The sequence below is a fragment of the Roseibium album genome (genome assembly GCF_001404515.1).
Classification (GTDB): domain Bacteria; phylum Pseudomonadota; class Alphaproteobacteria; order Rhizobiales; family Stappiaceae; genus Roseibium; species Roseibium album.
The window spans coordinates 1-57,671 of sequence record NZ_CXWE01000008.1 but is presented as its reverse complement, the minus strand read 5'-3'; the positions used below and the strand labels follow the sequence as shown (position 1 = coordinate 57,671).

Here is a 57,671-nt window from a genome sequence, read left to right as displayed (position 1 = left end):
CCTATCGTCGTCGTTGACCCGGACACTGCTGTGCGGAAAGCGTTTCAACGTCTGTTCGGTGACCACTACAAGGTAAATTGCTTTTCCGACTCTGAAGAAGCCCTGCAATTTCTCAAACAGAACACAAACACCGCGGTGATCTTTTCGTGTTTCAATCTGCCCGGTCGAGGTGGAACGGCATTCCTGAGGGCGTCGGAAATGATCGTGCCCCAGGCTGCAAGGCTTATGTTGACCCGCGAGACATCCGCCGAGGCTGTCAAGAAGACACTGAACGAAGGCCGTGCCTTCATGTTTCTCGAAAAGCCGTGTCGCCCCGAAGATCTTGCAAATGCTCTTGAAACCGCGCTCGCATATCACCGGCAACAGGCCAAGGACCGGGCGATGCTGGAGCGGACGCTCGCCGGCTCGGTCAAATTGCTGATCGATATGCTCGGGCTTTTTCACCCCGAGGCGTTTCGGCGCACTGCGACCGTACGCAAACAGGCATTGAGGCTGGCGAAGGAAATCGGCATCAGGAAAACCTGGGAACTGGAAATGGCGGTTATGCTGTCACCGCTTGGTGAAGCTTTGCTGCCCAAGCAGATCCTTGCGCGCTATCGGGCTGCGCGCAGCCTGACAGAGCAGGAAAGAGACGTGCTTGACCGGTCGCCGGGTCAGACGCGGGACCTCCTGCAGAATATTCCTCAGCTGGAAAAGGTGTCCGAGCTGTTGTTCCTGTCTGCACGCGGATTTGACGGGTCCGGATTTCCCAAGGACGGACCCACCGGCACCGAGATTCCGAAGATATCCCGCATTCTCAAGCTCCTGACCGATCTGTGGTACGCCAGTCCGGAACACGGGCCGGATGTTGCCGCGTTCGAAGCGTTGATGATCAAGAAAAGCAAATACGATCCCGAACTTCTGGAGGCCGCCAGAAAAGTGCTCCTGGACGATGTGGCGGAAGACAGGAAGGGTCAGATTTCGGAATGCTATATCCGTTCTCTTCGGCCGGGCGACATTCTCATCGACGACGTTCTGGCGGAAAACAGTCACGAACTGGTGCTGTCGCGCGATCACACGCTGACGCCGACGACCATCCGGCGCCTTGAGCATTTCCATCACACCACCGGCGTTCGTCAGCCGATCCGCGTGGAACGGCACGCGGTGCCGGAGGAGCCTGTGAAAGCGTCGGGTTAGGAAGACCGGGAAACGGTCGCTATCGTTGTTTCCCGGCAAGCAGTTCCGCCTCATAGGCCTTCGCGACGCGCAGGAACCGGGCGTGGGCATAGTTCATGGACAGAATGAAGCCCCACCAGCCGTACTTGCGGTACTTGCGGACGAAATAGGCCTTGAAAAAGCTGACTGGAAATTCGGTAAGCAAACGGGAACGGGGCAGTTTGCGGCCGCGTGTACGCATGTCCTCGACCTGCATGCCGGAATACCGGTTGTATTTGCCCACCTGAAAGTCGAGCGAGCGGATCGAGCGGTGGGCCATGATGCCGGAAAGATTTGCAATCGTCGCGCCGTCCACCGGGCGTACCGTGTCATGGACGCTTGAATCTGAAAACCGGCCCTTGCGCCGGTCATATAGCCGGATCTGGTTATACCCGTAAGCCCACGGCGCCGGTTCCGTTTCGTGGGCATACATGTCCCGGATCATGATGCGCCAGCCATCGGCATCGCGATAGCTGTTGTCGGAAAACTTTGCACGGATCTCGGTGGCGAGGTCTTCGGTAACCTCTTCATCGGCATCAAGGTTCAACAGCCAGTCGTTGCGGCACTGGTCTTCACCGCACCGCTTTTGCGGTCCGTAGCCCTGCCAGTCCTTGTGGACGATCCTGGCGCCGAGCTTCTCGGCAACGGCGATCGTGTCGTCCGTCGATCCGCTATCGATGACGATAACCTCGTCCACCCAGTCGATCACGCTTCGGATTGGCCGGGAAATGCGGTCGGCTTCGTTCCTGGCAATGATAAAGGCAGACAAGGGCAGGCGGTTGGTCATTCAGGGTCCGGCAGGTTGTCAAAGGCACCGGAGACAGACCGGCGCGCCTGTTTTAGCCGCGCCGGGAGTTCTTTTGAAGCATGTAAATCAGGAATTTATTCTGGCAAAGACTGCATCGAGGCCACCGAGTGTAATCTCGTTGCCCAGGATCGTGCCTGCAAAGCCCGGTGCGTTGAGGTTTTCCAGATCGAGACCGTCAAGGATTATTGTCACCTCTTCATCGGCCAGATTGAAGGCACACAGGATCATCTCGTTTCTGTAGCTCCGGGTGAAGACAAGCGTCTCGTCGCTGCTTTCAAGGAACACCATGTCGCCCTTCTTGAGAGCGGTTTTGTTCTGCCGCCAAGTGAAAAAAGCGCGGTTCCTGCAAAGGATCGACGTCTCGTCCTTGTCCTGTTCGAATGCCGCAAGCGCAAGATGTTCAGGGGCGACGGGGAGCCAGGGCTCGGCCTCCGAAAAGCCCGCATTGGCATTGTCCTTTACCCATGGCATCGGAGTGCGGCAACCATCGCGGCCCTTGTATTCCGGCCAGAAGCGAATGCCATAGGGATCCTGAAGTTTCTCGAACGGGACGTCAGCCTGTGTCAGACCGAGTTCTTCTCCCTGATAAAGGCAGGGTGTTCCGCGCAACGACGCGCAAAGTGCGGTAACAAGTGGCGCGAACCTTGAGACGTCCTTGCTTTCTCCCCAGCGTGTCGCAACCCGTTTGACATCATGGTTCGAAAGGGCCCAACTGGCCCAGCCCGACCCTATTTCCGCGTTCATGTCCTCGACGATACGGCGGACATACGATGCCGAATGCTGTGGCGTGAGAAGATCGAAGCTGTAGGCCATGTGGATACGCTTGTCTGCTTCCGTATAGGCGGCAGTCAGTTCGACGGCCTGGCCGTCCGCACCGATTTCACCCACGGAGGTCGATCCGGGATATTTGTCCAGCAGCGCCCGGAACCTTTCCAGGAACACGAGGTTTTCCGGCCGGGTCTTGTCATAAAGATGATCCTGAAAACCGTAAGGGTTGGTCGGATCAACCGTTGACGGTGCTTCACCGGCGCTGAGCGGCGGATTGTCCCTGAGATCCGCATCGTGGAAGTAGAAGTTCACCGTGTCCAGACGGAAGCCGTCGACACCGCGATCAAGCCAGAACCTTGCAACATCCAGAACGGCATCCTGGACATCCCCGTTGTGGAAATTGAGATCCGGCTGGCTCGCCAGGAAATTGTGCATGTAATACTGGCAGCGCCGGCTGTCCCACTCCCAGGCGGGACCACCAAAGAGCGACAGCCAGTTGTTGGGGGGCGTGCCGTCCGGCTTGGCATCGGCCCAGACAAACCAGTCCGCTTTGGAATTGCCCTTCGAGGACCGGCTTTCCTTGAACCAGGGATGCTGATCGGACGTGTGCGAGATCACCAGATCGATCATGACCTTGAGACCGCGCTCGTGAGCTGCCTTCGTCATGCGGTCGAAATCGTCCAGCGTCCCGAACATCGGGTCGACATCCTCATAGTCCGAAACATCATACCCGAAATCGTCCATGGGAGAGGTGAAGAACGGCGACAACCAGATGGCGTCAACACCGAGCGAGGCAATGTAGTCCATGCGTTCGGTCACCCCGTTGAGGTCACCGATGCCGTCTCCATTGCTGTCGTTGAAGGACCGCGGATAAATCTGGTAGATCACCGCACCGCGCCACCAGTCCGAACCTATGATCCTCGTATCAGGCATGACGGCCTCCTGGCCCGTTTCGGCTTCTTCAAACATTCCCGGTCTCCATTCCGCGTCACGCGCGGATTGATAATTCAAAGCGCTTTGAATCGCTATAGGCCGCGGATCATGAGGTCAAGTTACATTGTTCAGAAAATCGTGTGCACGTGTGTAAGAGGGCGCGGCAATTCATGGAAAACCGATGTTGAAAAAGTAAAAAGCCGGTCCTGCTGGGCAGAACCGGCGATGCGATAAAATGCGATAGAATAATGTCTTTCTCCAACGGGGATGCAGTTACCCGTTAAACGTGACAGTGCTATGAAACAGATCGTCGTCAGCCGTCGTTTTTCTAAATGCCGACGATCCGTGATTGGCTGGGCGGATGAGAAATCAAGTTTTTGACTATATATAAATAATTGAAAAAAAAGAGATAATAAGAAATTAATGACGTAAAGGTCAATTTCTTCTTGCAAAGCAGCATGGAAGCTGGGACTGTCCCCGTCAGCGAAGTGTCCGTAAGGTGGACATCAGGTCGGTCAGCTTCTGCTGGCCCGTGCCGGGATGCCCTTACCGCTCAACAGGCTCATTTGGAGGAAATCTCATGACGGCAGCGATGGTGGGATGGGCGCACATGCCCTTTGGCAAGCACGCCGAAGAAACCGTTGAAAGCATGATCGTCAAGGTGGCGGTTGATGCCATTCACGATGCCGGGATTGCACCAGAAGACGTCGACGAGATCCTGCTCGGTCACTTCAACGCCGGGTTTTCCGTGCAGGACTTTACCGCCTCCCTGGTTCTGCAGGCTGATCCCGCACTGCGTTTCAAGCCAGCCACGCGGGTTGAAAACGCCTGCGCGACCGGGTCTGCCGCCGTGCACCAGGGTGTGCGGGCGATTGCCTCCGGAGATGCAAGGATTGTGCTTGTGGTCGGCGTGGAACAGATGACCACCGCACCGGGCCCTGAAATCGGCAAGAACCTTCTGAAGGCTTCCTACCTGAAGGAAGAAGGCGACACGCCGGCCGGTTTCGCCGGCGTTTTCGGCAAGATCGCCGATGGATATTTCCAGAAATTCGGAGACCAGTCGGACGCGTTGGCAAAAATTGCGGCCAAGAACCACAAGAACGGCGTTGGCAATCCTTATGCGCAGATGCGCAAGGATCTTGGTTTCGACTTCTGCCGCGCGGAAAGCGAAAAGAACCCATTTGTTGCCGGTCCCCTGAAACGCACGGACTGCTCGCTGGTGTCCGACGGTGCAGCCGCGCTCGTCCTCACTGACCCGGTAACCGCGCTCGGCATGAAGAAGGCTGTCGCCTTCCGCGGCATGGCCCATGTCCAGGATTTCCTGCCGATGTCCCGCCGCGATATTCTGAAGTTCGAGGGCTGTTCGAAAGCTTGGGGCGAAGCGCTGGGCGATGCTAATCTTGCACTGGAGGATCTCTCCTTCGTCGAGACCCACGATTGCTTCACCATCGCCGAACTCCTGGAATACGAGGCCATGGGCCTTGCATCTGAAGGTGAAGGAGCAAGGGCAATCCTGGAAGGCTGGACCGAAATGGACGGCAAGCTGCCCGTCAATCCGTCCGGCGGTTTGAAGTCCAAGGGCCATCCGATCGGTGCAACAGGTGTTTCCATGCATGTCCTCACCGCCATGCAGCTTACCGGCACAGCCGGCGGCATTCAGGTGAAGAACGCCGAAATCGGCGGCATCTTCAACATGGGCGGTGCAGCCGTCGCCAACTTCGTCTCGGTAATGCAGGCGATGCGGTAACCAACCGATTGCATAGTTCAAAATTGGCGATTTCCTTGGGCTTTTTGACTGAGCCTCTGTTGTCATCCCGGTTTGACGCGCGAGCGGCAAGACCGGGAACCAGTGGTCTGTAACTTGAGGTAACTGGCACTGAGTTGAGCCCGGTGACTACTGGATCCCTGCCTGCGCAGGGATGACAACTGGATTGCCGTGAGACGAAAAACATCCACCGTCATTCCGGCCAAGCGAAGCGCTAGCCGGGACCGGAGAGCTGCAAGCGACCGTTTGTGCTGGAAGCAATCCGCACGGTGCCGTGCGGTCTCGATCCCGGATCTCCGCTGCGCAGCGTCCGTGATGACGTCATGTAAGTTCGCGCACGGATATTCGGGATCTTGGATGGGCAAAGAAAATTGTCCCGTCCCGGACTTGATCCGGGACCGGTTCAGGTCACTCTGAAACAACGGTCCGGGCTCAGCCAGTTCCTTGGAAAAACTGAACGATTTAGCTGCTGGCGTCTCCGGGGACACTGTCTTGGCTGCGCGCTCTGGAACGGGAATCGGCCAAACGGCTCAGCTTGAAAAAACTATTCCTCTTCCGAGCCGAGCTTTGAAAACCGGTGCCCGGAACTTCCGGAGGGGGCAAATTACATTAAGGCCATCAATCTGGGATTGGAGACCCTTGAAGATGGCCAGTCGTCGCGGTGACATAGTCAAAACGCTGAAAAAGCCGGAAGACCGGCTCGACGTGTTTCCCGCGTTCATGAAGGTCGCGGGCAGACGGGTGCTCGTGGTTGGCCATGGCGCCGAGGCCGCCGCCAAGGTGCGGCTGCTGGGCGAAACCAACGCAAAGATCGTCGTGATCTCCAACACCGTCGAGCAGGACCTGCGTGAGGCGATCGACCTCTTCGAAGCCGAGCACGTCGCGGAAGGATTTCGTCCCGCACATTTGAACGGCGCGGCCCTGGTGTTTACCGCCCAGGAAAACTGGGACCTCGACAAGGCCGTCGTTGACGCGGCCCGGATCATGGGTGTTCCCGTGAATGCGGTCGACAAGCCGGAACTCTGCGACTTCTACACCGGTGCCCTGGTCAATCGGGCGCCAATCGCCGTAGCAATTACCTCCACCGGTGTCGGCCCGGTTCTGTCCCGCCACATCCGCGCTCGCATCGAGGCGATGCTGCCGCGGGCAACCGGGCAGTTGGCGCGTCTTGCTGAAAGTTTTCGCGATGCAGCCTCCAAGGTAATTGCCGACGGCGGGCTGCGACGCAATTTCTGGGCCCGGTTTTTCTCCGGTTCCGTGGCGACAAATCTTTATGCCGGCAAGCCGGATGCAGCCCGTGCCGATGCACAGCGACTGCTGAACGGCATGGCCGACGAGCCCAGTTATGTCTGGCTGGTCGGAGCTGGCCCTGGCGCGGAAGACCTCCTGACGCTCAGGGCGCAACGGCTTTTGCAGGAAGCAGATGTGATCGTTCATGACGCCCTGGTTCCGGCGGGTGTTGTCTCCATGGGGCGCCGTGATGCGGAGCGAATTTCCGTTGGCAAGCGCAAGGGGGCCCATTCCGTCGCGCAGAACGAGATCTGCGATCTGCTCGTGGAATTGGGAACGAAGGGTTTGAAAGTTGTGCGCCTGAAGGCCGGCGATCCGATGATATTCGGCAGGGCCGCAGAGGAAATGGAGGCGCTCCGTGCAGGCGGGATCGGATTTGAGATCGTCCCCGGCGTTACAGCAGCCTTTGCCGCGGCCGCCTCGGCCCAGATCCCGTTGACCCTGCGGGGAGTGGCCTCCAACCTTGTTTTTGCAACCGGCCACAACGCCAAGTCCGAGACGCTGCCGGATTGGGCCGGTCTTGCGCTGAAAGGCGCGACTGTCGCCGTCTATATGGGACGCACTGTTGCAGCCGCGGTTGCCGACAAGATGATCGGCGCGGGCCTGAAGCCGCAAACCCCGGTCGCGGTCGTGGAAAATGCCGCTCATGCGGATGAACGCCTTTTTGCCGGAACGCTTTCCGAACTCGCGGTTTTGTCGAACCGTGCGGAAATCGAAGGCCCGGTCCTCATAGTCATAGGCGAGGCTGTTGGCCACGCCGCCCTGCACAAGGCCGAAACGCTGGTGCCGCTTGACGTGGCCCGCGCCGCAGTTGCCTGACGAAAGAGAGTAGACGCAATGAAAGTCATCACCGCCAACCGCTTGCTGAACGGCGACGTTGTCTGGCTCGGCGAAAACGGCAGCTGGGTCGAGCGCATAACGCTGGCCAGAACTTTCGACGGCAAAGACCAGGTCGCGGAAGGACTGGCCATCGGCCAGGAGGCCGAGAAAAACCAGGAAGTCGTCAGCGTCTACGAAATGGACGTGACACTGGAGGACGGCGTGATTGTGCCGGTCCGCCTGCGTGAGCGCATCCGGGCCGCCGGTCCGACCACCCACCCGCAGTTCGGTAAACAGGCCCAGGCCGTATCGGCCTGAAAAAAGACAACAGGGAAAGGCAGCGCCGGAAAAATCGAAAACGGCAGCGCCTGCTAGGAGAGTTCAAGATGTACCGCTACGACGAATTTGACGCGAGTTTTGTCAATCAGCGCACCGAGCAATTCAAGGACCAGGTCCGGCGCCGCCTTGCGGGCGAATTGTCGGAAGACGAGTTCAAGCCTCTTCGCCTGATGAACGGTCTCTATCTCCAACTGCATGCCTACATGCTGCGGGTTGCCATTCCCTATGGCACTTTGAACGGTCGCCAGATGCGCAAGCTCGCGCATATCGCGCGCACCTACGACAAGGGGTACGGCCACTTCACGACGCGCCAGAACATTCAGTTCAACTGGCCAAAGCTGGAAGACACGCCGAAGATCCTGGAAGAGTTGGCGGAAGTGGAAATGCACGCCATTCAGACATCCGGCAACTGCATTCGAAACGTGACGGCTGACCACTTTGCCGGCGCGGCCGCCGACGAGATCGCAGACCCGCGCCCCTATGCGGAAATTCTGCGTCAGTGGTCGTCTCTTCATCCGGAGTTTTCGTTCCTGCCGCGCAAATTCAAGATCGCGATCACCGGAGCGCCCAACGACCGGGCCGCTGTGCAGGTGCACGACATCGGCCTGCAGCTGACACGGAACGATGAAGGCGAGATCGGTTTTGTGGTCTATGTCGGCGGTGGTCTTGGACGTACGCCGATGATTGGCCGCAAGGTGCGCGACTATCTGCCGGAAGAAGATCTTCTGGCCTATTCGGAAGCGATCCTGCGCGTCTATAACCGCTATGGCCGCCGCGACAACAAGTACAAGGCGCGGATCAAGATCCTTGTGCACGAAACCGGCCTGGAAGAACTGAAGGCGGATATCGAGGAGGAGTTCGAAAAGATCCGCTTTGGCGTGCTGCGCCTGCCGGACGAGGAAGTCCGTCGCATCGAAGCCTATTTCGCACCGCCCCCGCTTGAGGTTGGCCCGTCTGCTTCCGAGGCCGTAGAATCGCGGCGGAATGCCGATGCCGCCTTTGCCCAGTTCCTGGCGCACAACCTGAACCCGCACCGGGTGCCGGGCTATACTTCCGTGACGCTTTCCATGAAGCCGATTGGTGGTATCCCGGGCGATGCATCTGATGCGCAGATGGAAGTGATTGCTGACCTGGCAGAACAATACGGCCATGATGAAATCCGCATCAGCCACGAACAGAACGTTATCCTGCCACATGTGAAGCTTGATGACGTGCCGGCGATCTATGACCGGCTGTCTGCCGCCGAAATCGCCGAAGGCAACGCCGGTCTCATCACCGACATCATCGCCTGCCCGGGCATGGACTATTGCGCCCTGGCAACGGCGCGCTCTATCCCGGTGGCACAGCGCATTTCCGAACGCTTCGGCACGGCGGAACGCCAGGCGGAAATCGGCGAACTCAAGATCAAGATCTCCGGCTGTATCAATGCCTGTGGCCACCACCATGTCGGTCATATCGGTATTCTCGGTCTGGAGAAAAAGGGCGAGGAATTCTACCAGGTAACGCTCGGCGGTTCGGCCAACGAGAATGCTTCCATCGGTGAGATCGTCGGTCGCGGCTTTTCTTCCGAGGAAGTCATCGATGCGATTGAAAAGCTGGTCGATACCTATCTCGGCCTTCGATCCGGCAAGGAAGAAACCTTCCTGGACGCCTACCGCCGGGTTGGGGAGGCACCCTTCAAGGAGGCCCTTTATGGCGCTGCATGAAACTTTCAGTCTGGGGGTTGATCCTGAGCTGGGATTGCAGGCGGAAGTCGCCGCGCTGAATTCCCAGTACGAGGACATGTCGGCCCAGGAGATCCTGTTGGGCGCGATCCGGCATCAGTTCGCCGGTGACATTGCCATGGTCTCCAGTTTTGGTGCCGACTCTGCCGTGCTGCTGCACATGGTGGCGCAGATTGATCCTTCGACACCCGTGCTCTTCATCGACACGGTGAAGCTGTTCCCGGCAACCCTGCTTTATCGGGACGAGCTGATCGAAAAGCTTGGTCTTACGGATGTGCGCACCTTCAAGCCGACCAGGGAGGACCTGGAGGAGCAGGACCCGTCCGGCATGCTCTGGATGACCGACACGGATGCCTGCTGTCACATCCGCAAGGTGGTTCCGATGGAGCAGGCGCTTCATGGTTTCGAAGCATGGATTTCAGGCCGGAAGCGTCATCAGAGCGCGACACGCAACAGTCTCGAGAACTTTGAGGTCGACGCGGGCCGGGTGAAGGTCAATCCGCTGGCCGACTGGTCTGCAGCCGAGGTCCTGGACTATGCAAAGTCGCACGGACTGCCGCCACATCCGTTGGTCGCGCAAGGATATCCTTCGATCGGCTGCCTGCCCTGCACCAGCAAGGTTGCACCGGGCGAAGACCCGCGCGCAGGCCGCTGGCGTGGCCAGGACAAGACGGAATGCGGCATTCACTGGCCGACCCATGGCAAGGAAATCGACGGCAGCGGCATCTGACCGCTGCCTAAACTGGAACTAAGGACGCACGAAATGACAACGATTTACAAGGACGGCGAGTTCGTAGAAGAGAACTGGATCCGGGTGGATGCCGAAACAGGTAGCGCCATTGAAGGCGACGCGCTGGTACCGCAGACCCTGTTTCTGGAGGCCGCGAACGACTATCTCGCTCGCAACGGAAAAACAGCAGTGCTAGTTGAGGCCGGCGACAATGTCGAACTGCTACAGCTTTACCTCGACAATCTGGCCTATGTCGCTGTCGACTTCCCGAGTTTTGCCGACGGGCGCGGCTTTTCCGCGGCCCGGGTACTGCGTGAGCAGATCGGCTTTCAGGGGGATATCCGGGCTGCCGGCAAGTACATTCTGGACCAGGTGCCGCTCGCGCGCCGGTGTGGTGTTTCCTCGTTCGAGATTACCAAGCCGGAAGTGCTGAAAGCACTCAAGGCGGGCGAATGGCCGGAAGTCACCAAGTACCTGCAGCCGGTGGGGACGGTCGACGAAATTCCGTTCGGAACCCGCCCCTGGGCGCGCCGCTCCTTCCGGGATGTCGCTGTTGCGGCCGAATAATTACCCGGCGAGACAAGAGCGAAGCGTCCCGCCTTGTCTCGCCGTCCATTCCAGGAATGCAGTCACCCGGGCACAGGGACCTGTGACCGGGTGACGTTGTCTGCAGGCAGCGCCTTCAACTAGACGCACCAGCTGCGACCAGGCTGGGCCCGAATCGACCACCTTTACCTGAACTCGTGCCGGACAATCGCGCCGACAATGTTCGAATAATCATCCGTCCAGGGCCGCGTGTCTCCTGCCGAAACGGTATTCCATCTGGAGTTTTCCAGAAGCGGGCCGAAATCGGCTTCTTCGCGTGCAAGCACCATGACATTTGCTCCGAAGACCTGATCGGGCTTGGTCTTGTCCTCAGCTGCGCTGAATTCAGCAAAACGCAATTCATATCCATCCACTTCGGCGATGGCGGCCAGCACGCTGGCCAGTTCCAGATACCGGTTCGATATGTGGAGCGCCAGCAACCCGTTCTCCGAGAGTTTTGAAAAGAAGAGGTCGATTGCCTCCCTGGTCATCAGGTGAACCGGTATGGAATCGGATGAGAACGCATCGATGAGCAGATAGTCGAATTTGCCGTCCGGCTCCGCCTCCAGTGTCAGGCGCGCATCACCAAGAACCATCTTCGCCTGCGGGCCGCAGTCTGAAATGAAGCGGAAGTAAGCCGGGTTCGACGCAACATCTATGACCGACTTGTCGATTTCGTAGACAGCCCATTCTTCACTAGGCTGCATGTGGCACAGGAAACTTCCGGTTCCAAGACCGACGATGCCGGCATGCAGCAACGTGCCACCGGCCGCAACTCTCGCTGCGTTCAACGTGTCGGCCATCTCGCCTGTCTCGTGGTAGTAGGCAAGCGGTTCCGGATTGCCTGTTCCAACGTCCGGTTCGAAGGCGCTCATGGCAATGCTGCCGTGAACGGTCGTGCCATGCACCATCCTGCGATGCAAACCGTTGTCGGTGTCCTTGACCTTTATGACACCGAAAAATGACCGTTCCGAGTGAACGACGCTCGGGTGAAGTTGCAACAGCAGGGCAAATGGAACGGTCAGAACCAGCAGGACATGGGACACGGCCTGCCACTTGAGCTGCACAATGGCTGCAAGCGTAATCAGGCCGATGATCGACAGGGTGACGATCTCGTGCCCCTTCAATTCCGGGATCAGGCCACGCGTTGCGGCCGCCCAGAATGCAAATGCGAGAACGGAGCCAGCGGTGATGGTCCAGAAGACGGATCTGGAGGTGGCGCCGCCTTTGAGCGGTAGCAGGAACAGTGCGCTCAGCATCAGCATCGGGTATTCGGCCACCCAGTTGAAGATGTTCGGCGCGACCAGACCGGCAAAGATACCGCCAAGGACACCGCCGACCGACATCCAGAGATAAAAGGCCGTCAATTGGCTCGCGTGCGGACGAAGCTGATAAAGCCGCGCGTGGCAGAACAGCACGGTGATGAAATAGATCAGCAGATTGGCGCCGAGCCCGAATGTCAGCGGCAAGAGTTTGGGAAGGAAAATAACTGCGGCCGCAATTATGGCGGTCCAGGGAAGGAGGTTCGACAAGAAGTCGACCGAAATCAGGGGCTTGTTCTTGAACGCGATGACGAACGTCAGCAGGAACAGCGAAAGGGGAACGACCCACATGAACGGTGCGGAGGCGATGTCAACGGCAATATGCGCGGTGAGGGCGATCGTCAGCGCCGACGGTACGGCGGCAAGTCCAAGATAGACAAGGATCTGTTTTGCCGGGATACGTTGGTCAGTAGCGGCATCGTCGGCGTTGGAAGACCCGCCGGGGTGATCTGAAACAGTGTCCGACTGCTTGAATACGGAGGCACCGCACAGCAGGATTGCAATGACCAGCATGAAGTAGCCCGCTGTCCACAACAGCGACTGGGTTCCAAGCGCAAGAGCTGGTTCCAGTACGAGAATGTAGAGATAGAGCGATGCAAAACTGCCGATATTGCTCGCGCCGTAAAGAAAGTATGGGTCCGACGCGTGCCTGTGGCCGGTCTGGGTAAACCAGGCCTGAAGCAGCGGGGCGTTTGCCGATACTGCAAAAAACGGTAGACCGACCGAGACTGCAAACAATCCAAGAAGCCAGATTTCCTGATGCTGCACGGGGGGCGTATCCCAGCCGGACGCAATCCCCAACGGCAGGAAAACACACGCGGACAACAGGACCACTGCGTGCACAAGTATTGCCCGTCTCGTTTGCAGATATCGTGTCAGAATATGCGCATAGGTATATCCCAGTAGCAGAACGCTCTGGAAGAAGACCATTGCGACGGACCACACGCCGGGTGATCCTCCAAGTTTCGGCAGAACCAGTTTTGAGAAGAATGGCTGGACCGAAAACAGCAAAAACGCGCTCAGGAACAAGGTCCCCGCAAAGAGCTGCAGGACCGGAAGCGCAATACCCAGGCTTCCACTTTCTCCGCGCGAAAGTGACGGCTGTCGCGTTTGTTGCATCGTGTCCAATCCCAAAGTTACCCAAGGGGAGACTACGTAGAGCGTGTTAAACAACGCATAAAAGACGTGCTTAAGATAAAGGTAACAGAAGCATAAAGGTTCAACGTCTTCTGGGTGGAAAGCAGATTTCAAAGCAGGCGCCGCGATCCTGAGGCCTCAACCGGATTGTTGCCTGGTGGGCCTTGAGTAGTGCCTGAATTATTCCGAGGCCCATACCGGTGCCTCCGCTTGCGCGCCGCGTGGTGAAAAACAGGTCAAATATCTGGTCCTGGTTCCCGGCGGATATGCCTTCTCCGTTGTCGGCAACGGCAAGCGTGAATCCGTTTTCTGTCTCCTCAGGAGAAAACGAGACCCGGTCTGCGCCGTGACGGATGGAATTGTCGATCAGGTTCTCGAAGACAATGCGGGCATTCTCGGCTGCAAGCGGCAACATGCAGTCTTCTCTTGCATCGATGGTGATCCCTTGAAATCGTCGTCTGATGTCACTCAACACCTCCGACAATTGACACGTTCCGCCGATTTCCACGCTATCGGCCCGCGCGAGTTCGCGCAGGCGGTTCAACAATCGTGAGGCTCGCTCCGTATCGGCCAGGATGTTTCCGAGAAACTTTTCTCGCTCCGCGTCGCTGAGTTCATCTCCACCATCGCGCAGCAGTTCGGTCGCGCCCTGGATCGCGGTCAGCGGTGTCTTGAGTTCGTGAGTCACGTGATTGGCGAACGTGTTGATATAGTCGTTTCGCTCGAACAGCTTGCGCGATGTATCCAGCATGCTGGAAGACAAGGCATGGATTTCCCGGTTTCCGTGGATGACGAGTGGCTTCAGCGCATCGCGATCTCCACGGCCGATTTTCAACGAACGTTCCGTGAGCGCCTTGATCGGTCCGGCGATCCCGCGGGCGAAGATGACGCCGACAACCAAAGTGGCGCTGAGCACGAAGGCGAGGACCCAGAACATTGTTTCCCGCTTCAGGAACATTTCACGCAGGATATTGCTTGGTGTCCGCGAGGCATAGACGACACCAGCAACCTTGCCGTCGAGGACGATCGGAAGGGCAGCGAAGACCCTGACACTGGTGCCGCGGCTGATGGAATAGATCGGTTGGGGGTTCTGCACTGTACGTTCGCGCAGAGCGCTCGAATAGCGGCCGCCAAGCGCTGTCTGAACTTCCTCGACATGCGCAAGAGACAGGCCGGTATCATCCCGGCCCGCGATAATGATCCCGTTTGGATCGAGAATTCTGAAACCGGCAAGTGTCAGTCTCTGGGTATCCCTCAGTACCGTGGCGATTGCCTTTCCTGTCGCATGATAAGCCGGATGAATCCGGACATCCGTGGCCACCGGGTCGGCGCGGGCAGGCAGAACGGGCGTCTTGTTCAGATCGAGGATGGGCAGTTGCGGAGCCCAGTTGCCTTCAGGCTGGTTTTTTGACCTGCGAAGCGTGGAGATCAGCGGTTCCATGGAATAGGGGATGGGCTGATCGATGGCATTTGTGCCGAGAGGAAGGTCTTCACCGCCGAATTGCCTCAGGTGCTGTGCGGTGATGGCTGCGATGGCTGCGGACTGCGCGATCAGTTCGCCTTCCGTCGTTTGTATCAGCTGATTTTCATAGACGCGGAAAAAGACGATCCCGCCAAGCGGGACAAGCAGCATGATCCCCAGCACCAGCGCGATGACCAGGCTGAGAGGCGGTCGCCAGCGGTCACGGAAGGATCGCGAGAACAGCATTGTCAGGCTCAACTTCCATTTTCGCAGGGGCCGAGCCGAAAGCCGACACCGTGGACGGTTTCGATGGCATCGCCGCATCCCGCGGATCCGAGTTTTGCCCGAATGTTGCGGATATGGCTGTCAATGGTCCGGTCGGAGACGTGAATGTTGTCCTTGTAGGCCCGTTCAAGTATGCGCTCGCGGGTAAAGACGATCTTGGGACGGCTCATCAGGGCCGTCAGAATATCGAATTCAATGGCGGTAAGCGTGACGTCGTTGCCGTCAATCGAGACCTGACGTTCTTCTGTTTCCAGGCACAAGAGGCCATGTGCAAGGCTGGAACCTTCAGCCGGGATTGCCACGGATTGTGGGGCTCCGTAGCGCTTGAGAATGACACCGACCCGCGCAATCAGTTCGCGCGGACTGAAGGGTTTGGTGACATAGTCGTCCGCGCCCAGTTCCAGCCCGATGATGCGATCAATTTCATCGTCCCGGGCGGACAGGAAAAGGATCGGGACTTCAGACTTTTTTCGCAACTCCCGGCACACGTCAAGGCCGTCCATTTCCGGCAGCCCGATATCGAGAATGACAAGTGCGGGAGAGCAAAGCACCGCCTTGTCCAGCGCATCCTTGCCGTTGGTTGCAACCTCGTGAATGTAGGATGCTTTCTGCAGGGCGAAACAGATCACTTCGCGGATATTCGGATCGTCGTCGACGACGAGAATGGTTTTGGTCTGCAATGGACTGGTCCGGGCAATTGGCTCCCGCCTTCTTCGCGGGAGCTGATTTCGAGGTATTTGAATTGGCGTTTCACTAAGAGATAACCGAGGCAGTTTCATGTTTCCAGCCACCAGCCATCCCGGCGCACGCTTCGGGGAAGGGCAGTGTCGGTCCGGGTCGAGCCTGCGGTCATGGACCTTCGGTGACTGCGCTTCAGGGTTGAAAGGGGGCGCCCTAAGGCTTTGGCAATGGAGCGGCGGAAACGCGCGGCGAGTGCCAGCACAACCAGCATCAGGCCGAACATACCTTCCGGTTCCGGCGCGGAACTGCCGCTGAGGTTCAAGGACGGATAGGCGCTTTTCGGCACGCCTGAGGCCTGCGGCAACGGCACACTCCTGCTTTGAGCGCTCGCAGGGACATTGTTGACCGTCTTTTCCGAGACCGCCACAAAGGACGTAAAGCGGGATTGCAGGGAGTAGGTCAGGCCGAGTTGTGTGATTTGCCTTTTGAGACTTTCGTTGCTGCTCCCGCCGATTGTATAGGCCCGGTTCTTGTCGAATATCTGTTCCCGTGCCCAGATCAGCGGCACGGTTTTTTCAGATTGTGCTGCTCGTGCGGTCGCAAAGCTTTCATCCGCATCAAGATCGACGTCGAGTGGCAACGACGCTTTGTGGCCGTTGACGATGCCGTTGACATAGATCCTGTGCTTGCGGCCTTGGCGGTATCTGGCCAGAACCCGAACGGTACCACCCTCGAACAGATCCGGAATTTTTGCCGGCGTCGGTTCCGAGACGACCAGCCCGTTCCAGTCAACGGAGATATCGGTCAAAAGCGGTGTTTTCAGTTTTGCTGCAAAGTCTGCGGCGATCTCGCGATAATTCCCGTCCACCGGAACGTAGCGGGCGTATCCGCGTCCTTCCCGGGCCATCGCGTCAAGCAGAAATCGATTGACCGAATTTCCGACACCGAAGGAATAGATACGGGCGTTTCCGATGCGGTCGGAGATTGTCTGGATGACATTCTTTTCATCACCGATATAGCCATCTGTGAGAAAGACCACGATGCGCGTCGTGTTGGAAGGTTGCCGCGTGTCAAAAGCGGCATTCAGGGCGTGATTGAGTTCCGTCCCGCCGCCGGCGCGCAGACTGGAGACGTGGCTGATTGCCAGGCGCTTGTTCCAGTCGGTCGCTTTGGTCGAGTTGTTCGAAAAATGGGACGCACTGCTGGAAAAACTGATGATACGGAAGTGGTCGTCGGGCCTGAGAGACCGGATGGCGGTCGTCATGAATGCCTTGCTCGCATTCATCGGCTGGTCTCTCATGGATCCGGAAGTGTCGAGCACGAAGACCAGTTCGCGTTTCCCGATCATCGCTTCCGGCGGAATTTTCGGAGGTTCAATCAGCAGTGAAAGGTATCCTCCCCGTTCGGCGTCAAAGTGAGAGGTGAGCCCTGACGCAATCTCCTTCTCCGAGTTCAGTTCATACCGCAGGACAAAATCCCTGTTGTCGATCTCTCGTCCCGAGGTGAAGCGAACAGACTTTTGCGATCCGTCGCCGACCACTGTCACCGCGTGCGTATCACTTTCAAGATGCGAGATCGGGATCGGTGAATTGAGCGTGAGATCGAGTGCAACGCGATCCGGGTCGATTGTCTTTGGCGCGTTCTGTCCGATGACAGGCGGATAAGCCGGAAGTTTGTCGATGGACCAGCCGGATACGCTGTCGGTTCTTGGCGCAGCTTCGGCAACGGATGTGTCACCGGATGCCAGGCTCTCCATCTCTCCGTCCTTGGTGTAGCTCACGAGCTTTGCCGGACTTGTCCGGCCCGGCCGCTCGTAGCGTGGCCCGACCACCATCGGAACCACCAGTTCGTAAGCTCCATCGACCTTCGGTACGTTCTGGACATATTCAATCGTGATTTTCACAGGCCGTCCCGGCATGAGATTCGCAACGTCCTGGGTGAACATGTTCGGCCGGTGTTGCGTCAGCAGAGCGGCGCCTTTGCCCTCCGCCTTCGCCTTTTCGTAGGCAGCTTCGGCCTTGTCTTTTTCCTTGATCCGGGCAATCAGCGTCTCGCCGTCGAGGTCGACGCGCATGGCGTGAATGGCAGCCTTCTGATTCATCGGGAACAGGTAGGTGGCGTTGACGGGGTGGCTGGAGGAATTGAGGAAGGTCTGCGTCAATTCGACATGAGCGATGTCGCCGTCAATTTCGATCTTGTAATCGGATTTCAGCAAGGGAAGCTGGAATTCCCTGCCTCCATGTTGCGCCAGAACCACGCCCGACATTTCATCGGGTGTGGGCAGGGTTGCCTGTGCAGGCAATGCAGTGCTGATCACGAAAACGGTTGTGAACCGTGCAGCAAATGTCGTCAGAAAAGTCATGGAACTATCCTTCTCGGCTTATGGTTTTGCTGGAAATTGTTGTGCGAAGATCAAGGGCGGCGATGGCTGCGGCTTCAAAGGTTTCCAGATGACTATCCGGAAGGTTCCAGGGTGTAATTCTCTGGATGCTTGTCCATCGGGCTCCCGGGTTTTGCAGCCACAGCCAGATGGCTTCCGCGATATTGTGGGTTGTTTCGCCGGTGCTGGAAGTGAAGGTGACGGCAACACGCCATTCTTCTCCGGTTTCGGAGCGTGCCCTGTAGAGGGCAGTCGGAACCGGAGCGAAGCGTGTTCCCAGGAATTCCACGTCGTAACCGAGCCCGCGCAGACAATCATCCGGAGCGTGCAGGTGCCGCAACGGCGATGTTGTCTGTACGAGGGTCAGGGCAAGCGCGCCGTAACGGCGTTTCTGGGCGTGCCCTCCGTATTGTTCGAAATAGCGTTGCTCGACCGGCAGCAGGTCCTCATCAACACCAAATTCCCCGCCGAGCGACAGGGGGAGGATCTGTAGCTGTGTCGCAGCTGACACATCAAGAGCATTTCGCGGCAGGGTGACGATCACCAGCGCCAAGGCAAGAAAGACAAGCGCGCTCAAGTGCTGAACGGGCCTGCTCGGTGACCAGGCGAACCAGCCGGTGGTACCGGTGGACCTGTTCACCCGGCGCGGCTTGTAAAAGGCAAGGACGGGCAGCAACGACAGACCAAGTGCAACATAGCCGATGATATCGTGCAGTGGCTGGGCCATGACATTCAGGCCGAAAACGTGTTCCGGATGGGAAAGTCCAATGGCAAGCGCGCCGATCCGCAGAGCGTTGGCAAGCAGACTGAGCGACATCGTGAGTGCGATCCAGAAAACGGAAACCAGAATTCCGGGCCGGAACAGAGCGTTCAGAACCACGATGAACGCCATGGCGAGCATCAGGCCGGATGTGCCGGAGCAAGGCAGATCCACAAGGACATCCTTGCCGGCAAGTTCGATCCTGATTCCGGAGCATTGAACGTCCGGGAAGATGAGCCCCAGGCCCCTGCAGGTCAGATTTGCGGAAATTTCCTGCAGCGGATATCCGACAATCCGCTGGATTATGCGTTCCACCGGAAGTGTGAACAGGAACAGGATCGACAGCCAGAAAGGGGAAACCGGTCGCGCGCGGCTCCCGGTGCGGAGCAGGACGGAAAGTGCATAGATATCGAGGGCAAGCGCAAGCCCGCCGATGACATTGATCGCGAGTACCTGGCTGAGAAAACGGATGAACCCCGATACCAGGAGGAGGGCGATCGCTGTTTGGCGGTGTCGGGTCTCTGGCCCTGTGACTGCACTGCCGAGCGACCAGGCAAGAAGCGCCAGAATCACCACAAGGTAGAGCGCACCCGATGAGGGGTAGGACGGATCGAACCAGGTCCCGATGAGCCAGCGAACGGGTTCATAGGCAAGAACGAGTGAGGCAAGTACAAAGCTTGCCGTGGTGAGTGAGTATGGCGCGAAACGTGTCATGGCACCTGTTGTGCCGGTTCCGCTTGCAGCCGTTTGTCAGGCCTTGTGCAGTTTTTGCGCAATTCCTCCAAACTGGAAAAACAGTGACCGGCTCCGAATGCCTGATGTCTGGTATCGCGCCGGCCAGCGTTTCCTGTACTGCGGGTGTTTTAGAATCCGAGGCCGGCGGTCTTGAAGAGAACAAAGCCCGGAAACAGAACGAGGGAAGAAAGCGTCAGCAGCATGCCGATCGCGCGGCCAATGCCAAAACCCGTCGTGACAATCGTTGCATAGTGGAGCATGCGCCCGAGTAACAGCGCAATTCCGCCTGCCAAGAGCAGTATCTGCGGTGCACCCGCAAGCTCCGCGGCAGCCATTGCAAGCAGGGCTATAGGCACGGTTTCGGTGAAATTGCCATGAGCGCGCATCCGTTGCAGCAGGATATTGTCACCACCGTCCATGAACTGAACATCGGTCTGAAGGCGACGAAGTCCGACTGCGACAGTCATCGGGATCTGTATCAGGGCAAAGATGGCGACAAAGACTATTGTGACGGGCAGTGCGGAAATGATTTCCATTTCTGGGTCCTCCAAATTTCGAGACGGCCTTCGTGGCGGCCGGCAGCTACGAACAGGAACGCGACTGCCGGCCGGTCAAAAGGCCACGGGAACCGGATAAGCGGTGCGATCAGGGATCAGGCGTCAGCCGGGGTCTCATAGGTGATCAGCGCAATGACCCCGCCAACAGGATCGACAAGCGTTGCCATGCGGCCGACACCCGGCACGCTCATGGGTTCGCTGGCGATGGTTGCACCGAGCGACCTGGCTTTTTCGATGCGCGCATCGACGTCATCGACAGTGACATAAGGCACCCAGCGCGGCGATTCCGCAGCCATTGGAGGAAAGCCACCGATCTTCTCTTCACCATTTGCGATGACCGTATAGGTCATGCCCGGCATTTCCATGTCTTCAAGACCCCAGCCAAGCAGGCCGGTGTAGAATTCCTTAGCTTTCGCGCCATCGCCACTGTGAAGCTCCATCCAGCTGAACGCGCCATGGGTTTGCATCGGATTGGTCATGTCTTCCATCCTCAAGGTTTGATGATCCGCCTGGAAGGCCCAGGTGATCGGAGGACGGAGAGGGACTGTCAGATCCGACAGGTGCGGGCAAATTTTTTGAAACAATATGTGCAGAGATCACAATCCGGCGTCTGGAGGGCATCCATTGAATGTCGGATGTGCACCACTGCGGACTAACGGCACTCGTCAGCAATCCAGTCGATCAGCGCTTTGCAGGCAATCCGGTTGGCGGTTTGTTTCACCGGATGGACGAGCCAGAATCCGAGTTCAGGCTCTGCCTCTTCCAGCCAGACTTCGCGCAGTCGCCCGGTATTCACGTCTCCAAAGGCAATGAGATGAGGCGCTATGGCGATTCCCTGGCCATTGGCCGCCGCATCGAGCGCGAGCGATGTTTGATTGAACTGGAGCGAGGCTTTCGGACAGGGAAGGCCCTGCTCCGGCAGCAGTTTCTCCCAGAACCTGTGCCCGTCCTGGATCAACGGCAAATCTGCCAGGTCACGCAAACCGCAGGGTTCGACAGGACAGAAATCGGCGTTCGGGCTGCAATACGCCTTCAGATCCAACCCGGCCAGGCGGTGAATGGCGAGATCCTGATTCGCTGGTCTGCCGCCTTGCCGGACCGCAGCGTCCACGTCCTGCGTTTGAAAATCGGTGATGTGTTCACTTGCGACAATCCTGACTTCTGTTTCCGGATTGATCTCCATGAATTTCGGGAGCCGCGGAACCAGCCACTTTGACGCAAAAGACGGTGGAACGCTGATGGTGACGACGTTGCTTTCAGGCTGCAATTTTTTTGTAGCCTCTTCGATTATTGCCAATCCTCTGGAAACATCGGAATGATAACGCTGCCCAACTTCAGTAAAGGACAGGCCGCGCGCGTTCCTGTGAAACAACAATACGTCCAGGTCCGTCTCAAGCGCCCGTATTGCTTGTGCAACAGCGCCTTGTGTGAGGTTTGCCTCCTCGGCGGCAAGGCGGAAATTGAGATGTCTTGCCGCCGCATCAAACATTCTCAAGTGCTGTAACTTAGGAGTGCGCATTTTTTCATGACAGTAGTTTTTCTACAGTCTAGTGCGGTCAATTATGATTGGTCAAGACCGCTTCAAGGCCATACGTTTCCGTATCGATTGACGAGCCGAGGGTGAGAAGATGACAGAGAAAAAGGTGGCAATGGTCACGGCCGGTGGCAGTGGCATGGGGGCGGATTCGGCGCGGAGACTGGCACACGACGGTTACAAAGTCGCGATTCTCTCTTCTTCGGGAAAGGGTGAGGCCTTGGCCGCCGAACTGGGAGGCGTCGGGATTTCCGGTTCCAATCAGTCCAACGAGGATCTGAAACATCTTGTTGAACTGGCCATGCAGCGGTGGGGCAGGATCGATGTCCTGGTCAACAGTGCAGGTCATGGTCCGCGCGCACCGATCCTGGATCTCACTGACGAAGACTGGCACGCTGGTTTGGATGTCTACTTCATGAATGTCGTGCGCGCGGCGCGGTTGGTGGTGCCGGTCATGCAGGCGCAGAAATCAGGAGCAATCATAAACATTTCCACATTTGCGGCATTTGAACCCGATCCCGTTTTTCCGACATCTGGTGTATTCCGCGCAGGATTGGCGGCCTACACCAAATTGTTCGCTGACAGGTATGCCGCAGAAAACATTCGCATGAACAATGTCCTTCCGGGCTTTATCGACAGCCTTCCCGAAAAGGAGGAATTCCGCGCACGCATACCGATGGAACGCTACGGCCGATCCTACGAAGAGATTGCGTCTGTCGTTGCGTTTCTCGCTGCAGAAGGCGCTGGCTACATAACCGGTCAGAATATTCGCGTTGACGGTGGCATAACCCGGTCGGTCTAGAGGCCGGGGACGCGTGATCTGAGCGCGTCCAGCTTTGAACAGATGTGTTGTCGCTCCACTTCTGTTCCCGCATGCTGGATGGCCGCTTCATAAGCTTTACGCGCCTTTGAAAACTGTTTCAATTCGGTCAGCAGAGCTGCGGTGGTTGCATGGTAACTGGCGTATCTTTCCAGCGGAGCAGCCAGTTGCTCCAGTTGACCGAGTGCTTCCTCAGGGCCCTTCAACTTGGCGATCACAACCGCCCGGTTCAGGGACACGACGGGAGAAGGGCGGATTATTTCCAGGGCGCGATACAGCCGGTCCAGTTCCGCCCAATCAGTTTCGTCATAGCGCGCTGCCCTCGTGTGCGTGGCAGCGATGGCCGCTTCTATCTGCAGCGGTCCGGGAGTCGCTTTTCTGAGGGCAGCTTCGAGAAGGATGATGCCCTCGGCGATCAATGTGCGGTCCCACTGCAATCTGTCCTGTTGTTCCAGCGTGATGGCCTGGCCCGTGGCTGACAGGCGTGCCCGCCGCCGGGAATGCTGGATGAGGCAGAGTGCCAGAAGCCCCCGCAATTCAGGCTCTCCGGGAAACAGGCGGACAAGAAGGCGCGCGAGGCGAATTGCTTCCTCGCATAGTGTTTCGCGAATGAGTTCCGAACCTTGAGACGCCGAGTAGCCCTCATTGAAAACGAGATAAATGGCGTTTGCGACCACGGAAAACCGTGCCGAGCGCTCGGCGCCGTCGGGGTCCTCGTAGCGGAGCCTGGCCGCCTGCAGACGTTTCTTGGCACGGGTAATCCGTTGTTCCATTGTCTTGGGCTGAACAAGAAAAGCACGGGCGATTTCGTCGACGGAAAGTCCGGCAACAATCTTCAGGGCAAGTGCGATCTGTTGATCGCGGCGCAAAACCGGATGACAACAGGTGAACAGGAGACGCAACACGTCGTCCCGGTAGACGGACCGGTCGAGCGAGAGTGTCAGTTCCTCTTCCGGATGTACCCCGTCATGGACGGGCTCCAGATCTTCGGGAGCGGTGAGCGTCTCGCGGCGCTTCTTGCGGAAGGCATCAATTCCCGCGTTGCGTCCGGCAACGATCAGCCAGGCAGCCGGATCTTTCGGAATATCATCCTGCTGCCATGTTTTCAGCGCCTTGAGTGAGGCTTCCTGAAAGGCATCTTCAGCGACATCGATGTCTCCGAACGCGCGGTTCAGGGCCGCCAGAACACGGGGACGGGATGCCCTAAGATGCGTCGATAACCAAGCGCTCGGCATTCTTGAAATCGGCTCCTTCGAAATACTCAACCGGACGGATTTCCACGCGCCCGTGCTCCAGCGGCAGAAGTTTGACGGTATCTATGGCTTCTTCCAGCGAAGGACAGTCAATGAGATAGAAGCCCATGAACTGTTCCTTGGTTTCCGCGAACGGACCGTCTGTCACCAGGTAGTCGTCGCTTTCCTTGTTGACCGTCACCGCGGTTCCCGTGGACATCAGCTTGATGGCAGACGCGAACGTCTTGCTGCCCTTGGTGTGTTCGTGAAAGGCGCGGTGGTGGCGCATGATCTCGTCATGCTCCTCCGGTGAGACAGCATCCATGAAATCTTCACTGGCATAAATCAGAACTGAAAACAGCATCTTCTTTTCCTCCGGGTCCTCGGGATTGATGACCGAGGAACGTCCGGGCGCGAGCTTATCCGACAAGGCCGGGGAAGAAAATTGCCCCAACTGGATCGAACTTGCACCTGGCACTGAAAAAACTGCGTAGCTGGGCCTAAACCGGTCCATGAGTAATTTTCCCAAACTTCTCCGGGGATGGGGAATGTGCATTACTTATTGTGATATTTGTTGTGGGAGGGTCTCATGCGTACTGCCGCTGTTGCTGTTTTGGCATATTTTTCCGTCACTACGACGCTTCCTGCACAAGAGTTCGACGTCAACGAGGGGCAGCTCCTCGATGTTTATCCCGGGGAAGCATATTCGCCCTATGCTGGGCGTAGTTTTCCTGAACATCCCTTGTGGGGCGATACGCATCTTCACACCGGCCAGTCAATGGATGCAGGCGGGTTCGGAGCAAGGTTGACGCAGGAACAGGCCTGGCGTTTCGCACGTGGCGAGGAGATCACGGCGTCTTCCGGCCAGCCTGTCCGGCTCTACCGGCCCCTTGACTGGCTTGTGATCACCGAACACTCCGACGGTATGGGGCTGATTACCGACATTCTCGAAGCCTCGCCGGGCGTGACCAAATACGAACAGGGTCGCAAATGGTCGGAAGGATATCGGGCCGGTGGGCAGGAGGCCGTCGCAGCCACGATCGACCTGATCACGCAATTCAGCCAGGGCAATGTCGACCCGGACCTTTTTGCGCAGTATCAGCCGGGCGCGCGCCGGTTCGCGTCGATCTGGTCGGACAATGTCAAGACTGCGGACGCTTTCAACGAGCCCGGCCGGTTCACGGCGCTGATCGGCTTCGAGTGGACTTCGCTGGACAAAGGCAACAATCTGCATCGCAACGTGATCTTCCGCGATGGGGCGGAAAGAGCCGGGCAGGTGGTTCCCTTCACCATGACCCCGCCTTTCGGAAGTTCCGATCCGCTAGATCTCTACAAGTGGATGCAGGCCTACGAGGACAAGACCAACGGTGCAGTCCTGGCGCTTGCCCACAACGGAAACCTCTCCAATGGTGTGATGTTCCCGGTCGACACACAGTTTACCGGCAAGGCGATCGACAAGGACTATGTCGAGCAGCGTGCCAAATGGGAGCCGCTTTACGAAATTACCCAGATCAAGGGCGACGGCGAAGCACATCCCTTTCTGTCTCCGAATGACGAATTTGCCGACTACTACAACTGGGACGCCGGCAATCTGGACCTGTCCGTGGCCAAGACAAACGACATGCTCGCTGGCGAATATGCTCGCGAGGCCCTGAAGAACGGGTTTTTGCTGGAAGAAAAATTCGGCACCAACCCCTACAAGTTCGGCTTTTCCGGAGCCACCGACAGCCACACCGGCCTGGCGACGTTTGAAGAGGAAAATTTCTTCGGCAAGCACACCGGCTACGAACCTTCCCCCGATCGTCTGACCCATCCATTCGTGAAAACCGAGAATGGAGAACTCTTTGCCTGGCAGATGGTCTCCTCGGGTGTCACAGGTGTCTGGGCACGTGAAAACACGCGCGAGTCTCTTTTCGATGCCATGCAGCGCAAGGAGGTTTACGCCACCACGGGGCCACGCATGATGGTGAGACTGTTCGGTGGCTGGGATTTCACCGACCAGGACATGGAGACGCGCAATCCGGCTCTGCTCGGCTATCGCAAGGGTGTCCCGATGGGTGGAGACCTGATGCCGAAGCCGGAGGAAGCCGAGGCGCCGGCATTCATGGTTTATGCCTTGCGGGACGCGGTTGGTGCCAATCTGGATCGGATCCAGATCGTCAAGGGATGGATGGATGCAGACGGCAACACTCAGGAAAAGGTCTATGACGTTGCATGGTCCGACAGCCGCGAGCCGGGAACGGACGGCAAGGTTCCGGCAGTCGGCAATACGGTTGACGTGCAAAATGCCAGTTGGACAAACTCGATTGGCGCGTCGGAATTGGCAACTGTCTGGACCGATCCCGATTTCGATCCTGGCCAGCGCGCCTTCTATTACGCACGCGTCCTGGAGATCCCTACACCGCCCTGGTACGTCTACGATGCATTCCGATATGGCGTCGATATTCCCGAAGGCGCGCCGACAAGCCAGCAGGAACGAGCTTATACGTCCCCGATCTGGTACACGCCGGGAACGTAGTTGCTGTGCTTTGTACGCCATCGGCACCCCGGAAATATGCCATTGGATCATGTCTGGTGCCGGGTAAGTAATTTATTGCGAAACTGGCCATTAGCAAATGCGGCAGGCTATCAGAAGAGGACCTCATGAAGCTGAAAGACACCATTTTCCCGCTGATCATGCTGCTGGCGTTGTTCGGAATGATCGTGATGGCGTTCAATCTTCCGGTCGGGATCGGTACAAAACAGCTTGGCCTTCTCGTCTTCGGTGCAATTCTTGTGTTTGGGGTTTTGAACCTTGGATTGATCGTTTTGGAGAGTCTGAAGAAGCGCGGACGTTGAAGCGGTCAACTCACGAAGGCGTCCAATGGCGCGTGGCAAGAGGTCAGGACTATCAAAGAGACGGGGTTTAAGTGGGGCAGAGCGTCAAAGATGACCGGGATTCGTCGGTTGGCCAGCCAGCCACTTGTTCATTTTCTTCTATTGGGCAGCCTCATTTTCGCGGCTTATGGTTTCATTTCGCCGCCGCCGGAAAGTGAGCCCGTAGACGAGAATGCCGAAATCGTCGTCACGCAGCAGAAACTGCAAAGGCTGGTAACTGAGTTTGAGGCCGTGTGGCAGCGTCTTCCTACAGAAGAAGAAAAACAAACTCTTGTCGCTTCGTATGTGCGCGAGGAAGTTCTGGTGCGCGAAGCACTGAAACTGGGACTGGATCGTGACGACATTGTGCTTCGGCGGCGTCTGGTACAGAAGATGGATTTTCTGACCACCGCCGCGGCACGCTCCCGGAAGCCGACGGAAGAAGATCTGAAATCCTATTATGCCGCGAACAGGAATGCTTACCTGCGGTCTGGCCGAATATCTTACGAGCAGGTTTTTCTTGGATCTCCCGCCGATGAGGAACTCGCTGAAGAGGTTCAAGACAGGCTGCGTCAGGGTGCGGACCCCGAAGTGCTTGGAACGCGGACATTGCTTCCGTTCCGGTTGGATATGTCTGCCAGGTCGAAAATCGACGGAGTATTCGGCGACGGCTTTTACGAACGGATCGAGGCATTGCCGTTGAATGAGTGGTCGGGGCCGGTCCAATCCGGCTACGGGCAGCACCTGATCCGCGTTACCCAACGACAATCAGCCGAATATCTGCCATTTGAATCGATACGCAATGAGGTCGAAGCGGACTGGGCGCTGCGAAAGGCCGAAGAGCTGCGCGAGGACGCGTATGCAGCCATGCGCGAACGCTATCGCATCGTCCTGCCGGAGACTGGACAATGACCCGACTGTTGATTTCAGGCGCTTTCCTGATTTTGGCATCGGCCTGCATCTCAAATCTGGCACACGGACACGCCTTGCAACCGGGCTATGTGTCTCTGGAACAGAAAGGCGAGAACATTTGGCAGGTTTTTTGGCGCAAGCCCGATGTTTCTGGAAAACCCATGCCGATAGACCTGTTGCTCCCGAGCGGTTGCTCGCCTCGGAAAGGGCCTTTGCCGTCTGCCAGTGCGGGAGCATGGGAGGCGGTCTGGACCGCGGTGTGCGAGGAGGCACTCCCTGGCAGCGTCGTTTCGATTCCGGGACTGGAGAACACACAAACGGATGTTCTGTTACGCTTCGTGCCGTCGGAAAAGACGGCAGTTTCCCTGCGTCTGACAGCGGATGCGACGTCCGCAGTTCTGCCCAAAGAGCCTGGGCCGTTCAAGGTACTGGGAACCTATGCCGGCCTCGGATTTGTGCACATCCTTGAAGGATGGGATCATCTGTTGTTTCTGTTTGCACTTCTGGTGCTTGTCCGGGGCTTCTGGCGACTGGTTGGCGCGGTTACAGCTTTTACGGTGGCGCATAGCCTGACACTCGCAGCGTCAACGCTCGGGTGGATCGCCTTGCCGCCTGCACCCGTTGAAGCGGTCATTGCCCTGTCCATCGTTTTCCTTGCGAGTGAAATAGCACTCAGCACTCCCGACGAAAAACGGCTTTCGCAATCTGCTCCCTGGGTGGTGACCTTTGCCTTCGGTCTGCTTCATGGGCTTGGCTTCGCCGGTGCTTTGAAGGAAATCGGACTGCCACAATCAGATATCCCGCTTGCTCTCTTCGCATTCAATGTCGGCGTGGAAGCAGGCCAGCTCGCCTTTATTGTCTTGGCGACTGTGATTGTGTTTGCCGTTTCCAGGTTGCTCCGGAAAGGCCCGGTTCTGGCCCGCAGACCTGTTGGCCTGACGCTCGCCTATATGATCGGCAGTCTGTCCAGTTTCTGGTTGATCGAGCGGGTTTTGTACTTTTCAAATACATGATCCATCCACGGACCGCAGAAGTCTATCCCAGCCAGCCATCCTTCTTGAGCGTCTGAAAGGTGTCGTTCAGCGTCTTTTCCGCACTCTTGACCAGGAAATCGGCCTCCTCGTGGCTAAGGACCAGCGGCGGCGAGATGATCATGCTGTCGCGGACGGCGCGCATCACCATGCTGTTCTGGAATGAGATGTCGCGGCAGATCGTTCCAACGGTGCCGGTGTCAGGAAAGGTTTTCTTGAGATCGGTTTTGTCCGGAACTAGCTCCAAAGCGCCCATCAGGCCGGTCATGCGGGCTTCGCCGACCAGCGGATGATCGCCAAGTCTCAGCCAGCGCTCTTGAAGATAGGGGCCGATGTCGTTCTTGACCCGGTCAACGAGGCCTTCGCGCTCGATGATTTCCAGATTGGCAAGCGCTGCTGTTGCACAGACCGGATGGCCGGAATAGGTATAGCCATGATTGAAATCGTCTCCGGAATTCATCAGACCGTCCGCGACCCGGTCTGAGACAAGCACGCCGCCCATCGGCAGGTACCCCGAAGTCAAACCCTTGGCGATCGGCATGAGATCCGGCTTCACGCCGAAATGTGTCGAGCCGAACCACTCACCGAGGCGTCCGAAGCCGCAGATAACTTCATCGGAGACGAACAGGATATCGCGTTCCTCAAGGATCCGGCGCATCTCGGGCCAGTAGGTTGCCGGTGGAATGATGACACCGCCTGCACCCTGGATCGGTTCGGCGATGAAGGCTGCGATCTTGTCCTCGCCTATTTCGTCGATTGCCTCTTCCAGCTTCCGCGCCGCAAGGACCCCGAATTCTTCCGGGCTCATGTCCTGGCCTTCACCGAACCAGTAAGGCTGGTCGATGTGATGGACACCGGACACCGGCAGATCGCCCTGGGCATGCATGGCTTTCATGCCGCCCAGGCTGGTGCCTGCAAGAGTTGATCCGTGATAGCCGTTCCAGCGACCGATTATCACCTTCTTGTCGGGCTTGCACATCTTGTCCCAATAGGTGCGCACCATGCGGAACACCGTGTCGTTGGCCTCCGAACCCGAGGAACAATAAAAGACGGTGTTGATGTGGTCCGGCGCCAGTTTGGCCAGCTTTTCAGACAACGCGATCGCAGGTGGATGTGTTGTCTTGAAGAAGGTGTTGTAGTAGGCGAGTTCGTTCATCTGGCGATTGACGGCATCGGCAATCTCCTTGCGCCCGTGTCCGACCTGAACGCACCAGAGCCCGGCCATGCCGTCGAGGATTTTCTTGCCGTCTGAATCCGAGATCCAGACGCCGTCGGCCGACGTCACGATGCGGCTGCCTTCCTCATTCAGCGATTTCATGTCCGAGAAGGGATGCCAGTGATGGGCCGCGTCGATTTCCTGAAGGGCCTTGGTCGGATAGATGTTGGAATGGGCCGTCATGGCGTGAACTCCAAAGGAACAGTGATGCTGATCAGACGTTGAGCAGGAGATATTCCCGTTCCCAGGCGCTGATCACGGACATGAAGGTTTCGAATTCCTCGTATTTGATCGCACGATAGGTGGCGACGAATGTCTCGCCGAAGATTTCAACCATCTCGTCGGAATTCTCGAATTTTGCAACAGCTTCCGGCAAACCACGCGGCAGCGATTTGGCAAGTTCGGTGCAATCGTCACTCCTGGGCGCATCGGGCGTCAACTCGTTCACGATACCCAGGTAACCGCAGGCGAGGCTTGCCGCGATCGAAAGATAGGGATTGGCGTCGGATCCGGGAATCCGGTTCTCAAGTCTCCGCGCCTCCGGGCTGGAATAGGGCACGCGCAATCCGACCGTTCTGTTGTCATAACCCCAGTAGACGTTGACCGGTGACGTCGACGTCTTCGAAAAGCGTCGGTAGGAATTGACGAAAGGCGCCATGATGCAGGTGACTTTCGGCAGATATGTCTGGTGTCCTGCAATGAAGGAGAGGAATGCTGGCGTTTCCTCGCCATTTTCCCCGGCAAATATGTTCCGGCCGGTTTCCTTATCGATCACCGACTGGTGGATATGCATTGCCGAACCGGGTTGATGCGACATCGGCTTGGACATGAAGGTCGCGTACATGTCGTGCCGAAGCGCGGCTTCGCGGATCGTACGCTTGAACAGGAACACCTGGTCGGCAAGGGCAAGCGGGTTGCCGTGGCGCAGATTGATTTCCATCTGCGCAGCGCCTTCCTCGTGGATCAGTGTGTCGATCTCAAGTCCCTGGTGTTCGGAAAGGTCATAGATATCGTCGATAAGGTCGTCGAATTCGTTCAGTGCTGAAATCGAATAGGATTGACGACCAACCTCGGGACGGCCGGAGCGGCCGGTCGGTGGCTCCAGCGGATAGTCTGGGTCGGTGTTCGGCTTCACCAGGTAAAATTCAATTTCCGGTGCAACAACGGGCTCCCAGCCCTTGTCCTCGTAGAGTTTCAAAATTCGCTTCAACACGTTGCGCGGTGCCGTTTCCACCGGGGCTCCCTGGCGTGTATAGGCATCGTGAATGAGTTGCGCGGTCGGATCGCTTTCCCAGGGCACCGAGGTTAGCGTGCTGTAGTCTGCACGAAAATAGAGGTCGCCATCGGTTGGGTTGTGCTGGAAGCGCTCGTCATCGTCAGGATAATCACCAGAAATCGTTTGCGCGAAAATCGAGGCCGGCATGGTCATGACCGGGCCGGAGAAGAACTTCTCGACCGGCATCATCTTGCCTCGCGCGACACCTGCAAGGTCCGGAACGATGCACTCGATGTCTTCGATGTTGCGTGAATGCAGCCATTCCAGCGCGGCGTCGCCATCCGGAACCCCACGCAAACTGTCCGTTGCACTCAGACTGTTTTTGGCAGGCGTTTCATCACTCACGACGGGCTCCAGGGGTTGGGCACGAACAGGTGCCGGATAGTGTGTTGGTTTCTCTTTAGCCGTTTGTCTGCAATCAGCACGAGATTGCGATCAAGGGGCATTGGTGAATTTTGTGATCACAAAATGACACGGTCTTTGATCCGGATCAACCGTCTCATGTCGTTTCAAGAATTTCCTTGCCGATAAGTCCCATGCCATCGGTGATGTCGCCCACGATGGCGTCCCGGAGCGCATCCCGGTCACGCTGCTCGATCGCGCGGATCGCTTCCTTGTGCTGGTCGACGAGAATCGCGGTTCCGACCCTGCCATAGACAGTGCGCATGAATGGCGCGAACTGAAGCCAGAGACTGTCGATCAGAGGCAGAAGAACCTTTGAACCGGACGCCCGGTAGACATGAAAATGGAACGCGTGATTGAGGCGCATATATGCCTCGGCATCGCCGCTGATGATGCACTGGTCGATTTCGTCATCAATCGTGGTCAGCATCTTCACATCGCGTTTTGACAGCTTTTCGAGTGAGCGTTCGGCCAGTTCCGGCTCCAGCAACAGCCTGGCCTTCAGCACTTCGTCAAAGCGATCAGGTGTCATGTCAGGAACCTGGACACGCCCGTTGCTCTTGACCTCAAGAGCATTTTCGGCGGCAAGCCGCTGCAGGACTTCCCGGACAGGCATCGGGCTGACGCCAAGGTCGGTGGCAAGCCCTCGTATCGTCACGGCTTTTCCAGGTATGAAACGCCCAGTCAAGAGCCCGGAACGGATGGCTGCATCAACTTGCTCGCGTGTTGCACCCCGGGACGATGTGGCACCTTTGCGGTCATTCGCAGGAGGGGATGTCAGGGCGGAATGACGGTCGCTCAACGCGGTCTCCCAATCATTACATTTACTCAATTTGCGTGATCTGCCTTGACAGACAATTACGAAAGTGATCACATTTTTGGAAATGAAGCAAACGAAAGCTGAGAGCCCGCAGGTCGTATCTGTCCAGGCAACTCGGTCTGAAAGCAGGGGTTTAATGAACGAACTTCCCCACCAGATTCTGGAACATCCGGCTGAACCCGGATGGAAGGTGGATTTTGATGCCTTTTTGGAAACGCATCCCGATCTCGACACTCTTGAAGTGGTTTTGCCCGACACGAACGGTGTGCTCCGCGGCAAGTGGTTGCCGGGCAAGGCACTGAAGAAGGTCTTCGAACAGGGCGTTGCCTTTCCCTATTCGCTGTTCGGTCTCGATGTCTGGGGGCGGGAAGTGGAATCGACCGGGATGCACCTGGAGACCGGTGACAAGGACGGCGTTTGCTGGCCGATCCCGGAATCCCTGAAACTGGTGCCATGGACGGAGCGCAAGACGGCGCAGGTCCTCCTGTCGATGTACGATCGCGACGGACAACCGTTTCCGGCCGATCCGCGCCACGTTCTGGAAAACATGGTCGAACGGCTGAAGTCTGAATTCGGCGTGACCGCGACCTGTGCTTTCGAACTCGAATTCTACCTGTTTGAGGAAAGCGAAGGAGATTGGACCGAACAGCCCAAGCCGCTGTTCTCGACGCATCTAGGCCCGGCACGGCAAAACATGTACGCCCTGTCGGATCTGGAAGCGCTTCTGCCGGTCGTCGACGATCTTCGCAAGGCCTGCGAGGCCCAGGGGATCCCGGCGGACGCAGCGGTTTCGGAAGCCGCGCCCGGTCAGTTCGAGCTCAATCTGCATCACCGGCAAAACCCGCTTTTGGCCGCCGACGACGTGGTGTTGCTCAAGCGTCTGGTTGCGGGTGTTGCACGCAAGCACGAACTCAAGGCATCTTTCATGGCCAAGCCATTCGTGGAATGGCCGGGAAATGGCATGCATGTGCATGTTTCCATGGAAGATGAAAAAGGCAACCTTTTCGCGGATCCGGACAAGGGGCCGGAGCGTCTTGGTTATGCCATCAACGGCCTGATGAAGACCATGCCCGAAGCATTGCTTCTGTTCATCTCCACCTTCAACGGGTTCCGCCGCATGCAGCCGGGCTCCTATGCCCCGGCCTCGATCTGCTGGGGGTATGACAACCGGTCCGTCGCGCTGCGCGTTCCTGCCTCGAGCCCGGAGGCCGCGCGTGTAGAACACCGGATCGCGGGCGCGGATGCGAACCCGTATCTGGTGCTGACCGGGATCCTGGCCGGCATGCTGGAAGGCCTCGTGCAGAAGAAGGAACCACCGGCACCGGTCACGGGAAATGCCTATGAGAAACGAAAGAAACGGCTGACGCCCTGGATGGACGAAGCTATCGACGCTTTTGAGGCATCAAAGCTGATGAAAAGGGCAGTCGGTCCGGAAATGCACAAGGTGCTGACCGAGATCAAACGGGAGGAATTGAACGAATTCGGGCGGGAGATTTCCTCCCTGGAGCGTCAGACCTATCTTTGACGCACTCACAGCCCAAAATCGGCGCTGGACAAACATCTGGCGCCTCGCCAATGTTTGGAAGACCAGAGGACAAGACCGACAGGGATTGTCCGATTAAAATCAGGAACAAGGCCGAAAACGGCCACCATCAAACTTCTGAAGGGGAGTTCAGAATGACTGTTAAGACATTGTTGACCGGGGTCGCAGCTCTCAGCCTGCTGAGTAGTGTTGCCTATGCTCAGGACCGGACCGTGAACGTGTACAATTGGTCCGACTACATCGATGAGTCTATCCTGGAGGACTTTACCAAGGAAACCGGCATCAAGGTCGTTTACGACGTCTTTGACAGCAACGAGGTTCTGGAGACGAAGCTCCTTGCCGGTGGCACCGGTTACGACGTTGTCGTTCCGACTGGTACCTTCCTGGGAAGACAGATACAGGCCGGCGCATTTCAGAAGCTGGACAAGGACAAACTGTCTAACCTTGAAAACCTCTGGCCCGAGATCATGGCGCGCGTCGTGAAATTCGACCCGGGAAATGAACACGCCATAAACTACATGTGGGGAACCACCGGCTTCGGGTACAATGTCGACAAGATCAAGGAGATCATGCCTGATGCGCCTCTGGACAGCTGGGATATGGTCTTCGATCCTGAAATCGCGTCAAAGTTCGCCGATTGCGGTATCTATATGCTCGATACCCCGGATGAAATGTTTCCACCCGCATTGAACTACCTTGGTCTTGATCCCGACAGCAATGATCCGGCCGACTTCAAAAAAGCGACGGAACTGCTGATGTCGGTGCGCCCCTATGTCCGAAAGTTCCATTCTTCCGAATACATCAACGCGCTGGCAAATGGAGACATATGCCTGGCAGTTGGATGGTCTGGAGATGTGTTGATAGCACGTGACCGCGCTGCGGAAGCCGACAACGGTGTGACCGTCGAATACGTCATTCCGAAGGAAGGGGCCATGATGTGGTTCGACAACATGGCCATTCCGGTCGATGCACCGCATGTCGAAGAAGCTCATGAGTTTATCAACTACATCATGAGACCGGACGTGATCGCCAAGGCGACAAACTATGTCTTCTACGCAAATGGAAACAAGGCGAGCCACGAGTTCGTTGACAAGGAAGTTCTCGGAGACCCGGCTGTCTACCCGGATGAGGAAACCGTAAACAACCTGTTCATAACGACAACCAAGCCGCCCAAGACAATGCGGACGCGGACGCGGGAATGGACCAAGATAAAAACCGGTCAGTAAGCTTGTAAACACCGCCGGGTGCCAAATCATTGGCACCCGGCGGTTCCATTTTATCCAGTCGTTTGTGGGTGGGGGCTGTCTTGGCAAAAAAATCCATTGGTCCGGTGCGTCGGGAATTTGTTCCCTGGGAAAATTCCGACCATCCTCCCTTTATCGAGTTTCGCAACGTCACCAAGAAATTCGGCGAATTTGTCGCGGTCAGGAACCTGTCCCTCAAGATCTACGAGAAAGAGTTTTTTGCGCTTCTCGGTGGCTCGGGTTGCGGCAAGACGACCCTGATGCGCATGCTCGCAGGGTTTGAGACACCGACATCCGGACAGATATTCCTGGACGGCCAGGATCTCGCGGGTATCCCTCCTTACCGGCGTCCTTCCAACATGATGTTTCAGTCCTACGCCCTGTTCCCGCATATGAACGTGGAGAAGAACATTGCCTTCGGGCTGAAACAGGACAGCATGCCGGCGCAGGATATCGAAGCGCGCGTATCGGAAATGTTGCGCCTTACGAAGCTTGAGCAATTTGCACAGCGCAAGCCTCATCAGCTTTCCGGCGGCCAGCGCCAGCGGGTTGCGCTCGCGCGCTCGCTCGCAAAACGTCCCAAGGTTCTGTTGCTCGACGAACCGCTGGGTGCCCTGGACCGCAAGTTGCGCGAGGAAACCCAGTTCGAACTGATGAACCTGCAGGAAGAACTCGAAATGACCTTTCTGATCGTGACCCACGATCAGGAGGAGGCAATGACGGTTGCAGATCGCATTGCCGTGATGGACAAGGGCGAACTGGTCCAGGTCGCGACCCCTGCGGAGATCTATGAAGCACCGAATTCGAAATTCGTGGCCGACTTCATAGGCGACGTAAATCTGATTGAGGCCAAGGTGACCGAAAAATCGGATGCCGGAACGCGCCTGGTATCCGTTGTCGACGGATTTGTCATCGATAGCGAACAGGAGACGGAAGCCGGTCTCGGTGAAACTGTCTGGTATGCTATACGCCCCGAAAAGGTCCGAATTGCCCAGGGCCGCCGGGAGGAGGGGCAGGTCAACCAGATTGACGGTCTGGTGTGGGACATTGCCTATCTTGGCGACGTCTCCTGCATTCACTCCAAGGTCGGCGAAGATGATCATGACACCATCCGTGCCACTTTTGCCAACATCTCCCGCATGGTCGAAAACCCGATCACGTGGGACGACGAGGTCGTGCTTTCCTTTGACCGGGATGCCGGCGTCATCTTGAAAGGGTAGGCGGGATGAGCGAACAGACAGCCACTCCTGCGAAAAGAACCATCGGGGGCAAGTTGCTGATTGCGATGCCCTATCTATGGCTGCTGGTGTTTTTTCTGGCGCCGTTTCTGATCGTTTTCAAGATTTCACTTTCACAGATCGCGGTTTCAATTCCACCTTACTCGCCGGCAATCGATCTGGCGGAAGGCTGGCAGGGTCTCGTGGAAGCCTTCCGCGAGTTTTCGTTCGAGAATTACATCTGGCTGACGGAAGACGCGCTCTACTGGAAATCCTATGTGTCATCGGTTGTCATTGCGGCGATATCGACGCTGTTTACTCTGCTGATCGGCTACCCGATCGCCTATGGCATGGCGCGCAGTCCTCAGGCGTGGCGTCCAACATTGCTGATGCTGGTTATTCTGCCTTTCTGGACGAGTTTTCTGATCCGGGTCTACGCCTGGATTGGCATATTGAAAAACGAGGGACTGCTGAACCAGTTTTTGATGATGCTGGGCCTCATCGACGAGCCGTTGGTGATCCTCAATACCAATATCGCGGTCTATATCGGCATCGTCTATTCTTATCTGCCATTCCTGGTCCTGCCACTTTATGCCAGCCTTGAGAGGCTTGACGGGAGCCTGCTGGAAGCAGCGGAAGACCTCGGCTGTCCGCCCTGGAAAGCGTTCTGGAAGATTACCGTGCCCTTGTCGCTTCCCGGGGTGATCGCCGGGTGTTTTCTGGTTTTCATTCCCGCGGTCGGGGAATTCGTCATTCCCGATCTCCTCGGTGGTTCCAACACACTGATGATCGGCAAGACCCTCTGGGTGGAGTTCTTCAACAACCGGGATTGGCCTGTTTCCTCGGCCGTCGCGGTGATCCTGCTCATGATACTCGTGATCCCGATCGTGCTCTTCCAGAACCAGCAACAAAAAATGTCGGAGAAAGAAGGATGACCCGCGGTCCGACCTGGTTCAACATCACCTCGCTGGTTCTGGGCTTCTCGTTCCTCTACCTGCCTATTGTTCTCCTGGTGATCTACTCCTTCAACGAAAGCAGGCTGGTTACTGTCTGGGGTGGCTTTTCGACCAAGTGGTACGCATCCCTGCTTCAAAACGAACAGTTGCTCGATGCGGCCTGGGTGACGTTGCGCGTTGCCTTTGCGTCGGCAACCATCGCGACCGTGCTCGGAACGCTGGCAGCACTGATATTGGTGCGCTCCGGCCGGTTCATGGGTCGCTCGCTGTTTTCCGGAATGATCTTTGCGCCGCTCGTCATGCCGGAAGTAATCCTCGGCCTGTCTTTGTTGCTGCTGTTCGTTGCAATGGGCACGGCCCGCGGCTTCTGGACCGTGATGCTGGCACACACGACTTTCGCCATGTGTTATGTGGCGGTTGTCGTTCAGTCCCGTCTGGTCGGATTTGACAAGTCCGTCGAGGAAGCAGCCGAAGATCTTGGCTGCCCTCCCGTGAAGACCTTCTTCCTGATCACGCTTCCGATCATTTTGCCCGGCGTCATTGCCGGCTGGATGCTGGCCTTCACCCTGTCGCTGGATGATCTGGTGATCGCCAGCTTCACCACAGGTCCGGGTGCGACGACCCTGCCGATGAAAATCTACTCGCAGGTGCGGTTGGGCGTGACACCGGAAATCAACGCGGTCTGTACGATCCTGGTCGGCCTGGTGACGATCGGTGTCATTGCGGCCTCACTGGTGACCAAACGACAACAGGTGCAGCGGGAACGCGACGAGCGGGCGGCATTCGGTGCCGATGGTTGAGGATTGGGTCAGCCGGCCCGCGGTGGTCGGATCAGGTAAATGAACAGCCAGACCGGAACCACGATAAAGGCGCCCAGGATCATGTTCGGGATTGCCCAATCGCGGAATTCGAGCATGTAGATCCAAAGCTGCAGCGGACTGAGGCCGACAGTTCCCAGTATGTCTTCCGCAGAAATGTCGACGAAGGACAACCCGGCGCCAACGAGCAGGGAAAACGCTGCGATCCTGAAAAATGTTGACCAGAACGGGTACACGGCGCGCGGTTTCTTTCAAGCAGTTGTCTGAACACAGCCATTCGGGTTTGCTTCGATCCCTTGACTGACACACCTCAATTCTTCGCTTTAAGACTTTACAAACCATAAACAACTTCCAAAAACGCGTGAAAACGTGGATCACGCCGATCTTTGGCGGATCCACCCGGATGCATGACGGTCCTTACATTTTCCAGACAGGTCTCGACAAAAAGGCCTGCCTCGCCGGTTCGGAAAACTGTTTGCGGGCCCCGCCGCTTTCCAAAAAAATACCGATCGGTACTACGCTTGTGACGCCCGGCACTTCGAAGCCCCGGTCTTCCTTCCGAAATACAACGCAGCCGCCGCAGAAAAAGGCACGAACAGATGCCTTGCGGTCGATGTTGATCACAATCCAGAGGAAGACCTGACATGAACCGCATTGCTTTTGAAATGGAAATCCGCCCGCTTTGGAATCATTACCGCAAAGACAACAAGTGGGTAGGGAAGTGGGACCCATCCTGGAATGAAGACAAGGTCATGGAGGACTTTGTGGCTGCTGCGTATAATCTTTACGAAGCCACGTCCAGGAATGCGTTGAAGCTCGTCCTGCTTGGCGGAACGGGAATACGACTGAACAAGGAACTCATTGCCAATTTTGGCGTAACGGGTGCCAACGGTATTCAAGATCAAGCCACAGAAGTTCACGTCACCGCGGAACAACAGCTGAGAACCGAGGGAACCAAAAGACCGGTGCCATCTGTCCCTGTCGTCGAGGTCGGTAGTATTCTGAGTGAAAAGAACTGGACGCCCTTGTTGAACGACGCCCTGATAGTAGGCGCTGCGACGGCGGGTCAACAGTTTCAGATCGCTCTTGAAAACGGATATCACCACTTGTGGAGAGACTGTGAAGAGTTTGTCCAATGGAAGGCGGATCCCGCGGTTCGCGGAGAGCTGGAAAAACTGCAGCGCATGAATTGCGCACTTGACTTGTTGAATCGACACATTCGCCACAACCCGAGGCTCAAGAAGGGCTCGGCAACCCAGTGTGCGCGCGACAAACTGAGCAGAGACCATGCTTTGCAGTCGACAATCTTTTTCAACATGAGAGGTGCCGAGTTCTACAAAAAGGTTTGGCAACAGTTCTTTTATGAAAATCTCGGCATGCTTTGGGACAACAAAGGACGCGTACCCAGAGTGCTCGCCCGTGAATTGATCGGCCTGTCTTTGTTCGGATACAAGCCGGAGTTCAAGAGCATGACGCTCGGATTCGTCAAAAGCAAAAGGGCGCCGCAGCCGAAATTTGCGGAGTACGTTAAACTGCTCCGTGAACTGGGCATGGAAAGAAACAATCGGGCCGGTGTCATGAAGTACCTGTCCGGGTACTTGTTCGGCGACGAATCGGCAGTTTGTTTTCCCGAGGACAGGAACTTCTCGAAACTTAAGAACCGGTATCTGCAGAACGTGGCGCTTCTCTGATCAAGAGGGCGCCGGAGACCGGGCTGACATTTCGCGTGACACGCTGGCAGGAGTTGAAGGCCTCTTTCTAAGAACTTCTGTCAGTGCGTCCTTGTCTTCTGCTTCAAACTTCACCGGGACAAGAAACGCTGGTGGGCCGGTGCCGGATAGCAGATGTCAATGCGGTGAGTTGCATTGTCTGCAGCCCCTAAAAGCGCTCCCTGAACCGGCTCACGGCAGTGTTGCCGGTTTTTCGCTGCAATGCGGCAAAGAAGTCTTGACCGGGAAGAACCGAGCGGCGAATGTGCGCAAAACGCACCTTGCGGTCTTAACTGGGAGTGAAACATGAACAAAATATATCCGGACGCAAAGGCCGCCCTGGACGGGCTGACCTTTGACGGCATGACGGTGATGGCCGGTGGGTTCGGTCTTTGCGGCATTCCGGAAAATCTGATCGTTGCGCTCCGGGATTCCGGAGCCAGGGACATCACCGCAATTTCCAACAATGCGGGCGTTGATGACTTTGGCCTTGGGCTTCTTTTGCAGACGCGCCAGATCAAGAAGATGGTTTCGTCCTATGTGGGTGAAAACGCGACTTTCGAAAAGCAATATCTGAATGGCGAGCTGGAGCTTGAATTCAACCCTCAGGGAACGCTTGCGGAACGTATTCGTGCAGGCGGCGCCGGCATACCGGGCTTCTACACCAAGACCGGTGTCGGAACGCTGATTGCCGAAGGCAAGGAGCACAAGGACTTCAATGGCGAGACCTACATCATGGAAACCGGGCTCGTGGCCGACGTTTCCCTGGTCAAGGCCTGGAAAGCCGACAAGGAAGGCAACCTGATCTACCGCAAGACGGCCCGCAACTTCAATCCGATGATGGCGACGGCCGGCAAGGTTTGTATCGTTGAAGTGGAAGAAGTGGTCGAGATCGGTGAACTCGACGCGGACAACATCCATACAGCCGGTATTTTCGTCGACCGCATCATCATCGGCGACCATGAAAAACGCATTGAAAAGCGCACGACGCGCGCAGCCTGAGGAGGATACATCATGGCCTGGACACGTGATGACATGGCAAAGCGCGCTGCGCAGGAGCTGGAAGACGGTTTTTATGTGAACCTTGGCATCGGCATTCCGACGCTGGTTTCAAATTACATTCCCGAAGGAGTTCACGTCACGCTTCAGTCGGAAAACGGAATGCTCGGCATGGGCCCTTTTCCGACGGATGATGAAGTTGACGCGGACCTGATCAATGCAGGCAAGCAGACCATCACCGAATTGCCGCAGACCAGTTATTTCTCGTCCGCCGACAGCTTCGGCATGATCCGCGGCGGTCACATCGACCTGTCGATCCTGGGCGCAATGGAAGTGGCCGAGACAGGTGATCTCGCCAACTGGATGATCCCGGGAAAGATGGTCAAGGGCATGGGCGGTGCCATGGATCTGGTGGCGGGTGTGAAACGCGTCGTCGTGATCATGGATCATACGTCAAAGGCTGGCGATCCGAAGCTTCTGCGGGAGTGCACACTCCCGCTCACCGGCGTGAAGTGCGTTGATCGCATTATCACCAATTTCGGTGTTTTCGATGTTGCGGAAGGCGGCCTGAAGGTTGTCGAACTTGCTTCGGATGTGTCGCTTGACGAGGTAAGGGAAAAGACCCAGGCGACAATCGTCTGAGCTTGTCCGATCGAACGTCAAAGGCATCATGTTTCTAGTGTCGGAAGGCGCCCTCAGGATTCTTGGGGGCGTCTTTTTTCAAGTTGCACCAGGACACGGCCGTGAAGACGCGGTATTGCTTGCAATCCCTGTCGACCGTGACAGGCCATTGTGGTTCCGGACAGGTCTTCCAACCGGCCCCTATTCCGCGGCCTTGTTATCCCGCCGCTCTGCTATCGGCCGGATTGCCGGAAAATCGGAATCCGTCAGGGTCTCTTTGGAAAGCAGCAATTTTGCACCCTCGTCGAGTTCGCTCCGATGCTGCTGCAAAAGAGCCTTGGCACGGGTGAACGCGCCCTCGACATGATCCTTGATGGCTATGTCTATTTCGCGCTGGGTATCGGGTGAAACTTCGGCAACGTCTCCGGCTGGCTGACCCAGGAAATTCTGCCGTTGGGTAGCGTAGGTGCGATTTCCGAGCGTCTGTTCCATTCCGTAGCGCATCACCATGTCCCGCGCGACCTCGGTAACTTTTTGCAGGTCGTCGGAAGCGCCTGTCGATATCTCTTCGAAGACGATTTCCTCCGCCGCCCGGCCACCCATCAGCACGGCCATGCGATTCTCAAGATCCTGTGTTGAAAGCAGGAACCGGTCTTCGGTCGGGCGCTGCATGGTGTAGCCAAGCGCGCCGATCCCGCGCGGAATGATCGAGATCTTGTGCACCGGGTCGCAACCTTCGAGATTGGCGGCAACAAGCGCATGGCCCATTTCGTGAAACGCAACGGTCTTTCGTTCCTTTTCCGACAGGATACGGCTGCGTTTTTCGAGCCCGGCGACAACGCGTTCCACCGCTTCGTTGAAGTCCTGCAAGGTCACGGCATCGCCATTGCGCCGCGTTGCAAGCAGAGCTGCCTCGTTGACGAGCGTGGCAAGGTCCGCGCCCGAGAACCCGGCGGTGAGCTGGGCAATCTGATCAAGATCCGTGTCCGGGTCGAGTTTGATCTTTTTGACATGGACTTCAAGGATTGCCTTTCGGCCCGGTTTGTCAGGCCGGTCGACCAGTACCTGCCGGTCGAAGCGTCCCGCCCGCAAGAGCGCGGGGTCGAGGATTTCCGGCCGGTTGGTAGCGGCGAGCAGAATAATCCCGCTGGATGTGTCGAATCCGTCAAGTTCTGTCAAAAGCTGATTGAGGGTCTGTTCCTTTTCATCGTTGGTGCCCATCACTCCGCTGGAACGGGCGCGGCCGAGCGCATCGAGCTCGTCGATGAAGATGATCGCAGGCGCTGCCTTGCGGGCCTGCTCGAAGAGATCCCGCACGCGCGCGGCACCGACCCCGACAAACATCTCGACGAATTCCGAACCCGAAATCGAAAAGAACGGGACACCGGCTTCACCGGCGACCGCGCGGGCCAGCAGTGTCTTGCCGGTCCCGGGAGGTCCCACGAGCAGGATGCCCTTTGGAACATGTGCACCGAGGCGTCCGTAGGACTTCGGGTCTTTCAGGAAGTCCACGACCTCCTTCAATTCCCGTTTCGCTTCATCGACACCGGCGACATTTTCAAACGTAACGTCGACATCGGTCTCGACATAGACCTTGGCCTTGGATTTGCCGACGGTCATCATGCCGCCGATCCCCTGCTTTTCCGCTATACGGCGGATAAAGAACATCCAGAGGCCAAAGAACAGAAGGACGGGAAGAACCCAGGACATGATATCCCGGATGAAGGTGCTCTGGACGATGCCGGTAAACTTGACGTCGTATTTGGTCAGCTCTTCGGCCAGCGGAATGTCGACGCGAGTCGTGACAAAGTATTGCTTGCCGTCTTTGAGAGGCTCCTTGAACTTGCCCTCTATCGTGTTTTCCTTGATCGAAATCTCTTCGATCTTCTTGGCTTTGAGATATTGCTCAAACTGGCTGTAGGGGATCGCTTCAACGGTCTTGTAAGTCGTCCACCAACTTTGGAACATCAGCACCAGCATCATGGCGATAAAGGCGTACCAGAGATTGATCTGATGTTTTTTGTCCATGGAAAAGACGTCCCGTACGTGGTCTGAGCAAGCCGCCATTGGGACGATTTGCAAGGTGGCTGTCAAGGCGAGGGATCAACCAGAAGAGTTAGCTGGTAGCATCAATCTGTCGTGTGGACATCTTGGTGCGGAAGGAAGAAGCGCTTGAGCGCGCGAGGAAGATTACCGGGATAAGACCCACAAGAACTATGGCGAGAGAGGGAAGGGCGGCTTCTTCGAAGGCTTCCCGCGATGCTGCCTCGAACACGGTTGTTGCCAGCGTTTCGAAGTTGAACGGACGCAGCAAGATGGTCGCCGGCAGTTCCTTCATGCAGTCGACAAAGCTTAGAAGGGCCGCAGACAGCAACACCGGTTTCAGGATGGGCAGGTGAACTTGCGTAAGGGTCTGACCGGTATTGCGCCCGAGTGTCCGCGCTGCCATGTCGAGGTGAGGTGTTATTCTCCCGAAGCCGCCCTCCACCTGACCATAGGAAACGGCGAGGAACCTCACGACGTAGGCATAGACCAGGCCGGTACCGCTACCGAGCAGGAGCAGACCCGTGTTGAGGCCAAACCAGCTCTCCATCCGCGCATCAAGGAAATTGTCGAATCCGGCCAGCGGAATGAGAATCCCGATCGCGAGAACCGTACCGGGAATGGCATAGCCGATGGAGGCGAGGCGCACGGCAATCTTGAGTGGTCCTCTGCTGTTGATCCGAAGTGCGTAGGCAAGCGCGATTGAAATGACAACGGTTAGCAGGGCCGCGATGGAAGCAAGATAGAAACTGTTCCAGATCGCCTGGAGGAACCCGGACGCAAAAACGTCGTTCAGTCGACGGCTCGCTCGATCCGCTAGCAAAAGACCCGGAACAACGAACCCGACAAGGATCGGTGTGAGACAAAGACCAAGTGCGAGAACGGATTGCCAGCCGCTCAGGTCGAAGCGGGTTGGCGGCCTGTGCTTTGATCCTCCCCCTGCGTCAAAGCGCTGCTTCCGGCGGCCGAAACGTTCTAGCCACAACAGAAGGAACACCATTGCCAGCATGGCCAGCGCAAGCTGTGCGGCTCCTCCAAGGCTGGAGCGGTTCAGCCAGGTATCATAAACGGAAAAGGTCAGCGTCTTTACGCCGAAGAATGTAACGGCGCCAATATCATTGAGACACTCCATCAGGGCCAGGGACACGCCTATCGCAATCGCAGGCCGTGCAAGGGGCAGGGCGACACGAAAGAAAAGGCCGTAGGGCGATGCGCCCAGCGTTCGCGAAACATCCAGCGTCGATGACGATTGAATAAGAAAGCTGGCTCGGGTCGTGAGATAGACGTACGGATAGAGAACCGCACCCATCACGAAAATGGCGCCACCCAGCGACCGGATTTCCGGAAACCAGTAATCCCGCGATGTCTTGAAGCCGAAAATGTCCCGGATCAGGCTCTGAACGGGACCAGTGTAGTCCAGCACCTCGACATAGGCGAATGCGACGATATAGGTCGGAACGGCAAGCGGTACCAGAAGCGCCCAGTCGGCAATCCTGCGTCCGGGAAAGTTGCACATGGTAACAAGCCAGGCGGTCAGCACGCCGGTTACACAAGTCGTCAGTCCGACGCCCAGCATCAGCAGCAGCGTTGTCTTTAACGATCCGGGCAGAACGGTTGTCAGCAGATGACCCCAGATGTCACCAGTTGGCGTGATGGCGATCCAGACAATGGCTCCGAGTGGCAGCAGAACCATTGCTGCGATGACAAGGGCTGCGACTAGCCAGAAACGGTCGGTGATGGAGTGTGTGGGCGTGCGCAGCAAAGCAGTTCTTTATTGTTCGTAATGGTTCGCAGGAAGCTCTAAAGGTAAACCTTCCAAAATGCAAAAAAGCGCCGTGAAGCACGGCGCTTTTTGATTTCTGTCGTCAGGGTTGGTCAGGAGGCCGGGCCGTTGTCGAACCCGACCTTGTCGACCAGTTCACTGGCCGTCTTGCGGTTCTTGGCAATATCGGCAAGCGAAAGGTCGTCCGGCGTCAGCTCACCCCAGCTTTGAACTCGCTCGGAAACTTCCACACCCGGTGTCACCGGATATTCGAAATTGGTTTCCGCATAAATTTGCTGCGCGTTGCTGGAAGACAGGAATTCGATCAATTTTACGGCGTTGTCCTTGTTTGGTGCATTTTTCGCCAGAACAATGCCTGCCAGATTTACGTGTGTGCCACGCGCGTCGGCATTCGGGAACAGGATGCGCACCGAGTTGGCCCACTCTTTCTGTTCCGGCTCTTTGTCGTTCGTTTCCATCTTGCCCATGTAATAGGTGTTGCCGATGGCGATATCACATTCGCCGGCAAAGATTGCCTTCACCTGTGCACGGTCGTTGCCGGCCGGCTTGCGGGCCAGGTTTTCGCGCACACCTGCCAGCCACTCTTCGGTTTTTTCGGCACCGTGATGGGCGACCATCGATGCGATCAGGCCGATGGTATAGACGTGCTGTCCGGATCTTGTGCAGAGGCGGCCTTTCCATTTCGGATCGGCGAGATCTTCATAGGTAATGGTGTCCTGGTCGACACGATCCTTCGACGCATAAACAACGCGTGCACGATTTGTCAGTCCGATCCAGTGGCCTTCCGGATCACGGAACTGCGCGGGAATATTGCCGTCGACGACGTCGGAGACAACCGGCTGCGTGATACCGAGCTGCTTGGCGCCGTCCAGACGGCCGATATCAACGGTCAGAAGCACGTCGGCAGGGGAATTGTCGCCCTCCGCGGCAATGCGCTCGCCAAGGCCCTTGGAGGCAAAAACAACGTTGGTCTTGATACCTGTGTCAGCGGTAAAGGCATCCAGTAACGGCTGGATCAGAAACGGCTGGCGGTAGGAATAGATATTCACTTCCCCGTCGGCAAGAGCCGGTGCTGCAGCAAAGGCTGCGGTGGTCAGGGCAAGGGCACCTGTCAGGGTGCGGAAGGTCGAACGCATATAACTCTCCCAGAGATCCGATTGATTTGTTGTTGTCGCCAAAAGCGGAAGCGATTGCTCAGGAATATGTCTCCGAGGCGCGCGTAAGTCAATAAACTTAATAAAATCAATAGTTTAGAATTGTTCAAAACTAACTGGAATTTTACATTCCACAATTTAAGCAAAAATCAGTGATAAAACAGGAGTTTATTCCTCTACTTTTTAGTCGAAAAGCACTCGAGGTCGAGGAATCTGGGGCGATCACGAAACCGTGAACAGATGCTCGGCCCACGCTGCATGAGGCGTCCAGTACCCACGCGCCCGCCATCTGGCAGGCGCGAGATCGCCTTGAAGGATCGAGTTCCGGCCGGATCTACTCCGACAGGACCCGCTGTGTTGGAAAGACAATTTCAACAAGCGTTCCCTGATCCGGCGTGGAATCGATGTGAAAGCTCGCCCGGTTCGCTTCGACCAGCGCCTTGGTCAGTGGCAGACCCAGTCCCGTTCCCCCACCCCGGCTTGCAGTGTGCAGTTGCCGGAACGGTTCCAGGGCAGCAGCCAGCTGTTTCGCGGTCATTCCGGTACCTGTATCGCGTACCCTGAGCGCAACTTCGCCGTTGCTTTCAAGCGCGGTTGACAGGATCACCTGGCCTCCGGACTTGTTGTACTTGATGCCGTTGGACAACAGGTTCAGCACGATCTGGCGCAGCGAGCGCGGATCGGCGACAATATCGGGAACGGATTCCGGCAGGCTTGCCCGGATGATCACCCTCTCCCGGTTGGCCTGGGGCTGCATCAGGGCGACACATTCGTTGATGACTTCATTTGTCGAGACGGCCGAGAATTTGAGATCGAGCTTTCCGGCTTCGATTTTCGAAAGATCAAGGAGGTCATTGATCAGGCTCATAATGTGCGAACCGGACGTCCGGATGTCCTTCAGATAGTCCTTGTAACGGTCGTTGCCGATCGCTCCGAACCGTTCCTCCATCATCACTTCCGAAAATCCGATGATCGCATTAAGCGGCGTTCTGATCTCATGGCTGATCTTGGCCAGGAAGTCGGACTTCTGAGAGCTGGCATTTTCGGCTTGCCGCTTGGCCTGCGTCAGCTCTTCCTCTGCGGTCTTCCACTGGGTGATGTCGCGCAACACCGCGCAGAATTTCGCTTCATCCTTGCTGCTGGTGATCCGCCCCATGGTCATGAAAAGCGGGATCAACCCACCCGTGGGCACCTGACCGAGCACTTCTCGTCCGTCATTCAATATGCTGGCGACCCCATTGCGGGACAGGCCGTCAAGGTAGTCGCTCGCGGCCCGATGGCTTTCCGGCGCCAGAAACTCGATAAAGGGAGCACCTATCATGTCTGCACGGTTGGCGCTGAAAAGAGCTTCCGCGGATCCGTTGACTTTTACGATCGTTCCATGCCGGTCAAGGACAAGGACGCCGTCGGTGGCGGTCTCCAGAATGGTATCCAGCTCGGCAATCTGGTCGTGGGCATTGTCGAGCTCGGCCCGGACACCTGCAAAGAAATTCGGCGATGCAGGAGCAACGGTCGGGGGTATCTGCTTCTGTTGGCGTTCGCTGATCGAAATCATCAACCCGCGGGTACCGTTCCACGGCACCGAGTGCATATGCGCATCAACGGTAAGGACACCGCCATCTGCGACACGCATCTTCATGGCTTCGTCGATTTCATCATCGATCCCGATTCCATCCCCCAGCTCATCGGTGTCATCGATGAACAGGGCTTCCAGGCCTCCGGCTTCTGACAGGGCCGCAATGGAAGTGTAACCAAGCATCTTCAGAAGCGCCTTGTTGGCGTAGAGCACTTCGCGGTCGTGAACGATCGAAATGCCGATCGGCAACCGGTCGAGCAGACTTGGATCGATCGGACCTGCCTCTGGAACATCAGGCGGCAAGTCCTCGAGCGCTTCTTCTTCCGGATCCGGAGCTTCAAATTCCTCCATGTCGCCTTCCAGCCGAGCACCGAGCGCTTCCGCTATCTTGCGGAATGCCTGTCTCTCCGGACGCGACAGTGATGAAGTGTCGACGGGGACGACGCGCGGACGGGCAGTTGCGAGTGGAATGACCTCACCGCTCTTTCTCTCCGGTTCCGCCGGTGGAGATGCGTCTGCTTCGGCCGCCCGGTCTTCCTGTTCGAATGCGGCGGTCTCTTCAAAGAATTCGCGCTCTTCCTCGGCAGCCGGATCTTCTTCTTCGCTGTTTGGAGAAGCGTCGTCACCGGTCTCTTCGTCAAGGCTGACGCTCTCGGAAGGCTCGTCGCTTACAAGATCTTCTGTTTCGGAGACGTCATCTGCCTGGTCGCCGGTGTTCGGTTCGGTCGCAATAGTCTCCTCAACAGCTTCCTCGGCATCGGGCGCGGTACCGGCGCGCACGTCCGACCCTTCATCAAAAAGATCCGGAGACCGTTTTTCAGCCGGTTTGTAAGACTTCGCCAGCGTTTTCACAGCGCTCTCGATCTCGGAGGGTTTCAGTTCAGCCGGACCTGCGATCCCGACGGGCTCTTCAGCTGCAGTATTTTCTGGGAGCGCCTCTGTCTTCTCAGCTTCTTCTTCCGCACCGTCTTGAACGGCAACCTCGGCAATATAGGTGCCGTTTTCGTGCTTGTAGTCTTGTTCGTCCGCAGTGGTTTCCTCACTGGTCGACAGGTCGGAGTTGATCTCGCCTGCCGTGGCAGCGGGCTCGTCATCGTCGTTCTCAGCCTGATCAGCCTCAACCGCTTCGTCCGATTGCGCTTGTGCCGTCAGCTGAACCGATACGTCCTCCGGATCGACAGGAGCAGTCTCTGCTTCCAGTTCAGAAATGTCTGCCGGGTTATCTGCGTTCTGCTCCCCGTCAGTTTCTCCGGAAAGGTTTTCTGATAGGCCTGCATCCAGCGCCGCCGCAGCGTTTTTCAGGTCTTCGGACAGGTTGAGCGCGTCAGGTGTCGCTGGTTCCGTCGTTCCGGACCCGGGCACCGCTCCGCCGGAATGCTCGTTTTCCGCTATCTTTTCTTTTGGCGACGGCACCGCACCGTCAGGGGCGGTATCCAGGGGCTTCGACCCTTTCTTGCCTTTGAACATTGCAAGAGAACCAACCAACGCAGCTGCGCTGGCGCCCAGGAATGTTCTGCCGCCGAGTGAATTCGGCTGCGCGGGTTTCAGGTCCTTCAGGTCTCCGCTTTCCGGATTTTCATTGACCGGGACGTATGTCTCTGTCGCACCCTCGTTTTCGGTTTCTTCCGACGCGTTCACTTCAGGCGATTGCGCGTCTATCTGGTCTTCCAAGGATTCGACGTCATCGACTGCGACAGGTCCCGAAGCGTCTAGGCTGGCAACTTCGTCGGATGCGTCGTCTTCGCCATCAGCTGCTGGGCTTTCAGCATCGTCATCGGCAATAGTGTCCGCGTCTGCAAGGCGGATATCCAAATCCGGATTTTCTACCTCTTCGCTTCCGGCCAGCTCGTCTTCGTCATCGGCTTCCAGCGCATCATTCATTTGCGCTTGATTTTCATCATCGCTCTGAGCCGTATCGCCATCATCAGCCGCAGTCTCGAGTGCGGCGTCGGTTTCCCGGCTGCGTGTCTGCATGTCGCCAGTGTCGGCATCTTCGCCCACTGGCTCGTCGAACACCGGGGTGGGAGCGGGCAACGGGATGAAGCCGTCGGGATCCTGAACGGCGTCAGATGTCCTGCAGACTCCGAAGCCACGATAGCCCTCAAACTTCCGGTCACGATCGAAAGCAGGAAGCGCGGCCATATCCACCGGTACGCGGAGTGCAGCACCACTCACGGGCCATGCTACGGTTTTACCGCTCCAGGTGTCGCGTCTGTCCAGCGCCCGGGCAATGTTGCCCCGCGGGTCCAGTCCAAACTTTTCTGACACCTCTTCCCAGGACGATCCGACAATATTCGTCGCATCCGGGCCCAGCACTTCGGCGAATTCGTCGGACAGGAACGTGAAGCACTGGTCAACATCCATCTTCCAGGCAAATCGCACAGGCCTCCGGCGCGGCTGGAACACGAAGCCTTCACGGACAGCAACCTGCGCGTCTGACACACCGGAAGTGGTTGCAGCCTGTTGGTCGCCGGCTTCGTCCTCTGGAGTTCCCTCCGCTTCCGTGGGGACTTCTTCGCGTGAAGTTTCATCCATTTCATCGAATTCGGCGGCCGCAGGTTCTATGGTCTGATGGCCCACTTCTCCGGGAACATGGTTGTCATGCGCGTCCGGTTGATCATCTGCGAACTCGTCGGCGTCGTTATCGGATTCAGCAACCGGCTCTGATGCTTCGGCCGGCAATTTGGGGCCCTTGTCGGTCTCAGCCGGGACGGAAGACTTTTCCAACGACTGCCCTGCGCCATCATCATTGTGGTGATCTTTATCGCCAGCGGCATCGTTTATAGATGAATGGTCGTCACCGGGATCCTGACCCGTTTCATCCAACGGACGCTCAGCGGGGTCAGCATCGGATGCAAGCGAGACAGACTGTGGAACGGGCAGGTGTTCCACGGCACCAGCCGTTGTGTCCGGTGTATCATCTTCGCTGACCGGGTCATTGCTCAAGACAACGATCCGCGGACCGGCCGGTATCTGCAGAACGCCGCCGTCATGAAAGCGGCCGTTCAGGTCGAGCGGGCCAAACAGGACCTTTTGATCCTGCGGCAGGGCAATGTCTTCCGGAACACCGTCAAGTTCACCGAATGTCTCTTTGTCATTTCCTCCGGAAATCAGGAAGACCGTCGACTTGCCGGATTTGAGAAGACTGGCGAATGCGGGAATGGGGTCCTTGGTCAGCGCAAGTCCCTTGTCGCTGCAAACGATCAGCGCCGCGGTATCGCCACCGTCCAGTTCAACCCGCTTGCACTGGCAAGTCAGAAGCATGACCCGGAGACCACGGTAGAACCTCAACCGGTCGATGCTGAATCTGTCGGTCAGGCCGGAATCGGCGATACGGGCAATGTGAGGGCGTGCAGGCGATCGTTCCAGCGCAGACAGACCCTTGAGGTCGGATACGGATTGCGCGGAAAAAAACGCCGCGCCGGCGGCATTTGACCACAGGATTTTGGCGCCATCGGCAGACCACAACCAGGCCGCTCTTGTGTCGGCTGCAAGTTGGACCAGATCATTCATGGCACTCAGTTCCAGGAATGATTGGGTCTGATTGTCCATCGTGTTGCTCCAATGGTCGGCGATACCGAGTTGCGGACGTGCGGTGCCGGGATGCCTGCTTTCGTAAACACTCTGTTAATACTAGCAAAGCTTAGCGTCGTCCACGTACAGCAAGTTTGCTAAAGGACTTACGTGAAGGCGTGGTTAATCTGTCCCCAATTGTTTGCCGGATCGCCATCTGCATGGTACGAATTTTTGGCAAGGACAGAACTTAGAAGACGCGGGCTTTTCACGCTCGCGACCCGAGGAGCGCTGACATGAGCACTGACAATACCGGTTTTGAAGTCCCCGAGCAGATGCGTGATTTTGCTGAAAAGAGCGTAGACCAGGCTCGTAAGGCGTTTGACGATTTCATGGGCGCCACCCACAAGGCTGTTTCGAACGTCGAGGACAGCGCCAGCGCTGTCCAGGCAAATGCGGCGGATGTCAACAAGAAGGCGCTGACTTATGCTGAAGAGCACGTCAATGCGGCCTTCAAGTTTGCGCAGGAACTCGTCAAGGCCGACAATGTCGAGGACATGATGAAGCTGCAGCAGAGTTATCTGCGCGGGCAAATGGAATCGCTGGGTGAACAGTCCCGTGAATTTTCCAATGCCGCGACCAAGGCCGTGCAGGACGCCGCAAAGGCCGCACAGAAAAAGTGAAGCCCGCGACCTCAAGAATGCGCAGGACACGTTCGTTCTGCGCATTGAAGGTTCACAGAACGAGCGTATGGGTACAGTGTCGAAGGCTGCACGGACACCGCGATTCCGGTGGACGGTTGCCGGCAGCAAAAGCATCCGCCAGGCTGATTGAAAGCCGCCCGAAGGCTGGAACACGAGTTCTCCCCTACGGAAGTTTATTGTGCAGTGCAAAAAAATGTTGCAATGCAGCAAGGCATGCATTATGTAGGGTCTGCGGATGACGACAGGGTCTGCCAGTTGAAGAAACGGCAGAATGAAATTTGAACCGATGATCGCATCCGAACTCTAGGAGATGAGATCATGACCGAGACCAACACGACTACCGCCAAGACGGCTTCCAAAGCACGCACTTCCAAGGCCAAGGCTGCACCGGCTGGTGTGACTTTCCCGGACTTTGAAGCTTTCGCTCTTCCGAAAATGGAAGTTCCGGCAGCGTTTCGCGAAGCCACCGAGCAAGGCATCGAAAGCGCGCGCGATACTTATGCCAAGGTAAAGACCGCTGCTGAAGACGCGACCGACCTGATGGAAGACACATTCGAAACTTCCCGCCAGGGCGTTGTCGAATTCAACCACAGGGCTGTCGACGCAGCGAAAACCAATGCAGACGCGACCTTCAACTTCATCAAGGACATCTTGTCCGTGAAGACAGTTGCCGAGGCAATCGAGCTGCAATCCACTTTTGCACGTCAGCAATTCGACGCTCTGAGCAGCCAGACCAAGGAAATGCAGGAACTGGCTACCAAGCTCGGAACCGATGTTTCCGCTCCGGTCAAGGAAGCAATGGAAAAATCCTTCAAGGGTCTGAGCGTCAACTGACCTTTCAGGACCGCATTTGCGGAACCGCAATGACCGATATGCCCGGGGTTCAGCCCCGGGCATTTTCTTTTCAACAGGCTTGTATTTTCCGAAAATACTAGCTTGCCGGTTCCAAAAAACGGCGTTAGAAGACGCCCTTGCAAAGAGCGGCCCGGACGAGTATCGTCCGCGCCATATCAAGGCCTAGGCAGACGTAGCTCAGTTGGTTAGAGCGTCGGATTGTGGCTCCGAAGGTCGGTGGTTCGAACCCACTCGTCTGTACCATCATTTCAATGACTTAGTTGTGCGAATGGATGCGATGTTGCTCTCTGGGGGGGCGCTGGGGGTACGAAAAAGATCTGCTTTAGTTTTTCTGGTTTCTAATTCCGCCTCCCCATATTCGACGAGGTTCAAATTGTTGATACGTCTAATGCGGGATCTCAAACTCGCCTTTAGCGCTCGCAAGGTCACAACAATTCTATTTTAAGCTCTCGCATCCATTAAATAACAGTTTTTGCTAGTTCCGAGTTTCACTTCACCTGATCTGTCGCTTGAAAATTCTAGCGAAAGTACGCTGCAGTCATCTCGCTCTTTGCACGATGAAACCAAATCTCCTGCTAGAAATTTTGCTTTTTCTTCTGAATCTAGCGCGGCCCAGAAACCGTCTGTCGCTAAGATGAGTTTTTGATTAGCTACAGGTGTGTAGTTACATACATCAGGGGGCATGAACTCTGTGCTCCGAAAGCTGCGTGTTAAGCGGTTTCGCAGTGGTGAACTTGCGATGTCATCAATCGGCATCTGGCATATTGCGTTGGTGAGTGTGTGTGGTTGGATGTGACTAACCAATCCTAAGGCTCCATCGCTTGCCATTGCCAAACAGTCGCCTGCATGCAGCAAGTGCGTAAGGCCATTTTTCTCAACAAATGCGATCACGAAGCTTGCAGAGCTTCTACGAAACTTAAGCGTCAATTCCCTATGGATAAAGCGAAGGCGATCAATGATCGCCTCCAAGGTGACATTGTCAAAGATGGTGAACCAGTCAACTAAACGACGCGCAATTTGGTGGGCGTATTCGCCACTGTTTTCGCCGGATGTAGAGCCGTCGAGAACTATACAGAGTATTGCGTCGTTACGGAGTCCGATGCCACACCAATCTCTGTTGTCGGGAGTGAGCAGTCCCTGTTCACTGCGCCAGCTGATCCCAATATTCATCTCAGCTTACGTCGTCACATTGTGCAAGCGCCCTTATCCGGTCGTGTGCAATCTCGACACGACCGGCTGGACCCCTGATGTTGCCTTGGAGGAAGCTATCGAAGTCGCGGTGTTCCTGTAGCTCGCGAAATTGCTGAGCGATATAGGTACGAATGTCTTGATCTGCTTCCAGTATTTCGACACACAATTCTTCACGCCCGTCTATGACTAATAGAACATCTTCGAGATCGTGGCTACCTATCGGGTCATCGTCTCCGCGCCCACGATATGCTTCGAGTTTCGTTGCGACAAAAAGTGTGGGAACCAGATGTTTGATCTCTAAGTCTTCCGCTAAATTATGTGTAACGGCTGTTTCTATACCTCTCGCGTACCAGCGATTGGAGAAACCGATAATTTTCTCATTGTCAGGCATGAAGTCTACTTTAAGTTCGCCGAGCCGCATTCGGCAGATGATTTCGTCTTCGTGAGAGTTAGTGAAGCCGATTTCACGCAAATGCTCTTGCAGCTGTACCCATTCCGCGTAACCCGCTAAATCGACTATTAGGTCCACATCATCTGTCGCTCTTACATCTTCTAGTGTAATCGGGTCAGTGATGAAGAGCGCAGTCGTGCATCCGCCAACGAATACCAACCGTTGGCGCAGATCGTCGCCAAGTGCCCTGGCAACGGTTTCGAGCATATAGAGGAGTTGCCCCTGAACCGTCATTTCTTCCGGAGCCTATCTTTGAGCCGCTCAGTTGCCAAATTTGATTCTCTCTGCTTGCCAAGTCTAATGGCGTCTACTAGGGCGAGATACTCGTACAGCCGCTTGTCGCCGCTGATGGCTTCCGGCACAGACTTGAAGAGTGGTTCAACTGAAAGTCCCCTAACTTGGCCCTTTGCATAAGCCCAGACATAAATTTCGTGTCCTGCGCTGATCAGCTGGCCTTCTAGCATCGGGGCCGCAAAGGCCGTGGGAATGCCGCGCTCGGGTGCACCTGGCTTTGCTGGGAACACAAACTTCAGTCCATGTGCTATGAACTCGTAGAGATCACGACGATTGGGCCTTGTTCGGCGATACGAGCGGTCCCTTATGGCAAGACCAGATTCAAGGCTTCTTTTGAGCGAGGCGCTTACCTCCGTCTTGCTGATACCTAAGGATGCGCCTAAACCACGAACAGAGTAAGGTTCTTCTCGACCTGAAGACCAGTCTTTGCTCTCCAGCAAACCAGACTCTTCTTGTGCTTGCAGGCTCACAAGCTTTAGCAATATGACGATATCTTGGCTTTTCATCTCACGCTCATTAAGTGTCCTTTGTCCGCGGACAGAGGACAGTAAGCTGCGAGTCGCTCACTTGTCAAACAAGACACTTGAGGTACACAAGCAGCCAAACTAGCTTCGCAAAAGGTAAAAAATGGTCGACAGGCTCAATACGTCCGACAGACCATTGCAGCCGCAAGTGCCCACTCGTTATTCATTTTTGTATTAGGGACCCTCTCTGTTTTGACAGTTCTAAGCTCCGAGAGGAAAAATCCAAAAAACTTAGGTGGGGCACTTCGCCGGACCCCCACCCCTCTTTGTGTTACCACCTCCTCCAGCGTCAATATTGAAGATTTTGGAATAAGGTTGTGATCAGAGTGGCATTATTTGTAAAATGCATGCTGGCGGTCTCTCTAGAATATACTCACTATTTCAGAAGCTAGGGCCCCAAGAACTCGGGTCACTGCGAAGGATTTATTAATCGTCATACTCCGAATTAAGTAGTTGCTGAGACCAAGATAACAGGCCTGACGCGGCTATTTCTAGTTTGGCTCCTGCAATTGGATCGATGGTCAGGCTTCCAGCAATAGTCGAGCGGCGCTGAACCATAGAGAGAACCAAGTTCCATATAATTGCCAATCTGCCATCGACACCGAAGGCGGTCCTCAGGCCTCCCGGCAATTCAACCGGTTCGCGCCATGGTTCTGACCTGAGACCCTGATTCTCCTCCAGTTTTGTGAAGAGTCCGTTTGAAGCAGGAGACGGTTGGAATGAAGCGTTTACGGTTCACAGAAGAACAGATCATCGGCATCTTGCGGGAGCAGGAGAGCGGGCAAAAGACAGCCGATGTTTGCAGGCGGCACGGGATCTCGGAAGCCACCTTTTACAAATACAAGGCCAAGTTTGGCGGCATGGATGTATCCGATGCCCGCAAGCTGAAGGCGCTTGAAGACGAGAACGCGAGGCTCAAGAAGCTTTTGGCTGAGGCCATGCTCGACAATGCCATGCTGAAGGACGTTGCTTCAAAAAAATGGTAACGTCCGGTGCAAGACGGGAAGCTGCGGCTCACCTGTGCTCCGGGCACGGCGTGAGCCAGCGTCGGGCGTGTGCGGTCTTGGCAATTGACCGGTCGAGTGTCCGGTATCGAAGCCTGCGACCGGATGATGCAGATCTGCGTGAAGCCATGAAGAAGGTTGCCGGAGAGCGCCGGCGCTTCGGCTACAGGCGTATTCACGTGATGCTGGAACGTCAGGGCATCCGAAAGAACCAGAAGAAGCTGAGGCGCCTCTATCGCGAGGAAAAGCTGCAAGTCCGTAAACGTGGTGGCCGGAAGCGAGCTTTGGGCACCAGGCGGCCGATGGTGTTGCAAGGCAGAACAAACGAGCGGTGGAGCCTGGACTTCGTGTCGGACGCCTTTACGGACGGCCGCCGCTTTCGGGTCCTGGCGGCGGTCGACGATTACAACCGCGAGCGCCTGGCGCTGGTGGCCGACACTTCATTGTCAGGTTTGCGGGTCACCCGTGAACTCGATGCGCTCATCCGTCTGAGTGGCAAACCGGGCACCGTGGTCTCTGACAACGGAACCGAGCTGATCAGCATGGTGGTTCTCAAATGGTGTCAGGGGACAGGTGTCGATTGGCATTACATCCAGCCCGGCAAGCCAATGCAGAACGGTTTCGTCGAGAGTTTCAACGTTAGCTTCAGGGATGAGTGTCTCAACGAGACGTTGTTCTCGTCGCTTTCTGAAGTCCGATCCCAAATCACCGCATGGAAGGACGACTACAACCGAAACAGACCCCACTCATCCCTGGGCAATCTCACGCCCCACGTGTTCGCATTGAAAATGACATTGCACACACAGGCCGCATGAGGCCAAAAGTCAACCGAAAGACTCCGCGATAAGCCGGAAGAGAATTAGGTCTCAGATCAGAAATAGAAACCTATTTGTCGTCCTCGATATATTCAGGGCTCTTATTCCTACCTTCAGTTTTTTGCGCTTGAGCAACAGTCTTTTCTTTAGAGGACTATGTTTTGTCGGTCACTTTTGAATGTCTTCTTGTCGATACAAACAAACATGAACTACAAATCTAATCCGCAGCTGATCCTCCCCCTTTGAAGTGGTCCGCCGTTATGTTTAGGAAAACGGAGGATCCA

The 57,671-nt window shown here is 56.6% G+C and carries 46 protein-coding genes and 1 tRNA gene (1 of these 47 running past the window's edge); 24 read left to right on the top strand and 23 right to left on the bottom strand.

Annotated elements, in window-relative coordinates:
* A protein-coding gene (locus LA5095_RS24655) for an HD domain-containing phosphohydrolase (protein ID WP_055119936.1) crosses the window boundary here: on the top strand, positions 1-1,176 show its 3' portion. Its footprint begins 18 nt before the window's first position; the window shows 1,176 of its 1,194 coding nt (coding positions 19-1,194); the start codon falls outside the window, past its left edge; the stop codon is at positions 1,174-1,176.
* Positions 1,177-1,195: 19 nt separating this feature from the next.
* On the opposite strand, the gene LA5095_RS24650 is transcribed toward LA5095_RS24655, so the two are convergent.
* Together LA5095_RS24650 and LA5095_RS24645 are read right to left on the bottom strand one after the other, a co-directional pair.
* On the bottom strand, positions 1,196-1,981 hold the full coding sequence (locus LA5095_RS24650; protein WP_055119934.1) for a glycosyltransferase family 2 protein: 786 nt from the start codon (positions 1,979-1,981) through the stop codon (positions 1,196-1,198).
* 87 nt (positions 1,982-2,068) lie between these two features.
* Positions 2,069-3,739 (bottom strand): alpha-glucosidase family protein, encoded by a 1,671-nt coding sequence (locus LA5095_RS24645; RefSeq protein ID WP_082442945.1) that lies wholly within the window; start codon positions 3,737-3,739, stop codon positions 2,069-2,071.
* A 544-nt stretch (positions 3,740-4,283) separates the two neighbouring features.
* Between LA5095_RS24645 and LA5095_RS24640 the strand changes: the two genes are divergently transcribed.
* From LA5095_RS24640 to LA5095_RS24615, 6 genes are all read left to right on the top strand, one after another.
* Positions 4,284-5,450: an acetyl-CoA acetyltransferase gene (locus LA5095_RS24640; protein WP_055119932.1), complete on the top strand. Its 1,167-nt coding sequence runs from the start codon at positions 4,284-4,286 to the stop codon at positions 5,448-5,450.
* Between the two features lie 663 nt (positions 5,451-6,113).
* Positions 6,114-7,577 carry a siroheme synthase CysG gene (gene cysG / locus LA5095_RS24635; RefSeq protein ID WP_055119931.1) on the top strand — a complete coding sequence of 488 codons (1,464 nt, stop codon included), beginning with the start codon at positions 6,114-6,116 and terminating at the stop codon, positions 7,575-7,577.
* An 18-nt stretch (positions 7,578-7,595) separates the two neighbouring features.
* On the top strand, positions 7,596-7,895 hold the full coding sequence (locus tag LA5095_RS24630; protein ID WP_029062210.1) for a DUF2849 domain-containing protein: 300 nt from the start codon (positions 7,596-7,598) through the stop codon (positions 7,893-7,895).
* Between the two features lie 68 nt (positions 7,896-7,963).
* The gene (locus LA5095_RS24625) at positions 7,964-9,622 is read left to right on the top strand and encodes a nitrite/sulfite reductase (protein WP_055119929.1); all 1,659 of its coding nucleotides are present in this window, start codon (positions 7,964-7,966) and stop codon (positions 9,620-9,622) included.
* Complete coding sequence (locus tag LA5095_RS24620; protein ID WP_055119928.1) at positions 9,609-10,370, top strand: phosphoadenylyl-sulfate reductase; 762 nt, start codon at positions 9,609-9,611, stop codon at positions 10,368-10,370. The genes LA5095_RS24625 and LA5095_RS24620 overlap by 14 nt, the downstream gene beginning before the upstream one ends.
* Before the next feature lie 33 nt (positions 10,371-10,403).
* A complete protein-coding gene (locus LA5095_RS24615) occupies positions 10,404-10,937 on the top strand; it encodes a DUF934 domain-containing protein (RefSeq protein WP_055119926.1) in 534 nt (177 codons plus the stop codon).
* Between the two features lie 164 nt (positions 10,938-11,101).
* Here LA5095_RS24615 and LA5095_RS24610 read toward each other — a convergent pair whose 3' ends face one another.
* The 8 genes from LA5095_RS24610 to LA5095_RS24575 all read right to left on the bottom strand — a co-directional run bounded on the left by LA5095_RS24610 (position 11,102) and on the right by LA5095_RS24575 (position 21,793).
* Positions 11,102-13,396: a fused MFS/spermidine synthase gene (locus LA5095_RS24610; RefSeq protein WP_055119924.1), complete on the bottom strand. Its 2,295-nt coding sequence runs from the start codon at positions 13,394-13,396 to the stop codon at positions 11,102-11,104.
* Between the two features lie 100 nt (positions 13,397-13,496).
* Entirely contained in the window at positions 13,497-15,134 is a 1,638-nt protein-coding gene (locus tag LA5095_RS24605) for a sensor histidine kinase (protein WP_055119922.1), read from the bottom strand.
* Positions 15,131-15,841 (bottom strand): response regulator transcription factor, encoded by a 711-nt coding sequence (locus LA5095_RS24600; protein ID WP_055119920.1) that lies wholly within the window; start codon positions 15,839-15,841, stop codon positions 15,131-15,133. Before LA5095_RS24600 ends, LA5095_RS24605 begins: the two co-directional genes overlap by 4 nt.
* A 95-nt stretch (positions 15,842-15,936) precedes the next feature.
* Positions 15,937-18,204, bottom strand: a complete 2,268-nt coding sequence (locus LA5095_RS24595; protein WP_055119913.1) for a VIT and vWA domain-containing protein — start codon at positions 18,202-18,204, stop codon at positions 15,937-15,939.
* A 4-nt stretch (positions 18,205-18,208) separates the two neighbouring features.
* On the bottom strand, positions 18,209-19,696 hold the full coding sequence (gene xrtT / locus LA5095_RS24590; RefSeq protein ID WP_055119911.1) for an exosortase T: 1,488 nt from the start codon (positions 19,694-19,696) through the stop codon (positions 18,209-18,211).
* Positions 19,697-19,845: 149 nt separating this feature from the next.
* A complete protein-coding gene (locus tag LA5095_RS24585) occupies positions 19,846-20,253 on the bottom strand; it encodes an MAPEG family protein (RefSeq protein WP_029062202.1) in 408 nt (135 codons plus the stop codon).
* A 116-nt stretch (positions 20,254-20,369) separates the two neighbouring features.
* The gene (locus tag LA5095_RS24580) at positions 20,370-20,753 is read right to left on the bottom strand and encodes a VOC family protein (RefSeq protein WP_055120374.1); all 384 of its coding nucleotides are present in this window, start codon (positions 20,751-20,753) and stop codon (positions 20,370-20,372) included.
* A gap of 173 nt (positions 20,754-20,926) precedes the next feature.
* Positions 20,927-21,793 carry a LysR substrate-binding domain-containing protein gene (locus LA5095_RS24575; RefSeq protein ID WP_082442943.1) on the bottom strand — a complete coding sequence of 289 codons (867 nt, stop codon included), beginning with the start codon at positions 21,791-21,793 and terminating at the stop codon, positions 20,927-20,929.
* Between the two features lie 109 nt (positions 21,794-21,902).
* On the opposite strand from LA5095_RS24575, the gene LA5095_RS24570 reads away from it, so the two are divergent.
* Entirely contained in the window at positions 21,903-22,610 is a 708-nt protein-coding gene (locus LA5095_RS24570; protein WP_055119907.1) for an SDR family oxidoreductase, read from the top strand.
* Here LA5095_RS24570 and LA5095_RS24565 read toward each other — a convergent pair.
* Positions 22,607-23,863, bottom strand: coding sequence for an RNA polymerase sigma factor (locus LA5095_RS24565; RefSeq protein WP_055119905.1), 1,257 nt, complete (start codon positions 23,861-23,863; stop codon positions 22,607-22,609). The two genes, LA5095_RS24570 and LA5095_RS24565, sit on opposite strands and share 4 nt — an antisense overlap.
* Positions 23,832-24,374: a YciI family protein gene (locus LA5095_RS24560; protein WP_158510437.1), complete on the bottom strand. Its 543-nt coding sequence runs from the start codon at positions 24,372-24,374 to the stop codon at positions 23,832-23,834. The genes LA5095_RS24565 and LA5095_RS24560 overlap by 32 nt, the downstream gene beginning before the upstream one ends.
* A gap of 75 nt (positions 24,375-24,449) precedes the next feature.
* Between LA5095_RS24560 and LA5095_RS24555 the strand changes: the two genes are divergently transcribed.
* The 4 genes from LA5095_RS24555 (at position 24,450) to LA5095_RS24540 (ending at position 28,641) form a co-directional block, all read left to right on the top strand.
* A complete protein-coding gene (locus tag LA5095_RS24555; protein WP_055119901.1) occupies positions 24,450-26,378 on the top strand; it encodes a DUF3604 domain-containing protein in 1,929 nt (642 codons plus the stop codon).
* A 125-nt stretch (positions 26,379-26,503) separates the two neighbouring features.
* Positions 26,504-26,698 (top strand): hypothetical protein, encoded by a 195-nt coding sequence (locus LA5095_RS24550; RefSeq protein WP_055119899.1) that lies wholly within the window; start codon positions 26,504-26,506, stop codon positions 26,696-26,698.
* Positions 26,699-26,788: 90 nt separating this feature from the next.
* Positions 26,789-27,628 (top strand): peptidyl-prolyl cis-trans isomerase, encoded by an 840-nt coding sequence (locus LA5095_RS24545; protein WP_055404434.1) that lies wholly within the window; start codon positions 26,789-26,791, stop codon positions 27,626-27,628.
* Positions 27,625-28,641 (top strand): HupE/UreJ family protein, encoded by a 1,017-nt coding sequence (locus LA5095_RS24540; RefSeq protein WP_082442941.1) that lies wholly within the window; start codon positions 27,625-27,627, stop codon positions 28,639-28,641. Before LA5095_RS24545 ends, LA5095_RS24540 begins: the two co-directional genes overlap by 4 nt.
* Positions 28,642-28,663: 22 nt before the next feature.
* On the opposite strand, the gene LA5095_RS24535 is transcribed toward LA5095_RS24540, so the two are convergent.
* The 3 genes from LA5095_RS24535 to LA5095_RS24525 form a co-directional block, all read right to left on the bottom strand.
* Complete coding sequence (locus tag LA5095_RS24535; RefSeq protein WP_055119894.1) at positions 28,664-30,058, bottom strand: aspartate aminotransferase family protein; 1,395 nt, start codon at positions 30,056-30,058, stop codon at positions 28,664-28,666.
* Between the two features lie 31 nt (positions 30,059-30,089).
* Positions 30,090-31,496: a glutamine synthetase family protein gene (locus LA5095_RS24530; RefSeq protein WP_055119892.1), complete on the bottom strand. Its 1,407-nt coding sequence runs from the start codon at positions 31,494-31,496 to the stop codon at positions 30,090-30,092.
* A 154-nt stretch (positions 31,497-31,650) separates the two neighbouring features.
* Entirely contained in the window at positions 31,651-32,355 is a 705-nt protein-coding gene (locus tag LA5095_RS24525; protein WP_208992852.1) for a GntR family transcriptional regulator, read from the bottom strand.
* Positions 32,356-32,509: 154 nt separating this feature from the next.
* On the opposite strand from LA5095_RS24525, the gene LA5095_RS24520 reads away from it, so the two are divergent.
* The 5 genes from LA5095_RS24520 to LA5095_RS24500 all read left to right on the top strand — a co-directional run bounded on the left by LA5095_RS24520 (position 32,510) and on the right by LA5095_RS24500 (position 38,133).
* Positions 32,510-33,898: a glutamine synthetase family protein gene (locus tag LA5095_RS24520; RefSeq protein ID WP_055120368.1), complete on the top strand. Its 1,389-nt coding sequence runs from the start codon at positions 32,510-32,512 to the stop codon at positions 33,896-33,898.
* Positions 33,899-34,050: 152 nt separating this feature from the next.
* Positions 34,051-35,142 (top strand): polyamine ABC transporter substrate-binding protein, encoded by a 1,092-nt coding sequence (locus tag LA5095_RS24515; RefSeq protein WP_055120366.1) that lies wholly within the window; start codon positions 34,051-34,053, stop codon positions 35,140-35,142.
* Between the two features lie 80 nt (positions 35,143-35,222).
* Positions 35,223-36,380, top strand: coding sequence for an ABC transporter ATP-binding protein (locus LA5095_RS24510; protein WP_055119890.1), 1,158 nt, complete (start codon positions 35,223-35,225; stop codon positions 36,378-36,380).
* 5 nt (positions 36,381-36,385) lie between these two features.
* A complete protein-coding gene (locus tag LA5095_RS24505; RefSeq protein ID WP_055119888.1) occupies positions 36,386-37,312 on the top strand; it encodes an ABC transporter permease subunit in 927 nt (308 codons plus the stop codon).
* On the top strand, positions 37,309-38,133 hold the full coding sequence (locus tag LA5095_RS24500; protein WP_055119885.1) for an ABC transporter permease: 825 nt from the start codon (positions 37,309-37,311) through the stop codon (positions 38,131-38,133). The genes LA5095_RS24505 and LA5095_RS24500 overlap by 4 nt, the downstream gene beginning before the upstream one ends.
* A gap of 8 nt (positions 38,134-38,141) precedes the next feature.
* On the opposite strand, the gene LA5095_RS24495 is transcribed toward LA5095_RS24500, so the two are convergent.
* Positions 38,142-38,387, bottom strand: coding sequence for a DUF6460 domain-containing protein (locus LA5095_RS24495; RefSeq protein ID WP_029062187.1), 246 nt, complete (start codon positions 38,385-38,387; stop codon positions 38,142-38,144).
* 408 nt (positions 38,388-38,795) lie between these two features.
* Here LA5095_RS24495 and LA5095_RS24485 point away from each other — a divergent pair, with 408 nt between their 5' ends.
* The 3 genes from LA5095_RS24485 (at position 38,796) to LA5095_RS24475 (ending at position 41,501) form a co-directional block, all read left to right on the top strand.
* Complete coding sequence (locus tag LA5095_RS24485; RefSeq protein ID WP_055119881.1) at positions 38,796-39,842, top strand: hypothetical protein; 1,047 nt, start codon at positions 38,796-38,798, stop codon at positions 39,840-39,842.
* 324 nt (positions 39,843-40,166) lie between these two features.
* Positions 40,167-40,862: a CoA transferase subunit A gene (locus LA5095_RS24480; protein ID WP_055119879.1), complete on the top strand. Its 696-nt coding sequence runs from the start codon at positions 40,167-40,169 to the stop codon at positions 40,860-40,862.
* Between the two features lie 12 nt (positions 40,863-40,874).
* Positions 40,875-41,501, top strand: a complete 627-nt coding sequence (locus tag LA5095_RS24475) for a CoA transferase subunit B (RefSeq protein ID WP_029062183.1) — start codon at positions 40,875-40,877, stop codon at positions 41,499-41,501.
* 180 nt (positions 41,502-41,681) lie between these two features.
* On the opposite strand, the gene ftsH is transcribed toward LA5095_RS24475, so the two are convergent.
* From ftsH to LA5095_RS24455, 4 genes are all read right to left on the bottom strand, one after another.
* Positions 41,682-43,508, bottom strand: coding sequence for an ATP-dependent zinc metalloprotease FtsH (gene ftsH / locus LA5095_RS24470; RefSeq protein WP_055119876.1), 1,827 nt, complete (start codon positions 43,506-43,508; stop codon positions 41,682-41,684).
* Positions 43,509-43,596: 88 nt separating this feature from the next.
* Positions 43,597-45,285 carry an ABC transporter permease gene (locus LA5095_RS24465; RefSeq protein ID WP_055119874.1) on the bottom strand — a complete coding sequence of 563 codons (1,689 nt, stop codon included), beginning with the start codon at positions 45,283-45,285 and terminating at the stop codon, positions 43,597-43,599.
* 113 nt (positions 45,286-45,398) lie between these two features.
* The gene (locus tag LA5095_RS24460) at positions 45,399-46,442 is read right to left on the bottom strand and encodes a Fe(3+) ABC transporter substrate-binding protein (RefSeq protein WP_082442972.1); all 1,044 of its coding nucleotides are present in this window, start codon (positions 46,440-46,442) and stop codon (positions 45,399-45,401) included.
* Between the two features lie 352 nt (positions 46,443-46,794).
* Complete coding sequence (locus LA5095_RS24455; RefSeq protein ID WP_055119872.1) at positions 46,795-51,588, bottom strand: ATP-binding protein; 4,794 nt, start codon at positions 51,586-51,588, stop codon at positions 46,795-46,797.
* A gap of 257 nt (positions 51,589-51,845) precedes the next feature.
* Here LA5095_RS24455 and LA5095_RS24450 point away from each other — a divergent pair, with 257 nt between their 5' ends.
* The 3 genes from LA5095_RS24450 (at position 51,846) to LA5095_RS24440 (ending at position 53,351) form a co-directional block, all read left to right on the top strand.
* Entirely contained in the window at positions 51,846-52,232 is a 387-nt protein-coding gene (locus tag LA5095_RS24450) for a phasin (protein ID WP_055119870.1), read from the top strand.
* 339 nt (positions 52,233-52,571) lie between these two features.
* Positions 52,572-53,087 (top strand): phasin, encoded by a 516-nt coding sequence (locus LA5095_RS24445; RefSeq protein WP_055119868.1) that lies wholly within the window; start codon positions 52,572-52,574, stop codon positions 53,085-53,087.
* A 187-nt stretch (positions 53,088-53,274) separates the two neighbouring features.
* A tRNA-His gene (locus LA5095_RS24440) sits at positions 53,275-53,351 on the top strand.
* A gap of 198 nt (positions 53,352-53,549) precedes the next feature.
* Here the strand turns inward: LA5095_RS24440 and LA5095_RS24435 are convergent.
* The 3 genes from LA5095_RS24435 to LA5095_RS24425 are packed head-to-tail and all read right to left on the bottom strand — an operon-like array spanning position 53,550 to position 55,550.
* On the bottom strand, positions 53,550-54,278 hold the full coding sequence (locus LA5095_RS24435) for a PP2C family protein-serine/threonine phosphatase (RefSeq protein WP_055119866.1): 729 nt from the start codon (positions 54,276-54,278) through the stop codon (positions 53,550-53,552).
* A gap of 1 nt (position 54,279) precedes the next feature.
* Positions 54,280-54,984, bottom strand: coding sequence for a hypothetical protein (locus LA5095_RS24430; RefSeq protein ID WP_055119865.1), 705 nt, complete (start codon positions 54,982-54,984; stop codon positions 54,280-54,282).
* Entirely contained in the window at positions 54,981-55,550 is a 570-nt protein-coding gene (locus tag LA5095_RS24425) for a hypothetical protein (protein WP_055119863.1), read from the bottom strand. The genes LA5095_RS24430 and LA5095_RS24425 overlap by 4 nt, the downstream gene beginning before the upstream one ends.
* A gap of 737 nt (positions 55,551-56,287) precedes the next feature.
* Here LA5095_RS24425 and LA5095_RS24415 point away from each other — a divergent pair.
* Positions 56,288-57,387, top strand: a protein-coding gene (locus LA5095_RS24415; protein ID WP_144436156.1) for an IS3 family transposase whose coding sequence is annotated in 2 segments (ribosomal slippage) — positions 56,288-56,540 and positions 56,540-57,387 — 1,101 coding nt in all. Because the reading frame shifts where the segments join, the coding sequence is not laid out codon by codon here.
* Positions 57,388-57,671: the final 284 nt, after the last annotated feature.

Excerpts from the sequence above, each read along its gene's own strand:
- LA5095_RS24650 (WP_055119934.1), bottom strand. The coding sequence starts at position 1,981 with ATGACCAACCGCCTGCCCTTGTCTGCCTTTATCATTGCCAGGAACGAA.
- LA5095_RS24645 (WP_082442945.1), bottom strand. The coding sequence starts at position 3,739 with ATGTTTGAAGAAGCCGAAACGGGCCAGGAGGCCGTCATGCCTGATACG.
- LA5095_RS24640 (WP_055119932.1), top strand. The coding sequence starts at position 4,284 with ATGACGGCAGCGATGGTGGGATGGGCGCACATGCCCTTTGGCAAGCAC.
- cysG (WP_055119931.1), top strand. The coding sequence starts at position 6,114 with ATGGCCAGTCGTCGCGGTGACATAGTCAAAACGCTGAAAAAGCCGGAA.
- LA5095_RS24630 (WP_029062210.1), top strand. The coding sequence starts at position 7,596 with ATGAAAGTCATCACCGCCAACCGCTTGCTGAACGGCGACGTTGTCTGG.
- LA5095_RS24625 (WP_055119929.1), top strand. The coding sequence starts at position 7,964 with ATGTACCGCTACGACGAATTTGACGCGAGTTTTGTCAATCAGCGCACC.
- LA5095_RS24620 (WP_055119928.1), top strand. The coding sequence starts at position 9,609 with ATGGCGCTGCATGAAACTTTCAGTCTGGGGGTTGATCCTGAGCTGGGA.
- LA5095_RS24615 (WP_055119926.1), top strand. The coding sequence starts at position 10,404 with ATGACAACGATTTACAAGGACGGCGAGTTCGTAGAAGAGAACTGGATC.
- LA5095_RS24610 (WP_055119924.1), bottom strand. The coding sequence starts at position 13,396 with ATGCAACAAACGCGACAGCCGTCACTTTCGCGCGGAGAAAGTGGAAGC.
- LA5095_RS24595 (WP_055119913.1), bottom strand. The coding sequence starts at position 18,204 with ATGACTTTTCTGACGACATTTGCTGCACGGTTCACAACCGTTTTCGTG.
- xrtT (WP_055119911.1), bottom strand. The coding sequence starts at position 19,696 with ATGACACGTTTCGCGCCATACTCACTCACCACGGCAAGCTTTGTACTT.
- LA5095_RS24585 (WP_029062202.1), bottom strand. The coding sequence starts at position 20,253 with ATGGAAATCATTTCCGCACTGCCCGTCACAATAGTCTTTGTCGCCATC.
- LA5095_RS24580 (WP_055120374.1), bottom strand. The coding sequence starts at position 20,753 with ATGACCAATCCGATGCAAACCCATGGCGCGTTCAGCTGGATGGAGCTT.
- LA5095_RS24575 (WP_082442943.1), bottom strand. The coding sequence starts at position 21,793 with ATGCGCACTCCTAAGTTACAGCACTTGAGAATGTTTGATGCGGCGGCA.
- LA5095_RS24570 (WP_055119907.1), top strand. The coding sequence starts at position 21,903 with ATGACAGAGAAAAAGGTGGCAATGGTCACGGCCGGTGGCAGTGGCATG.
- LA5095_RS24565 (WP_055119905.1), bottom strand. The coding sequence starts at position 23,863 with ATGCCGAGCGCTTGGTTATCGACGCATCTTAGGGCATCCCGTCCCCGT.
- LA5095_RS24560 (WP_158510437.1), bottom strand. The coding sequence starts at position 24,374 with ATGGACCGGTTTAGGCCCAGCTACGCAGTTTTTTCAGTGCCAGGTGCA.
- LA5095_RS24555 (WP_055119901.1), top strand. The coding sequence starts at position 24,450 with ATGCGTACTGCCGCTGTTGCTGTTTTGGCATATTTTTCCGTCACTACG.
- LA5095_RS24550 (WP_055119899.1), top strand. The coding sequence starts at position 26,504 with ATGAAGCTGAAAGACACCATTTTCCCGCTGATCATGCTGCTGGCGTTG.
- LA5095_RS24545 (WP_055404434.1), top strand. The coding sequence starts at position 26,789 with ATGACCGGGATTCGTCGGTTGGCCAGCCAGCCACTTGTTCATTTTCTT.
- LA5095_RS24540 (WP_082442941.1), top strand. The coding sequence starts at position 27,625 with ATGACCCGACTGTTGATTTCAGGCGCTTTCCTGATTTTGGCATCGGCC.
- LA5095_RS24535 (WP_055119894.1), bottom strand. The coding sequence starts at position 30,058 with ATGACGGCCCATTCCAACATCTATCCGACCAAGGCCCTTCAGGAAATC.
- LA5095_RS24520 (WP_055120368.1), top strand. The coding sequence starts at position 32,510 with ATGAACGAACTTCCCCACCAGATTCTGGAACATCCGGCTGAACCCGGA.
- LA5095_RS24515 (WP_055120366.1), top strand. The coding sequence starts at position 34,051 with ATGACTGTTAAGACATTGTTGACCGGGGTCGCAGCTCTCAGCCTGCTG.
- LA5095_RS24505 (WP_055119888.1), top strand. The coding sequence starts at position 36,386 with ATGAGCGAACAGACAGCCACTCCTGCGAAAAGAACCATCGGGGGCAAG.
- LA5095_RS24500 (WP_055119885.1), top strand. The coding sequence starts at position 37,309 with ATGACCCGCGGTCCGACCTGGTTCAACATCACCTCGCTGGTTCTGGGC.
- LA5095_RS24485 (WP_055119881.1), top strand. The coding sequence starts at position 38,796 with ATGAACCGCATTGCTTTTGAAATGGAAATCCGCCCGCTTTGGAATCAT.
- LA5095_RS24480 (WP_055119879.1), top strand. The coding sequence starts at position 40,167 with ATGAACAAAATATATCCGGACGCAAAGGCCGCCCTGGACGGGCTGACC.
- LA5095_RS24475 (WP_029062183.1), top strand. The coding sequence starts at position 40,875 with ATGGCCTGGACACGTGATGACATGGCAAAGCGCGCTGCGCAGGAGCTG.
- ftsH (WP_055119876.1), bottom strand. The coding sequence starts at position 43,508 with ATGGACAAAAAACATCAGATCAATCTCTGGTACGCCTTTATCGCCATG.
- LA5095_RS24460 (WP_082442972.1), bottom strand. The coding sequence starts at position 46,442 with ATGCGTTCGACCTTCCGCACCCTGACAGGTGCCCTTGCCCTGACCACC.
- LA5095_RS24455 (WP_055119872.1), bottom strand. The coding sequence starts at position 51,588 with ATGGACAATCAGACCCAATCATTCCTGGAACTGAGTGCCATGAATGAT.
- LA5095_RS24450 (WP_055119870.1), top strand. The coding sequence starts at position 51,846 with ATGAGCACTGACAATACCGGTTTTGAAGTCCCCGAGCAGATGCGTGAT.
- LA5095_RS24445 (WP_055119868.1), top strand. The coding sequence starts at position 52,572 with ATGACCGAGACCAACACGACTACCGCCAAGACGGCTTCCAAAGCACGC.
- LA5095_RS24435 (WP_055119866.1), bottom strand. The coding sequence starts at position 54,278 with ATGAATATTGGGATCAGCTGGCGCAGTGAACAGGGACTGCTCACTCCC.
- LA5095_RS24430 (WP_055119865.1), bottom strand. The coding sequence starts at position 54,984 with ATGACGGTTCAGGGGCAACTCCTCTATATGCTCGAAACCGTTGCCAGG.
- LA5095_RS24425 (WP_055119863.1), bottom strand. The coding sequence starts at position 55,550 with ATGAAAAGCCAAGATATCGTCATATTGCTAAAGCTTGTGAGCCTGCAA.